The sequence below is a fragment of the Waterburya sp. genome (genome assembly GCF_058530065.1).
Map to the genome: position 1 here is coordinate 1 of NZ_JBZNBU010000339.1, position 42,413 is coordinate 42,413.

General features: G+C 38.4%; 36 protein-coding genes and 1 pseudogene. 19 read left to right on the plus strand and 18 right to left on the minus strand.

The genetic code is table 11. The features are described from left to right. Positions 1–142 precede the first annotated feature (142 nt). Both AC33VI_RS20180 and AC33VI_RS20185 read right to left on the minus strand, forming a co-directional pair. Positions 143–796 carry a hypothetical protein gene (locus AC33VI_RS20180; RefSeq protein ID WP_491784055.1) on the minus strand — a complete coding sequence of 218 codons (654 nt, stop codon included), beginning with the start codon at positions 794–796 and terminating at the stop codon, positions 143–145. A 570-nt stretch (positions 797–1,366) separates the two neighbouring features. Further along, the gene (locus tag AC33VI_RS20185) at positions 1,367–1,828 is read right to left on the minus strand and encodes a Na-translocating system protein MpsC family protein (protein WP_491784056.1); all 462 of its coding nucleotides are present in this window, start codon (positions 1,826–1,828) and stop codon (positions 1,367–1,369) included. A 290-nt stretch (positions 1,829–2,118) separates the two neighbouring features. Between AC33VI_RS20185 and AC33VI_RS20190 the strand changes: the two genes are divergently transcribed. Both AC33VI_RS20190 and AC33VI_RS20195 read left to right on the plus strand, forming a co-directional pair. Beyond that, the gene (locus tag AC33VI_RS20190; RefSeq protein ID WP_491784057.1) at positions 2,119–2,556 is read left to right on the plus strand and encodes an MgtC/SapB family protein; all 438 of its coding nucleotides are present in this window, start codon (positions 2,119–2,121) and stop codon (positions 2,554–2,556) included. Positions 2,557–2,652: 96 nt separating this feature from the next. Then, positions 2,653–3,987, plus strand: a complete 1,335-nt coding sequence (locus AC33VI_RS20195; protein WP_491784058.1) for a hypothetical protein — start codon at positions 2,653–2,655, stop codon at positions 3,985–3,987. Between the two features lie 139 nt (positions 3,988–4,126). On the opposite strand, the gene AC33VI_RS20200 is transcribed toward AC33VI_RS20195, so the two are convergent. Further along, on the minus strand, positions 4,127–4,402 hold the full coding sequence (locus tag AC33VI_RS20200; RefSeq protein WP_491784059.1) for a GlsB/YeaQ/YmgE family stress response membrane protein: 276 nt from the start codon (positions 4,400–4,402) through the stop codon (positions 4,127–4,129). 253 nt (positions 4,403–4,655) lie between these two features. Next, on the minus strand, positions 4,656–5,729 hold the full coding sequence (locus tag AC33VI_RS20205; protein ID WP_491784060.1) for a DUF3616 domain-containing protein: 1,074 nt from the start codon (positions 5,727–5,729) through the stop codon (positions 4,656–4,658). 515 nt (positions 5,730–6,244) lie between these two features. On the opposite strand from AC33VI_RS20205, the gene AC33VI_RS20210 reads away from it, so the two are divergent. From AC33VI_RS20210 to AC33VI_RS20235, 6 genes are all read left to right on the plus strand, one after another. Next, on the plus strand, positions 6,245–6,370 hold the full coding sequence (locus tag AC33VI_RS20210; RefSeq protein ID WP_491784061.1) for a hypothetical protein: 126 nt from the start codon (positions 6,245–6,247) through the stop codon (positions 6,368–6,370). Between the two features lie 79 nt (positions 6,371–6,449). After that, positions 6,450–7,106, plus strand: coding sequence for a hypothetical protein (locus AC33VI_RS20215; RefSeq protein WP_491784062.1), 657 nt, complete (start codon positions 6,450–6,452; stop codon positions 7,104–7,106). Positions 7,107–7,504: 398 nt separating this feature from the next. After that, positions 7,505–7,858 (plus strand): hypothetical protein, encoded by a 354-nt coding sequence (locus AC33VI_RS20220; protein ID WP_491784063.1) that lies wholly within the window; start codon positions 7,505–7,507, stop codon positions 7,856–7,858. 447 nt (positions 7,859–8,305) lie between these two features. Then, a complete protein-coding gene (locus AC33VI_RS20225; RefSeq protein ID WP_491784089.1) occupies positions 8,306–8,611 on the plus strand; it encodes a Rieske 2Fe-2S domain-containing protein in 306 nt (101 codons plus the stop codon). A 51-nt stretch (positions 8,612–8,662) separates the two neighbouring features. Continuing rightward, positions 8,663–9,628, plus strand: coding sequence for a hypothetical protein (locus tag AC33VI_RS20230; protein ID WP_491784064.1), 966 nt, complete (start codon positions 8,663–8,665; stop codon positions 9,626–9,628). Next, positions 9,586–9,894 carry a hypothetical protein gene (locus AC33VI_RS20235; protein ID WP_491784065.1) on the plus strand — a complete coding sequence of 103 codons (309 nt, stop codon included), beginning with the start codon at positions 9,586–9,588 and terminating at the stop codon, positions 9,892–9,894. Before AC33VI_RS20230 ends, AC33VI_RS20235 begins: the two co-directional genes overlap by 43 nt. Positions 9,895–10,374: 480 nt before the next feature. Here the strand turns inward: AC33VI_RS20235 and AC33VI_RS20240 are convergent, their stop codons facing one another. Continuing rightward, on the minus strand, positions 10,375–17,118 hold the full coding sequence (locus tag AC33VI_RS20240) for an Ig-like domain-containing protein (RefSeq protein WP_491784066.1): 6,744 nt from the start codon (positions 17,116–17,118) through the stop codon (positions 10,375–10,377). Positions 17,119–17,800: 682 nt separating this feature from the next. Here AC33VI_RS20240 and AC33VI_RS20245 point away from each other — a divergent pair. Beyond that, positions 17,801–18,571, plus strand: coding sequence for an SDR family NAD(P)-dependent oxidoreductase (locus AC33VI_RS20245; RefSeq protein WP_491784067.1), 771 nt, complete (start codon positions 17,801–17,803; stop codon positions 18,569–18,571). Between the two features lie 85 nt (positions 18,572–18,656). Here the strand turns inward: AC33VI_RS20245 and urtE are convergent, their stop codons facing one another. From urtE to AC33VI_RS20270, 5 genes are all read right to left on the minus strand, one after another. After that, on the minus strand, positions 18,657–19,358 hold the full coding sequence (urtE, locus tag AC33VI_RS20250; RefSeq protein ID WP_491784068.1) for an urea ABC transporter ATP-binding subunit UrtE: 702 nt from the start codon (positions 19,356–19,358) through the stop codon (positions 18,657–18,659). Further along, positions 19,345–20,100: an urea ABC transporter ATP-binding protein UrtD gene (gene urtD / locus AC33VI_RS20255; protein WP_491784069.1), complete on the minus strand. Its 756-nt coding sequence runs from the start codon at positions 20,098–20,100 to the stop codon at positions 19,345–19,347. Before urtD ends, urtE begins: the two co-directional genes overlap by 14 nt. A 7-nt stretch (positions 20,101–20,107) precedes the next feature. After that, entirely contained in the window at positions 20,108–21,208 is a 1,101-nt protein-coding gene (urtC, locus tag AC33VI_RS20260; protein WP_491784070.1) for an urea ABC transporter permease subunit UrtC, read from the minus strand. 69 nt (positions 21,209–21,277) lie between these two features. Further along, positions 21,278–22,231 (minus strand): urea ABC transporter permease subunit UrtB, encoded by a 954-nt coding sequence (gene urtB / locus AC33VI_RS20265; protein WP_491784071.1) that lies wholly within the window; start codon positions 22,229–22,231, stop codon positions 21,278–21,280. An 83-nt stretch (positions 22,232–22,314) separates the two neighbouring features. Beyond that, positions 22,315–23,682: an ABC transporter substrate-binding protein gene (locus AC33VI_RS20270; RefSeq protein ID WP_491784072.1), complete on the minus strand. Its 1,368-nt coding sequence runs from the start codon at positions 23,680–23,682 to the stop codon at positions 22,315–22,317. A gap of 909 nt (positions 23,683–24,591) precedes the next feature. On the opposite strand from AC33VI_RS20270, the gene fmdA reads away from it, so the two are divergent. Both fmdA and AC33VI_RS20280 read left to right on the plus strand, forming a co-directional pair. Beyond that, positions 24,592–25,779 (plus strand): formamidase, encoded by a 1,188-nt coding sequence (gene fmdA, locus AC33VI_RS20275; protein ID WP_491784090.1) that lies wholly within the window; start codon positions 24,592–24,594, stop codon positions 25,777–25,779. Between the two features lie 107 nt (positions 25,780–25,886). Then, the gene (locus AC33VI_RS20280; protein ID WP_491784073.1) at positions 25,887–26,174 is read left to right on the plus strand and encodes an FmdB family zinc ribbon protein; all 288 of its coding nucleotides are present in this window, start codon (positions 25,887–25,889) and stop codon (positions 26,172–26,174) included. 33 nt (positions 26,175–26,207) lie between these two features. On the opposite strand, the gene AC33VI_RS20285 is transcribed toward AC33VI_RS20280, so the two are convergent. Next, the gene (locus tag AC33VI_RS20285; RefSeq protein ID WP_491784074.1) at positions 26,208–27,695 is read right to left on the minus strand and encodes an Ig-like domain-containing domain; all 1,488 of its coding nucleotides are present in this window, start codon (positions 27,693–27,695) and stop codon (positions 26,208–26,210) included. Positions 27,696–28,038: 343 nt separating this feature from the next. Here AC33VI_RS20285 and trpB point away from each other — a divergent pair, with 343 nt between their 5' ends. The 3 genes from trpB (at position 28,039) to AC33VI_RS20300 (ending at position 30,609) form a co-directional block, all read left to right on the plus strand. Beyond that, positions 28,039–29,271, plus strand: a complete 1,233-nt coding sequence (gene trpB / locus AC33VI_RS20290) for a tryptophan synthase subunit beta (RefSeq protein WP_491784075.1) — start codon at positions 28,039–28,041, stop codon at positions 29,269–29,271. Positions 29,272–29,412: 141 nt separating this feature from the next. Then, positions 29,413–29,967: a CAP domain-containing protein gene (locus tag AC33VI_RS20295; RefSeq protein ID WP_491784076.1), complete on the plus strand. Its 555-nt coding sequence runs from the start codon at positions 29,413–29,415 to the stop codon at positions 29,965–29,967. A gap of 9 nt (positions 29,968–29,976) precedes the next feature. Beyond that, positions 29,977–30,609 carry a ribonuclease D gene (locus AC33VI_RS20300; protein ID WP_491784077.1) on the plus strand — a complete coding sequence of 211 codons (633 nt, stop codon included), beginning with the start codon at positions 29,977–29,979 and terminating at the stop codon, positions 30,607–30,609. A 183-nt stretch (positions 30,610–30,792) separates the two neighbouring features. Here AC33VI_RS20300 and AC33VI_RS20305 read toward each other — a convergent pair whose 3' ends face one another. Then, positions 30,793–31,764 carry a hypothetical protein gene (locus AC33VI_RS20305; RefSeq protein WP_491784078.1) on the minus strand — a complete coding sequence of 324 codons (972 nt, stop codon included), beginning with the start codon at positions 31,762–31,764 and terminating at the stop codon, positions 30,793–30,795. Positions 31,765–31,881: 117 nt separating this feature from the next. Next, the gene (locus tag AC33VI_RS20310) at positions 31,882–32,733 is read right to left on the minus strand and encodes a M28 family peptidase (protein WP_491784079.1); all 852 of its coding nucleotides are present in this window, start codon (positions 32,731–32,733) and stop codon (positions 31,882–31,884) included. Positions 32,734–32,977: 244 nt separating this feature from the next. On the opposite strand from AC33VI_RS20310, the gene AC33VI_RS20315 reads away from it, so the two are divergent. After that, entirely contained in the window at positions 32,978–33,142 is a 165-nt protein-coding gene (locus AC33VI_RS20315; protein WP_491784080.1) for a hypothetical protein, read from the plus strand. Positions 33,143–33,248: 106 nt separating this feature from the next. Then, positions 33,249–34,757: a UbiD family decarboxylase gene (locus AC33VI_RS20320; protein ID WP_491784081.1), complete on the plus strand. Its 1,509-nt coding sequence runs from the start codon at positions 33,249–33,251 to the stop codon at positions 34,755–34,757. A gap of 93 nt (positions 34,758–34,850) precedes the next feature. On the opposite strand, the gene lptC is transcribed toward AC33VI_RS20320, so the two are convergent. Beyond that, positions 34,851–35,981, minus strand: a complete 1,131-nt coding sequence (gene lptC / locus AC33VI_RS20325; RefSeq protein WP_491784082.1) for an LPS export ABC transporter periplasmic protein LptC — start codon at positions 35,979–35,981, stop codon at positions 34,851–34,853. 189 nt (positions 35,982–36,170) lie between these two features. Between lptC and AC33VI_RS20330 the strand changes: the two genes are divergently transcribed. After that, positions 36,171–37,445, plus strand: coding sequence for a hypothetical protein (locus AC33VI_RS20330; RefSeq protein ID WP_491784083.1), 1,275 nt, complete (start codon positions 36,171–36,173; stop codon positions 37,443–37,445). Here the strand turns inward: AC33VI_RS20330 and AC33VI_RS20335 are convergent. After that, the gene (locus AC33VI_RS20335) at positions 37,436–38,299 is read right to left on the minus strand and encodes an inositol monophosphatase family protein (protein ID WP_491784084.1); all 864 of its coding nucleotides are present in this window, start codon (positions 38,297–38,299) and stop codon (positions 37,436–37,438) included. The genes AC33VI_RS20330 and AC33VI_RS20335 overlap by 10 nt on opposite strands. 223 nt (positions 38,300–38,522) lie before the next feature. On the opposite strand from AC33VI_RS20335, the gene gnd reads away from it, so the two are divergent. Together gnd and AC33VI_RS20345 are read left to right on the plus strand one after the other, a co-directional pair. Beyond that, positions 38,523–39,950, plus strand: a complete 1,428-nt coding sequence (gene gnd / locus AC33VI_RS20340; protein WP_491784085.1) for a decarboxylating NADP(+)-dependent phosphogluconate dehydrogenase — start codon at positions 38,523–38,525, stop codon at positions 39,948–39,950. 209 nt (positions 39,951–40,159) lie between these two features. Beyond that, complete coding sequence (locus AC33VI_RS20345; protein WP_491784086.1) at positions 40,160–40,366, plus strand: hypothetical protein; 207 nt, start codon at positions 40,160–40,162, stop codon at positions 40,364–40,366. A gap of 64 nt (positions 40,367–40,430) precedes the next feature. Here AC33VI_RS20345 and AC33VI_RS20350 read toward each other — a convergent pair whose 3' ends face one another. The 3 genes and pseudogenes from AC33VI_RS20350 to AC33VI_RS20360 form a co-directional block, all read right to left on the minus strand. Further along, positions 40,431–40,769 carry a hypothetical protein gene (locus AC33VI_RS20350; RefSeq protein WP_491784087.1) on the minus strand — a complete coding sequence of 113 codons (339 nt, stop codon included), beginning with the start codon at positions 40,767–40,769 and terminating at the stop codon, positions 40,431–40,433. 77 nt (positions 40,770–40,846) lie between these two features. Further along, the gene (locus AC33VI_RS20355) at positions 40,847–42,013 is read right to left on the minus strand and encodes an MbnH family di-heme enzyme (protein ID WP_491784088.1); all 1,167 of its coding nucleotides are present in this window, start codon (positions 42,011–42,013) and stop codon (positions 40,847–40,849) included. A 117-nt stretch (positions 42,014–42,130) separates the two neighbouring features. Next, positions 42,131–42,413 (minus strand): annotated as a pseudogene (locus AC33VI_RS20360) (MbnP family copper-binding protein); the annotation flags it as partial.

The window sequence follows — 42,413 nt, forward strand, 5'->3', positions numbered from 1 at the left end:
ATGAAGTATTTTTTAGCTACCTGTCGCCATCCTTGAATGCTAGTAATTTTATCTTTCCAGTCAGGAGCATCTTTCTCTTCATCATTTCCTCTCTCTCTCAAAAAGGACGAAGGACAAGAAACCTTCGTCTTGAATCATTTAATTAAATATCGAGTGAAGACTTAGATGATTTCTCCATAATTTCGACTGTTTGAGCTTCATCAGGGCGAATACTACCAGAAGAATAACCTGCGATCCAGCCAAGAGATAAACTAGCAATAATAGCTAGACTTAAAGCTATTTTACGATCGCAAAATTTATAACTAAAATCAAATATTTTTTGCCAAATATTACTATTAAAATTTTTTTTAAAGTGTTTTTTGGCAGATTTTGCTGATGGTACAGACTGTTGAAGTTGCGATTGCTGTTTTTCCAAAAGTTTATATATTCGTTCTGGTGTTAACCCATTAATTCTTTCTTCTTGAATTGCTTCTAATTTTTCTTTTAAAATAGCTACATTTTTGAGCTTTCCATTAAAAATAAATAGATTAGTGAGTATTAGCTCTAGGTCGTCTACTAAAGAATCTAATTCAAATTCTATTTTTTGCAGTTCAGAAGCTGAAGTATAAAAATTATATTTAGCCAAGCCTTTATTTAAAATATTAGTTCTACTTTTTAATTTTTCTAATTTATCAGGAAGTAGTTTTAATTTATGTTTAATTGGCTCAATTTCTGGAGTTAAGCTCAGACAAGACTCAAGAATCGGAATTAAACAGCTTATTTGACGCTGAATATTTTGATGGTATTTTTTTTTCATTGGATTGTTGTCTAATATTTCTAAATTAATTATTACTAATGACGAAAGACAGAATAGATACAAGAAGGTTACCATAGAGATATTTTTGATTGTGCTTGTGCTTAAAAATATCTTTTTTAATTTCTACTAATTAGAACGTTCGGTGTATGCTTTTTTCTGATCTATACTATTAAAGAAGTAATAGTTGTAGAGTAATACTTCTAAAAAATGTAATTAGTAGTTAAGAAAAGCGATCGCTTTTGCAATGAATTTCAAGCAATATGCTGTTCGGCTGCTAGTCTTTTTTAAGAGTTAAAAAAAATATATTTCATCATTTATTGATTTAGCATTTTCAATATATTATTATTTATAAGTTACTGTATTTTTCAGAAAAAAATAGAGAATACTAACTAAATTATATTATTCTTATTTAATGTCGTTTTACAATTATTTCGAGCGATTGTGTAAGTCATTTTTTATTTATTTGACTATCAACTAATATTGTTATTTTAGGAAAAACTTAGATCAAATTACTTCTATCGAGAGGTGTAGATATAAACCAATTCATTTAGTGTATTCAACTAATAATTTTTAAGATAATTCTGATAATTTATCCTTTGAATGATTAAAATTAACTACATTTTTCAATCTGCTTCGATGAGAAATTCTTTTGGGTCTAACTTGTGGTGGTTCTGCCAGTATTATAATTATTACTGTACTATTTATCTCAATATCTGTACTGTAAATACACCTTTTAACTTTAACTCGAACAATTTTTTCAATTAATTCTTCTATTTTTACTTTCAAGGAAGAATCTAAACATCTTCTTACTTGATGTAATAAATGTAAATATGATGCTTCTAATAAAAGTTTTTCAATCGGTGTTATTACTTCTTCACAGAAAATAAAAATTTTATTTTCAAATAAATGACACTTTACTTTACTTGCTCGATGGGTAAACTCTTGGTGATATAAATTATTGACTTTTTGAGAAATATCTCGTTCTATCTGTCCTACTGTTGGATAACAATCTTGATTTTGTTTGAAGCTCATAAACTTGATATTTTGCGATTAATGAAAATAACATCAGACAAGTCACAGAAAAATTTAATGCCGATCGCCTTCTATTCTTTGAACACAATACTCAAAAAAGATAGTGTATATTTAGTTGTGTAACTACACAGTAGTCAAGTTAAAAAGTCCATACATCTTTATTTAGATAGAGATCGAGATTAGATAATCTTGAAATAGTATTTTCTACAACTAATTTCTATCTTTTTATAGATTCTTATTTGCGTTATTTCCGAGACAATTCACTTTAATACTTAGTAGTTAGCAAACAATTGTCTGAATCTAATTCTTTTGCTCCTATCGGTTGGCAAGGTATTGTATTACGCTTAGGCATCGCCTTAATGGTTGGTGTAATTATTGGCTTGGAAAGAGAAACCAAAAGTAAGCCCGCAGGATTAAGAACTAATATGTTGGTTTGTTTTGGTTCGGCATTAGTTGTGCTTATTCCCATCGAAATAGGTGCAGCGCAGCAAAACTTAGACGTTTTAGGGCGTGCTATTTCTGGTGTGGTAAGTGGTGTGGGTTTTATTGGGGGTGGCACAATTTTACGAGAATCTAGAGTTAAAGGCTTAACTTCGGCAGCAGCCATTTGGGTTTCTGCTGCTCTTGGTATTGCTGCTGGTTGTGGCTTGTGGATTTTAAGTTTAGTCGGAGCTTGTGTTACCTGGGTAATTTTGCGTGTTTTAGACAGGTGGGAGAAGTATTTATAAATAAGAAAAATAGAAATCCGAAAAATCTATCTTTTGTTAGATGAAATTACTAATTATCCTCATTAAGCTAAGTCGGGTAAATTATATATATTATTCATGCAAGAAATTATAGAAAGAGCCTTATATTTAAAACAAAAGTTAGTTAATTTTGTTTATGATGCTGAGGGAGAAATTGCGATCGCTCTAGAAAGTTATGTAGCCAACAATAGTAATAAAAATAGCTATGGAATCAAACAGCAAAGCCTAATAATCGATCTCTTTATTATTGAAGAAACAGTAAATCAGAAAACAATTTTAGAGCTATTTATAGCATCAACTAAAAATTTAGATATTAAAGATATCGAGTTGATTAAACTATGGCAAAATAATTTTGTCGGCTTATTTGAAATTACGGCAGTTCAAGGCGATATTTATCAATTATTTAACTGGTTAACCGCCAAAAAATACCAAGTCTATAGCCATTCTCAGATACCAGAAAAGGAAAAAAGTAGATTGCAGCCAGGGGAAATAATCTTAACTATTCTTGCTCCTATCAACAATTCAGCATGGTTTATTTTCAGCGATTTAATTATAAAAGGTAAACTCAGCAAGCCAAAACTTGCTGTGGCAATCGGCGAATTTCGAGATAACTATGCCAATTTTCTGTATGCTGATGCACCAGAGCTATTAGAACAAGCCTGGAAGTCTGTAGCAGTATATCATCAAGAATTTATCGATTATATGGGTACTGATAATTTAACTTTACCTGGATCTAAATTAGAGCAAAAAATCAATAAGCTTCGGCAAAAGATGACCCAAAAAAGATTAGCAGAAGCAGGTATCAATAGCGAAAAATCTTTATCAGAAATATTATCAGAATCAGGTACAGATAAAGCGAAATTTTACGATCGTGCTGATATGTTAGGTGTCGATCCAGAAACCGCAGAAAAAATTGTTAAAAACAAAGATAAAATTTCGATGGTAATGCCCAAAGTGGATTTACCTTCAGAAATCAAGCAAGCAGAAACCGTTACCGTATTTTCTCATCCTCAATGGGGTCAAACATTTTTACCAAATTTTGCTAAATTTACCAATTTATTAAGTAGCCCAGAATCTCTACTAACAAAAAATCTCGATCTGGCTCTGCAATATATACACAAATATCTAGAAAAATCTGAAGCCAACTATTATATTTGGCAGCAATTAAAACAAAAATATCCCCAAAATCTGACAAAAATTTTACAAAAATATACCAACAAAAATAATTTTAATCTTGAGTTGGATCTAAATAATTTATTATTGAACTATGGCAAAAAATCTAATCCAGAATTACCTGAAATCGCTAGTGTACCCATACATCTAAATGATTTATTTGAATTAGCAGTAGCACAAGTACAAAAAAATAAGTCTAAAACTAAAAAGAAAAAGAAAAAGAAAGGATTTATGAATTAATTCCCTAAATAGCTTGATGAGTAATATAAATGCCGTAGGAAACCTACGGCAATACATTTTGACTTTCATACTGTGAAAGCTAAGACTTGTTTTGGATTAGATGATAATTTTAAATTACTGTCATACTACTATTTAGTTACTAAGCACTGCGACGAGTTAATAGACCCCAAATAAATATCAGTAACATTGCACCAAGTACAGCAAAGATAATACTTGGAATAGTCAAAGCCCCTGCTGAGGCGGCGGCTGCCCCCGAACTACCTAATAAACTCTGACCGATAAAGCCCCCGACTAACGCACCTAAAATACCTAATCCTATAGTAGCAATGATACCACCACCTTGATGACCAGGATAAATTAGTTTTGCCAATGCGCCTGCAATCAATCCTAATACTAACCAAGCTAAAATACCCATATTTAATTTTCTCCTGAATTTAATATTTACTTGTTTTTTTAAAGGTTTTATTGAGTTACAATCAAAATACCTTTTATTTACTTGCTACAATCAGAATATCAACTTTATTAAATAAACTCTTCTATCTAAAAGTAGATATTTATTAGATGTATATTTAACTAAATACTTTTTTATTTGGTTAATCTGGCTTTCGTGTATTAGCTCTTGGTGAACTAACAAACAAAAATCTATGTTTTAACTTTTTGACAAACTTTTAAATACGAAATACATCGACAAAAATCTGCTTTTTTACTTTCAATCTTTGTCGATCTGGAGAATCATAAAAAACCATCAAACTATCGTTCTTATCTAAATAAGAATATAATGCTAATCCTTCTGCGTGGTCTGAACCAATGGTAAAAGGCAGATCGAATAAAGGAATTAGATCGCCATTGTCTGGGGAGTGAAAAAGCTCGTCTAAATTCTTCAAAGCCTTTTTCCACCTAAATACTGTCATTTCTCCTTCAAGAGCCATTGTTGGTCCTGCAAGGATTATCATATCTTTGCCTTTAATACATAATTCTCTGATTCCCAAGCCATTGAGATCGAAGAAGTGCTTTTTGTATCTTGCTCCTTCATCAGTAAACTGTTTGAAAGTTAGTATTCCTGGTTCACTAGACTCTAGTTCTAATTCTAAAATTATTGCCCATCCCCGTAGCACGGGACCTCGTAAACCTAAAAATAATTTATCTCCCGCTACTGCTAAACCTTCGATATCCAAACCATTATCTTTAGAAGGAATCGCTGCGTTGATAAATGGTTGTAGATGACGATCTTCTTTTAAAAGCTCATATAATATATTGCGCTCTTCAGTAGTTTGTAAACAACCAGCAATTAATTTTTCTCCTGCCACTGGTGAACAAGATTTGACTAATTCTCCATCCATTAAAGGAATTCTAGCTAAAATAAACCGATTGAGATCGGTAGTGATTGTTGCCAATCTCTCTAAATTTTTAGCATCACTTTTATCTTTGACTTTTTTGCGCTTAGTGCTGTGAGAACCAGTCAACCATAAATAGCCATCAGCATAATCCATGCCTTCAATATCAATTTCATCATCGGTATTAAATAAATCGATGTAATCTTGGAGCAAAAAACGTCGATGTTTGCCATAACTATGACCGCCGATTGGTTCGAGACGTTCGACACCAATCATTTCATCCGAACCCACCCATAAATAGCCATCTGGCGAAAAAGCAGCAGCAGAAATATCTGACACCACATCACTAGCTCTAGCTTCAAAGTTGAGTAAGATGCGACTTAGTAGAAAATAGGGTAATTTAGACATAAGTAGTTGTGCAAAATTAATTGGATAGTTGAGATTGGGTTTAGGGGTTAGGGGTTAGGGGTTAGGAAAATATGGAATATACAAATAATTCTGCTTAGGTACATATCAATTAATTGTTTGCGGTCAAGATATATAATTGTTGTTACGCACTCATTGATCTTCGGAGGCTGGTTAAAGTAATTCGAGCATTACATGCGGCGAACTATGCGCCTTTGTTTGCGCCTTTCGGCGACGCGGGGTCTCGAATTTAAGGGGAAAGGGTTAAAGGATAAATTAGTCTACTTTCATACCTGCTTGAAAATATTATTTTTTCGTTGTTATGCGTAAGGTCAGATATATAAGTTAAATCAAACCCTAAATAAATAAATCTATCTAGATAAATATTTCCGTTCTTCTTTACAAGACTTAATAATATTTTGTCTATCTTTTGCAGGATGAAAGATTGACATGATTGTTTTGCAATGAAAGTAGAATAAACAATCTCTAATAGGTCTATAAAACTTTTAATTAATATAATGACGCAACGATCGCCTTCGACAGAATTAGAATCTACTTGGGGAAAATTTTCCACTCAACAAGCAGCCGAAGCAACACAAATTAAATTAAAAGAAGCTGGTATTACTTCTGGAAGAAGCAGATAGACGATAGCAAGAAAATTAGTTATTAGTCGTCAAAAGTCCGAATGATTCGAGGAATTTATAATCGCCACAATAGTGACTTATGCAAACTACTTTAGAAGTACGTTGGTTTGTCAGAGGGATGCCACCAGCAGTAGTGCAAAGGTGGTTTAAGTTTAAATGCCCAGGGAAATTATTGGCAGAAGAACCAGAAACCAGAGAAGATTTATATGCTTGTCGAACACCTGAAGACATTAAAAAGTTTAGCGCGATCGCATCTAACATTACCAACCCCACAGCTATTAACCTCAAATTACGCGAGGAAAATCTAGAATTAAAGCTGCGTCAAGCTGAATGGAACAATCAACAATTTGGTAATCTCAAAAATTTTGCTATCTGGTGGGGAAATATCGAACAGTGGTCTAAGTTAACCGAACAGGAGTTAAAAGATTCTGGTTTATCTGTCCTCAACTTAATACCCAAAACTAACTGGATTCCCGTTTATAAAAAGCGGGAGCAAAAATTAGCAGCAAATGTGAAAAGTGAGTTGACTTGGCTGAGAAGCGATCGCGAATCTTGGTGGAGCGTGGCATTTGAAATGAGCAAACATACTCATGATAGAGAAAAAAACAATTATTTCAAACAAGTAATCGATCGCGCCTGTCAATCTTACTATGGACCCAAGTTATCAGCAGACAATTCTTATAGCTATAGTCAGTGGCTGCTTGAACTGTATCCTCAAACAGTATTCTACAATTAAGTATCTATGCAAAATTAATTTCTTGGTTGAGGTTGGGAAAAGGTTAAGGGATAAAGGGAAAAGAAGAACTAGAGTGTGTAATTAAATTTGCTTTACTACTTAGCTTGAAAATAGAAGCTCAAACAACTTAAATTCTTCAACAGATTTATAACTTTAGTTGGAGGAATTAAAACTGATTAGTTAGTTATTCTGAACCCAAAGGTAAATAAATAGTAGGGCAAAAGAATAATTGATAAATCATAAATAATCATTTCTCATTATTTGAGTTTTATCAGTTATTTTGTCTACTTACTTACTTTAATAGTTTACGGCATTATTTTTTTAAAACTTAAAATTAAATTTTGTTTTTAAGCTATTTACTATTGCAAAACAACAAGGTAATTTCGACATAAATCATCATGATACATTTAACTTATCAGGCAATTATTCGTTTCAATTCTTTTCTTAAAAAGATTCAAATTAAAAAATTTTTAACAACTGTGTTATTAGGAGCAATCTTATTAACCAATGGCGTTAGTAGTTATGCGACTAATGGTGAAAATGCTGCTGATAATATTAGTAATAAGGTATTTGAGAGCAATTCTGAACGACCAACTACAACTCGTGAATGGAGACAAGAAGCCCGCGAAACTGAAGGTGATCCTCTAGAAAGAGCCAAGGAAATTGGTAAAGAATCGGCTCAAGCAATAAAAGAATGGGGAAAACTTTATCCAGATGTTGCGGATAGAACTCTTCCTGATGATTTGAGTTAAACAAAATTCAGAAGTTTAGATATTTAGGTTAGGATGTATTAGATAAAATACATCTTAATTTTTTTATCAGTTCATGGCGAGTATGTATCTGAAACAAGTTTAGGTTTTGATTTTCAACCGTGGCAAGATAGAAATATTTTAGAATTACCTGATTACGGAGTTTTCTTGGCTCATTTGTAGATATAGACATTAGTTAAAGGTTGATTGGCTAATAATCTGTGAAAGAATTTGCTTTCGAGAAGTTTTAGGCAATGAAAATAGAAGAATTAATATTAATTCTGTAGTTATAAATAAACTTTAAAAAAATAGAGTTATTTTTTTAAAGCTATGACTAAATAAGTAGTTACAAGCGATCGCCCTTATTTAAATGCGATCGTTATTCTCTATCAAAATTCTACTCTTTAAAATAAAGTCAAGTATCATGACAATTTTGCCAGGAAAAGCAGTATCCTAAATGTCAAACCAGGAGAAGGTAAAATTATTACCCTTAAGGGTGAAAAGCTAGGAGTTTATAAAGACGAGACAGGAAAAGTCACCGCAGTTAATGCTACTTGTCCTCACCTAGCCTGTATTGTCAACTGGAACAGTGCTGAAAAGATTTGGGATTGTCCCTGTCATGGCGGGCGTTTTACTTGTGAAGGTAAAGTTATTCAAGGTCCTCCCGTAAAAGATTTAGAACAAAAACTGCTGTCTTATTTTCTGAGGCAACAATTAAAATCTAGTTTATCTCTACGGAATATGCATAATTTTTGATTTTAAAAAGTAAATTAGATTGTCACTAAATTTTTAGCCAAAGATTAAGATATGCTTGTCAACAATTTTAGGAAAACAGTCAATGCCGAAAAAGTCAGAATCTCGGCTACAGTAACTTGGGAGAATTGCGATCGTCCGTCTCAAGAAGTCTTTTTTGAAACCAGCGTCAAGTTCGCAGATGATTTCTATCTCAACCCTAATTCATGGTTATTGTGTTGTACCTTAGCAGCAATGCGTTACGGCGAAACCAGAATTGCCCTAGACAAGCCAATTTCTCCAGAACTCAAAGACGGTTTAATCAACTCAATGAAGTGCCTAATCGATTGGCATGGAGGCAAACGAAAAGTAATTGCAATTGAAGCTCCTTTGGACACTGAAGTTTCTTTTAGTTACAAAAAGCCCCGCGCAGCAGGATTATTCTCTGGGGGAATCGATGCCTTAGCAATGGTCAGAGAAAATCAACTCAATTTTCCAGTCGGTCATTCCCGACGGATTCAGGATGGCATTTTAGTTTATGGAGTTTTACAAGGTGAAAATGAATACGATTCTAGTTTCCAAAATGTAATCGATGCGGTGGATACAATGGCGCAGGATGGGGGATTGGAATTAATTCAAGTACATACCAATGCCTACGCTCATTTTCGGGATTTAGATCCAGACTTTAGTTTCTGGCGATTTGAATATCATGGTTCGTTTTTGGCTGCTATCGCCCATGCTTTTGCGCCTCGATTTAGCGTAGCTTCGATCGCTTCTACCTACAATTTGGCTAATCTAGAGCCTTGGGGTTCACATCCATTGTTAGATCCCCTATACAGTACTACTGACCTTCAGATTCGTCACGAAAATGCTGCCCTTTCTCGACTAGAAAAAACTAGGTTAGTTGGAGAATGGGATGTTGCTCTCAAAAACTTGCGAGTGTGTAACGAAAAGGAAAGCTATAGTCAAGGTAATTACAACTGTGGCAACTGTGAGAAATGCGTCAGAACAATGACGGCTTTTTTGGCACTGGTTTACTAGAGCGAATTCCGACTTTCAAAGAACACAACGTTACCAAGGATAAGCTAGTCCAAACCTGTTATCTAAGTGATAATTACGAAGAGAATTGTTATCGAGAACTGATCGAACCGCTGCAAAAAATTGGTCGTGATGATTTGGTTGAAGGTATCGAGCAGATTATCCGACGTTATCGCGAACAAGATTTTAAGGGCATTGCCAAACGGATCGACCGTGTTTTGTTTAATGGCAATTTGTTGAGTATTGGTAAACGGCTTAAGAGCAAGTAAGTCTGGGAGACACGACTTGGCAATTTTGGATTTTGAATAACGAGAAGTGGTCATTTAAGACTCACTCACAATTGCTAAAAACCTAATCCTGTCGTCACAGTTACTGAATTTTGCCAACTCGTGTGGGAGAAGCTTATACCAATTCTCTATAACAATGCACTAAATAAACTTTAAAAACTAAGAACTAATACCAATTCTCGAATACAACGAGAGACTTCGGTTGTGGCAGGGGATAGGGGTTAGGGGTTAGGGTGTAGGGAAAACAAAGGTTGTGGTTTTTTGGTTAAAAGAGATAAATGTCTTGATGTCTCCAGACACTTTTGAGAATTGGTATAAAAACTAAAAACTACGAACTAGTAAATTTTCCCAGAGAGCTATTCAACTGAAAACGGCTGTAAGTGCAACTTCAAGGAGAAATGGTATTATGGCTTCAAGCTTAAAGTTACCCCAACTAACTTCTGTGAGGAGTATCTTCAATATTTACAAACTAAAAACATGGAAAGCAATGCCGTTATTCCCCTCTAAACTGTAGTGAGGTAAATTTTCCAGTACACTGTCTCTTTCATTAACGTCAATGGTAAATAGGTGGGAGTCAGATAGAGTACTGTACATACGATACACAGGAATGGTATTTAGTTCTTCTCTCTCTTCGGAGAAGGCATAGTATTTGATTCCTTCAAAGTTATAGTTGCTGAGATTTTCGGCAATAAAGTTTCTTTCTACTTCATCCATTGTATATAGATGAGAACCTGTAGAAGTATTGAAGAAACGATAAACTGGGCGAGATCCTTCAATGACATTTCCCGTGAGAGTGTCTTTATTGTCATTTAAGACAGTGAATTTTTCCCCCTCGTAGTTGTAAGCGAGTTCCCCATTATCGCTTAGTTGTCGTACCGTGGAGATTTCTAACGCATCGGTAGTATAAAGATGGAAGCCTTTTTGATATTGGAAGAAACGATGCACGTCAGTAAAGTCTGGTTGTCCTAAAATAGTCATCTGGGCGTTGGCATAGTCGTTTTTGCCATCGGTAATAACATAGGTAAATTGTGCTTCCCCATCAAAATTGCCATCGGGAGTATAGGTTAGGGTGTTGTCTTGGTTGATAGTGACGTTATTGGCTTCAATGATTTCTCCATTATCAGTGACTTGCCATACTTGAGTAATGGTGAGGTTATCGTTATCGAGATCGAAATCGTTAACCAAAGGTGAGATCGCAATCGGATTTAGATTGTTGAGATAAATTAGATCCCCTTCTGCTACAGGAACATTGTTATTTAGATCTAGAGTGAAGGTAGGATCGTTAGCAGTATTTTCGTTGATTGCCTCATTGTTGGTATTGATATTGTTTAGAGATTGAACTGTTACGGTTGATGGGGTATCGATCGCAGCACCCTGACTGATTTGTTGGATTTGGGCGATCGCAACTGCTTTGGCTTGAGGGGTTAAATTAGTATTTGCCAGGATGTCATCTATTTCTTGATTGCTTTGAGCGATGGCATTGGCAGGATTTACAGTCGGTGCATTACTGGAATTTTCTCCATTGACACTAGCACCCTGAGAAACTTTTGGTATCAGGCGATCGATATTGTTAGGGTTACTCAGATCGAAGGTAGAGGAATTATTGCCATCGTTATTTAAAACAACATTGCCACCAGTGGGAGGGTTTAAAGATCTTGTAAGGCTTTCAATTACGCTATCTGAGGTTGCCAGGCGATTATTAGGATCGGAGTCGATCGCATTGGTGACACCGACAATAGTACCCTGGATTTTAGCTTGTTGGGCAAATACGGTAATGCCGTTAGAATCTCCTTGTTGAATGGCTTCTAGGGAATCGTAGGTAGTCAGATCGATATCTGCTGGCAGATTTAATCTGGTTTTGATAATTGTTTGTGCTTCATCAAAACTCATCCCAGGTTGTGCGAGGAGTTTGGTAAGGAAGCTAAAGGGATTGAGGCTGAATTGAGGCAGATCGAGGGTTATCTCGGCGGGTAGGATCTGGCTGCCTATCGCTATGGCTGCATCGTTGAGAGTTGAGTTACTATTATTGGCGATCGCATTTATTTCTTGATTGTTTTCGGCTATGTCGGTTGCCGTTAAGCGAATTAAAGCGGGAGATAGGTTAAAGTCGGCTTCTCGTTGTTGAGTGCGATTTATAGCTTCTTCGATAAAGCTTTCCACAGCCAAAGTATTATTAAGATCGATGGCATTATTGTTATTTAAGCGATCGGCAATTAGATCTATTACTAGTTTGCTTACTGTACTGTTATCTAAATTAGAACCATCGGCGATCGCTTGGGTAGTTTGGAAGACGAGATTTTGGAATTTTGCTTGTTGGGCAAATACGGGTAAACCGTTGTTATCTCCCAAGGTTATGGCAGCTAGAGGATCGTAGTTGAGTAAATCGACATTAGTATCAAAGCCCAGATTGGATTCGATTTTGGTTTGTGCTGTGGCAAAATCGGGTTGCATCAATTCCGCAATTAAAGTAGTTAGAGGAGAAGCATAGGCTTTATTGGGATCTGTCGCTTCGCCACCAATGGTAATAGTTTCGGGAATGACGATTAAAGGAGTAGTGAGGGGTAAGTTGGTGGAAATATCTACGCCACCGATAACCATAATTTGTCCTTCTTGGGGATCTATCTGATTATTTTGGTTGACATCAAATTCAAAAGCGGGAATATCTAATTCGTAACTGCCATCCACATTAGTTACAGCAAAAGGTTCGTTACTATCCTTGAGTTTATTAAAGTTAGCATCGAAAAATACCGTACCCCCAGCAATATAACCATCCGCACCAACACCCACACTATTACCACTCGCACCGAGATTGAAACTAATTAGGGGGAAGGTAGCAAAGTGATTGCTATAAACCGTCTGACGGAAAGCCTGTACTTCCGCACCGAGGAAGGCTTCCACTTCTCCTGCAATATTAAACAATTCCCAGGGAGTATCGATCCGCGAAGCAATTTCCCTAGCGCGAATTCTGCCATCGCTAGTGCCGTTATTTTCCCCTACGTCTATTAGATCTACTTCAATATTGCCCTGAATACCTCCCGTGATATAGCCAGAAAGTGCCACCAAGTCGATACCGCCACCAATAGCCAGGGAAGCATTTAAAGTAATTTCAGGTACATCCGCACCCGTACCATCGGGATTAATGCGATCGCTGATATAGAAGCCTTCAAAGGTACGATAGGATTCTTCGGGGGCAAAACCCAACCGTTGCCATTGGGATAAACCCAAAGTATCAAAACCAAAAGTTAGATCCGCAGCGATATCGATATCTCCTGCTAACAATGCCGAGAAGGGAGGAAAGATAGGAATGTTTTGGGATAGACTCAAGCCAACTTCTAATTCTGGTACGTCGTAGCTAAATAAAGGCACGTCGGTTTTGCTTAGAAGCAGATCGATCGCCGTGTAGGGATTGCTAATTAAAGAAATATCGATCGCGCTATCTTTGGTAAAGCCTTGGGCGATTTGTTTTTGTTTGCCTCGGTTGCCATTACTGGGGAGATTATCGATCTCGGCGTTGACATCTGCTACATTGCCTTTTGCTTGAGGGTTAACGTTGCTAGGATCGCTATTGGGATCGGTAGCGTCAAATTCTCCCAGATCGAACGAACCTAAAGGAATAATTATAGACTCGGCATCGGTGGAAGCAATTAATTCATCGAGATCGAAGATTTTATCTACTGCATCGACAAAACCCGTACTTACCCGACTGTTAGGCAAAGCTGCGACTAATTCTAATAAAGAGATTTCGCCATTATTATTGGCATCTAGTTTTACGCCAAATAAGCTATCGATACCCAATGCTTCTAGTAGTTTAGTGTCGGTATTGAGTACGTCAATAATCGGCTTCAGGGGTTCGAGAATATCGCTAATGTCACCGATTACGGGTTCGGCAAAATCGCTAATAAACGTACCTAAATCCACTTCTACATTGTTAAAACTAATCCCAGGCTGACTTAAATCCTGAAATTCGCCATTTTCGTCGTAACCAAAAGCATCCCAACCAATTGCTAAGTCAAATAGGAAATTAGGTAAGAAATTATCCGTTCCTTCAATGCTAGTTTCGGCACTGAAGCCAACATTTACCGCACCATCTAATACGGGAGTATAAACTTCTTCCGATTCAAAATCTCGTTTTAATTCCGCAACGGTGAGGCGGTTATTATCTTGTTTGGGAACTAATCTTTTGTCGTTATTGTTAATGTTTTCGGTATTATAAGCGGTATCTAGATTGAGTTCTTCTTGTAATTCCGTAAATCCTAAAGCCTCTAACTCCGAATCACTTAAGGCTTCATAAATACCATCATCATTGGGCAGTACGAAGTTAAACTCCTCCCCTTCATCCAATTTATTGTTATTGTTGCTATCTTCAAATTCAATAGCAGGGAGATTGTCTAGATCTTGCAAGGCAAAACCAAATTCAATTCCTGCTGCGGTGGGATTTTCGGCATCGTTAGCTAAATCTAGTTGCAGCAAACCCATGCTACCAGAAGCATTAAAACCATCTTCCAGCACCAAATTAACTCCCGTAGTCAACTCGGTTTTATCCGTATCGAGGAAGAAACCAAAGTCTTTATGGATGCCAAAACTAAGATCCAAACCATAGTCGAAACTCAATTCGGCATTACCATCGAGATTTAAACCCAAGGCGGGTAAACCCAAATCTCCCGAAAGATCGATCGCGCCTAAATCGTAAACATTACCTATAGATATATCAAAAGTAGTCTCGCTAAACGAAACATTGCTAGCTACTTCCACATCTAAATCGATTCCTTCTAAGCTAAAAGCATCTGCGATCGCATTTTTAAGTAAATTTTCTAAATCTGATTGGGTTAAATCTCCCGCACTGTTTAACTGATTGACTACCGCATCCTTAAACGTACCGATAAAATCAGGGGCAAAGTCTGATAATTTTCCAATTAAAGGAATCTCAATTCCTAATAATTCCTCGGTAATAATCTCCTCTATTTCTGTTAATACCGACTCCAAACCCGACGCAGTTTCTTGAGAGTCGATAATCTCGGCGATGTTTACTGTAATCGTTTGGCTGGGATAATTGGGGGCAGAAATAACAATATTGCTGCTATGATTCCCTTCTACTGTTGAATCATTTACCGCATTTACATTAACAGCCTGGAAATTATTATAGTTGTCGGGAGTAAAAGTCAGATTGCCAATGGGTTCGAGTTGCCCGTCAGTAGCAAAGTTGAGAGTAACATTACCACTAGGAGGAGTTGTTAACGCCACAAAGATGCGATCGCTCGTTCCCCCTTCTTCTACTTTAGTACTGTCTTCTGTTTCGATAATGGCAATGCCGTTACTATCATTAGGAATAGTTAAAAAGCGATCTTCAATAGTTATATTTGCACTGGAATTATTGGGGTTTACGCCATAATTCGATCCATCTCCAGTAAGACTAATAGGAATAGTCTCTCCGTTATCGCTATTAACATCGTAGAGTGCGTCAACATCGATATTGGCTGAAGTTTGCCCTGCGGGAACAAATACATTACTGGGAACTAAAGCATTATAGTCATCTCCTGCCGTAGCACTACCACCTACGGTATAGTTAACCACCAAACCACTATTGGGGGCGGGTTTATCTAAAGTGACAACAAAATTCCCCGTATTTCCTTCGGCAATAGTCGGAGTACCCGCAGCAATACTTACTTCTGGTTCGTCATCCTCAATAGTTAAGCTAGCACTAGTACTAATCCCTAGCTGATAATTCTCCCCAGTCAACAATTCAACCACTACCGTTTCATTGGGATCGAAGAAAATATCGTCAATCGGATCGACTGCCAGATCTACCCTAGTTTCTCCCGCAGGAACAAAAGCAACACCGCTTAAAGCAGCATAATCCACCCCCGCAACGGCACTACCACCAATACTGTAATTAACTTCTAAAGGAATGGGAAAAGGCGAACTGAGTTCTAAAGCAAAATTCCCCGCAACTTCATCCTTCTCTTCAGGAACATTCCCCAAACTAATAGCAAGAGTAGGAATAACTAACTTAGCAATATTGCCATAGACGGCATCATTATTCTGAAAGCGATCGAAACCCACAAAATTACCGCTAGCATTACCCGCATCGTTACTAGTAAAAACTAGATTCGATCCGCTAATCTTCGCGCTACTATCCCGAATAAAAACCGCACCGCCTCTACCTTCGCCATCGTTACCGCCATCACCTCCGTCAGCATCGTTACTGCGAAAAGTGCTATCAATAATCGTCAGGTTGGCATTAGAGTTAACAAAGATAGCACCGCCCAAACCAGCACCACCGCCACCTAAACCGCCCGAACCGCCAGCACCCGTAGACAGAGTTCCACCACCGCTTCCCGAATTACCGTTAGTACCATCTCCACCAAAAGTACCCCCAGAACCTCCAGATCTACCCGAACCATTACTAATACTGCCGATGCCAGTGCCTCTACCACCGCCACCGCCGCCACCGCCACCGCCAGCACCAAAACCGCCATTACCACCAAAACCGCCATTACCACCGCCAGCACCATCGCTACCGCCACCACCGCCACTGCCACTATTTCCGCCTACGCCAAAACCGCCCGAACTACCATTATCTCCAGTACTACCGCGATCTCCACTAGTACAGACTCCTAAAAAGCGACTGCATTCCCCACCATCGCCACCACTACCGCTACTACCATCTCCTCCATCATTACCATTGGCATTTACACCACCGCCTCTGCCACCAGAACCACCTCTACCGCTAGAATTCCCGCCAACAGCATCATTATTTTCCAAGGTGACGCGATCGATAATGACTGAGGAATTGCCATTAATCAAGATTGCCCCACCATAACCCAGGTTGCCCCCCTTACCGCTACTGCCACTACTCCCTTGATGTCTCCCATTAACTAGATTGAGATCGACAAAACTTACATTTGCCCCATTAATCGTAAAAAGCCTGCCAGAATTCGGGATAGTTATGCCAGGAAATACCGTTATACCTTCTACATTTCCATCTATAGTTACACCAGCACCAAAAAACTGAATATCGTTTCCTGCTTCGATCGCAAAAGAATGACCTACAATCGTTTGTCCGCTAATTTCACTCAGATCGATCGCATCCAACCCAGGAAGATTTCCCGCTTCTCGTATCGCCCAAGCTAAAGAACCTTCTAGATTGACATCGTTACTAGTATTAGTAACCTTAATTGCATCATTATTATTATTGCGATCGAACATCAAAGATACCTCTCTTTTTAATTGGTTAAAATAACCAAAACTAGTTTCCTAGTATTTACTTAGGATATCTTTTGAACCACCTTAGTAACCATAAAGTTCCAATAAAGTTACACAACAAGGTTGAATTTTAAATACAATTTAGTGCGATCGCCATTAAATTTTAGTCACTCGAACTAATTTGTATCAACAATTACCAATCATTTTTTTGATTTTTTTCTCATAATTTTATTAACATAAATCCCTCAAATATGATGTTTAAATTATCACCTTAGAGTTCTGAATCCCTATGGTTGAGGCGATAATTATTATTAAAATAGATCGATATATTTCCTCAAAGATCGATTAGGCTTCAAAAAATATTAAGTTATGTAACAATTAGATTAAAACATTAAGAATTATTGCTGCTTTAAAATCATTTTGTTAGGGTATTACTGCCATCAAACTAGGAGGTTTAATTGTAAATTTATTGATTCACAAAATATATTTACAAATTGCTAAAATTTTATTTTTCTAGCAATTATCCAATTCACAGTAGATAATTTAGCTTCTTAGCAAATACCTTCCAAACTAAAACTTTCTCATTATTTTGATGGTAAAAACACGGTTCGTCGAACAATTTTAGTGGGTGTCAAACAGCTTCAATTTCAATTGACATTTAGAACGTTTATCAAGGAGATTACCGATGAATTTAACAGGAAAAACAGCCTTAATTACTGGTGCTTCGAGAGGAATTGGCAAAGCAATATCTATCGAACTAGCCAAACAAGGAGTCAAACATTTAATTCTCGTAGCTAGAGATCGCCAAAAACTAGCTGAAGTAGCCAGAGAAATCGAAACCATTGGCACAAAGGTTACTACCCTATCTTTAGATTTAAAACAATTATCTTCCATTAACATTGCGATCGCTCAAGTATGGTCGATTCACAAACCCATTCATCTCTTAGTTAACTGTGCGGGAATTGCCCATCAGTCAGCATTTTTAGACACTCATGCCCATAAATTTGAAGAAGAGATTTCTACTAACTTATTAGGCATGATGAACATTACTCGTTTGCTGGCAAAACGCATGGCAAATCAAAAGGAAGGAACGATCGTTAATGTATCTAGTTTGATGGGTAAAGTAGCAGCACCAACCATGTCTACCTATTCAGCCACCAAATTCGCCATCGTCGGTTTTACTCAAGCTTTACGCAGCGAATTAGCCGAACATAACGTTCGAGTGGTAGCATTATTGCCCACCCTAACTGATACGGAAATGGCAAGAAATCTCAAACTATTTCGTTGGGTAACGCCCATGACTCCCGAAAAAGTCGCCCAAACTTTAGTGGCAAAACTATACAACAACTCTGGAGAAATATTAGTGGGATGGCAGAGTTATCTTGCGGTTTGGTGTCAAAGAATCTTCCCGCAGTTACTAGATAAAATCCTAATGCTATCCGCGCCAAGTGTTTGATACCAAATCGGGACAAGTTTCTAGTAAATTGAACAGCGATAAAAATTTAATTCTATAGGTTGAATTCAAAACTAAAAACCAATCGCTAAACAGTTAAATATCTATGTACTAAAGAATCAGTTAATTCTGAAGTTTTACCCTTAGCCACAATAGAACCCTTATCCATAATGAAAAACTTCTTAGCTAGCTGGCGGATAAAGTCAATCTTCTGTTCCACAACGATTACGGTTATACCTTTTTCGCGGTTAATTCTTCTTAAGGTATCTTCAATTTCTTGGACGATGGAGGGTTGAATACCTTCGGTTGGTTCGTCAAGTAACATAATTTTAGGATTGCACATCAATCCTCGTGCGATCGCCAGTTGCTGTTGTTGTCCCCCACTTAACAAACCTCCTTGACGGGAGAGATGTTCTTTCAGCATCGGGAAAAATTCAAAGATCTCGGAAGGGATACGTTTGCTACTTTTGCCACTAGCACTAGTACCGAGCTTTAGATTATCTAAGACAGAAAGATAGGGAATAATTTCTCTACCTTGAGGAATGTAGGCAATTCCTTGGCGCGATCGCTTGTAAGTAGGTGCTTTTGTAATATTTTTATTATTAAAAGTAAGGCTTCCTTTCGTTAATTTATTTAGACCGATAATACTCCGTAGTAAAGTAGTTTTGCCCACACCGTTACGTCCTAAAAGACCGACCATGTCTCCTTTGTTTATAGTCATGTCAACATCAAATAACACTGGAGTTTGTCCGTAGCCAGCAGTTAATTTATTTAGTTCAAGCAGCGACATCGATTTTTTCTCTTCCTAGATAAACTTCAATTACTTTCGAGTTATTTTGAATTTCTGTTACCGAACCTTCGGCGAGTTTTGCCCCTTGATGCAATACCACTATTCTTTCGGCAATTTGTTTGACAAACTCCATATCGTGTTCGATCGCCACAACGGCATGATTTTGTGCCAAAGTTTTGATAATTTCTCCCGTAGCGTGAGTTTCTTCGGGAGTCATCCCCGCAGTAGGTTCGTCCAGCAATACTACAGTCGGATCTTGGGCGATAACCATACCAATTTCTACCCATTGTTTTTGACCGTGAGATAAAGAAGCTACTGTAGTGGCAGCATTATTTAACAAGCCGATGCGATCTAAAACATCGATAATTTTATCTTTCTTATTTTTGGTCAGTTTACTAGTAATGGAATCAAAAATTCCGTGACTACCTTTAAGTGCCAAAAGGATATTTTCAAAGACCGTTAATTCGTTATAAACATTGGGATTCTGAAACTTACGACCGATCCCCATTCTGGCAATATCGTAGGGACTTTTATTAGTAATATCTTTACCTTGAAAATAAACATTTCCCGCTGCGACGGGAGACTTAGAAACGATCGCATCGAGTAAGGTACTTTTTCCCGCACCATTTGGACCAATAATCGTGACAATCTCGCGATCGCCTACTTCTAGATCTACTCCCTTGAGTGCCTTAAAACCAGAGAAGACTACTTGTAAATCTTTGACGGATAAGATGGGTTTCATTTTTTTGTTAGTTGTTAGTGGTTAATGGTTGTTTACTGTTAGAAGTTTTTTTATTGGTAAATAATTTTGCAACCGAACCGACTAAGCCATCGGGGATAAATAGAACAACGATTAGTAGTAATACCCCAACAACTAATTGCCAGTCTTGAGTGACTCTTTCGGCAGAATTTTGGATTTGACCCAATAAGATAGCTGCAATCAAAGGACCAATTAAAGTACCCCTGCCGCCAATAGCTACCCAGATAACTACCTGCGTACCAAAAGCTACTGCTAAATATACAGGGGAAATAAAGCGATTGAGAGGTACAAATAAACCCCCTGCGATACCAGCAATACCCGCCGATAAAGTCCAGATAAAGATCTTGAAACTGGCTACGTCATAACCCAGGTAAGAAATCCGATTTTCATTTTCTTTAATCGATCGCAAGATCAAACCGAAGTTAGATTGAGTCAGCCACCAACTACTTACTAAAACAAAGGTAGTAAATAGCAAAATCATCCAGTACAAACCATTTAAAGGAATATCCACCCCAAAGATACTCAACCGAGAAACATCAGTGATGCCGTTTGTTCCGCCAGTGTATGCTTGTTGGCTGATAAAAAAGGTGGTCAATGCCGAAGAGATTGCCAAGGTAATAATCGTAATATAGACCCCGCTGACCTTAGAACGAAAGATAAACCAGCCGATGAGATAGGCAAAAGCCGCAGGTACACCCACCATTGCGATCGCAGCTAGGGGAAAAAACTTCAACGGGGCAATAAACCAAGGCAATTCCGTCAAACCATTCCAAACCATAAAGTCGGGCAAGTCTACACCATAAGTATTACCCTCAGCCGAAAGATTCAACTTGAGATAGTATGCCATTGCATAACCACCCAGGGTAAAAAATACCCCGTGGGCAAAACTCAAAATACCTGTAAAACCCCAGACCAAATCTAGGGAGATAGCTAACGATCCAAACAACAGTAACTTGGCTAACAAAGATATCTGAAAGCTACCTACCACAAAGGGCAAGACTGCCATTACCAAAAAACTTATTCCCGTAACAATACCCAATTTCGTCGGATTTCGCGATCGCGTTGCAATACCAATTGTTGATTCAACCATAATTGTTAGTGGTTAGTGGTTAGTGGTTAGTGGTCAGTGGTTAGTGATTAGTGGTTAGTAGTTGGTAGTTTACCCGCGTTTTTGAACTGTAAATAAACCCTCTGGCTTGTAGCGAATTAAAATAATTACCGCAGCCAAAACAATTACCCTAGCGGTAGGATCGTTAAGTAAATAAGCAATCCCCGAACTAGACTCGCCAATTAAAAAGGCCCCTGCTAGAACGCCAATCAATTTATCTACTCCTCCTGTCACCACAGTCATCCAAGCATCGACTAAATAATCCTGTCCCATCGGTGGCGAGACACTTTTAAGGGAAGATATTACCGCCCCCGCTACGCCAGCCAAACCGCAACCATAAGCAAAGGTCAGCATATCAATCAAACTAGTATTAACTCCCAAACACTTTGCCATATCTCGGTTTTGAGTAACAGCCCGCACCTGACGACCAAGATCGGTTTTATTGAGTAAATAGCCTGTCAAAATAAGTAAGGCGATCGCAACTATAACGATGAACAGGCGATAATAAGAAATTGCGATCGCAGGAGAACCTTGGGCATCTTTTAACAGGGTTAAATTGCCCGATATGTAGGGGGGAGACTTCACATATTTTAGCTGTGCGGTGAAAATCAGCTTAATTACCCCCTGCAAAACAATACTCAGCCCCCAGGTAGCCAGTAATGTTTCTAAAGGACGACCGTATAGTCTGCGAATAATACTAATCTCCACTAATGCCCCAATTGCGGCAGTAATTAGGAAAGCAAAGGGAATGGTCAGCAGCAGATCCATATTAAAAGTAGACTGCATCCAAAAAGTGACATAAGCTCCTAACATAATAAACTCGCCGTGGGCTAGATTAATAATCCGCATTACCCCAAAAGTAATCGCCAAACCCAACCCAGTCAGCAACAAAATCCCTACCACTCCAATACCGTTAAGCAATTGGTTGCTCAACGCAACTATACTAAAAGCCTCGGCGGTTTCTTCTTGTGCCAAATAAAAAAACGAAAACAAATGTGCGTACATTGAATTACTTATTACTTATTACTTATTATTTATTACTTACGCACAAGTGCATTAGCAATTCGGAAGACAAACCAACAACGATCTTAAGTTTTTTCCAAATACTTGACCCCTAGATCTTTCTTCGTTTCCTTAATGGGGCTAGAGCGATCGTCGGGGACGGGGCGACTGCAAATCCTTCCTGGGTATAGGGTTTGACTCCAGGCGATCGGTTTGACGGCTGCGGGAGTGGCAAAAACGATTTCTGCTTGACCGTCTTCTTTCCACTTACCAATACGAGAATAAAGATAGCTGTGATAGTTGTCCGCATCCATTTTGACTAGTCCTTGGGGTGCTTGGAATTTTTGCCCCCTGGTAGCTTCGCGGATGGTTTGGGTGTTTAATTCACCACCACCTTTCAAGACATCTCGCATGGCTTGCGCCATGTAAAATGTCTGAATATAAGCAGCTTCCATCACTCCATTAGTGACGCGGTTATCGCCAAATTTTTCCTTGAACTGAGTTACAAAAGCCTCGTTTTCGGGCGTTTCTACCGTTTGGAAATAGTTAAAGCTGGTGTAGTGTCCTGCGGCATATTCCGAACCCATCGCCTGAATTTCTTCTTCAGTGGTGGGATATGCCATGATCGGAATCTGTTCGGCAGTAATTCCCGCATCCTTATACTGACGATAGAAAGCAGGAATGCTATCTCCGACCAAGTTACTCAAGACAAAATCGGGTTTGGCTTGCTTAATTTTATTGATAATCGTGATAAATTCTGTTGTCCCAAGGGGTGCATACTCATCACCTACTACTTTTCCCCCAGCCTTCTCCAATTCAGCTTTAGCAATACGATTGCTTTCTTTAGGATAAATATAATCAGAACCAATAAAGAAACCCTTTGGTCCAAAATTATCCTTGCAATAGGGTATGGAATCGGTTATTTGCTGATTGGGTGCAGCCCCTGTATAGAAAACGTTGGAGCTACATTCATTCCCTTCATAATAAACAGGATAGTAAAGAATCGAATCTTTTTCTTCAAAGACGGGCAACACTGACTTGCGACTGGCGGAAGTATAACAACCAAGGACGCATTTTACTTGGTCTTCGTCGATCAGACGCTTGGACATTTGATTGTACAAATCCCAGTCAGAGTTGGGATTAACCACTACTTTCTGTATTTTGCGTCCTTCAATACCTTCCCCGTTTCCTTCCCAAGGACCAGTACCAGTATTAATCTGTTCTAACGCCAAGAAGGTCGCATCTTGTAATGACTTTTCCACGATCGCGATCGTCCCCGTGGTGGAATACATTACCCCAACCTTAATCGGGTTTTCTCCCAGGTCTTCATCCCCCGTACTAGAAGCACCACCGCCACAGGCTGCCAGAACCCCCGTCCCTACTGCCAAAGAACTATATTTAAGAAATTTGCGGCGACTCAAACTAGAGAAAGTCGATTGATACTGTTTGTTCATGAATTTTTTTGATCGGCTAACAAAACTAAAACAATAAAAAAAAATTTAATTACTAGCTTGTAAAGTCAGATTGAGTTGGAATTATTGTTAGCAAAGCTTGACTTGTCTCTCATGAGAATTTAACAAAAATCACCAAAATAACTGCAGCAATTCTCAATCGTTAATCTCTAACAAGCTTAAATATGTAATTAAAAATATGAAATAAAATTGCAACATTTTCCTTGCTAAATATTGCTGGTACTAGATTGCTATTTGATATTAGGCAGCATAATCTTGTCTTTTTATTTATTTTGTTATCTATAATACAAAACAAAAAATTTTTTATCGTTAGCGTTATTTCAAAAGACGTTAGTAGCGTCTTCTTAAATTGTGACCTTGTCCGATCGGATTTTTCCCTAACTTAATTACTATCCCGAAGTCCTATACATTCTTGTTTTAAAGCATTTCATTTATAGGCTTGAAATTTTGGTTTTGGATTTTCTTCAAAACCTAATGTTGTGCTGTCAATTTCAATTTACTACCTAAGGGAGAAGCAAAAAAAACAAGCTCAAATATAGTATTTTACGAGTTTTCTTTTGAGAATAAAAAGTGAGAATAAAAAGTCATGAAAACAAGATTTTTTAAATGCAAAATATTAAAAATCAACTTTTTGTAGCCGATTTTACTTTTGCGATCGCCAGAAGCAATAATAATGCAAACATCCTCACATAAAACACACTTACTTATAGAAACAATATTTTTTGAGGGAAAACCAAGTAATTCACCCAAATCACCTCAAAAATAGTCAGAGAAGGATTGCTATTTAACTAAAGCAAAAAACCAAGCAATCTTCTTTCAATGCGTCATTTTTAATTGATGACCGACAAAATTATTAAAACTCAGTCAAACATTGCGATCGAGAAAAATATCATGCCAGAAACTCTCTTCAAAGTCGATCTAACTAAACCAATGAAAAAGCAGGACGTGCCAGGACACAATCGCTGGCATCCCGATATACCTGCGGTAGTCTCTGTTAAACCAGGAGATGTGTTTCGCATCGAGTGCAAAGATTGGACTGACGGACAGATCGGGAATAACGACGACCCCAGCGACATCGAAAAAGTCGATCTCGATATCGTTCATGTCCTTAGCGGCCCAATTCGCGTTGAGGGGGCAGAACCAGGAGATATCTTAGTTGTAGACCTCTTAGATATTGGCGCGCTACCAGGAGACGAATGGGGTTTTACAGGAATTTTCTCAAGAGACAACGGGGGAGGTTTTCTAACAGATCATTTTCCGCAGGCTGCTAAAGCCTGTTGGGACTTACAGGGAATCTATACCAGTTCTCGTCATATTCCTGGAGTAAAGTTTGCAGGTATTACTCACCCTGGTTTGATTGGCTGCGCACCATCGATGGAACTATTGCAGACATGGAACAAGAGAGAAAAAGCCCTAGTGGAAAAAGGCGGGCCACCTTGGAAACCAGCTATTCCTGACTTAGCTGCCTTGCCCAATCCTAACCAAGCAGTTTTGGGAACCTTACCAGATGGAGAATTTGATCGCGTCGCAGCCGAAGCAGCCCGTACCGTACCTCCTAGAGAACATGGCGGAAACTGCGATATCAAAAACTTATCAAAAGGTTCGCGAATCTATTTCCCTGTATATGTAGATGGGGCAAACCTATCAATGGGGGACATTCATTTTTCTCAAGGAGATGGAGAAATTTCGTTCTGTGGGGCGATCGAAATGTCGGGTTATATCGATTTGCACGTCGATATTATTAAGGGTGGCGTGGAAAAATACGATATGGTCAACCCCATTTTTAAACCAGGTCCTGTAGAACCTCAATATTCTGAATATCTTATCTTTGAAGGTATCTCCGTCGATGAATTTAGCGGCGAACAATACTACCTCGATGCCCACGTATCTTACCGTCGTGCTTGTCTGAATGCCATTAATTATCTTAAGAAATTTGGCTATACGGGAGAACAAGCATATCTGTTGTTAAGCTGCGCCCCCGTCGAAGGTAGAATTAGCGGTATCGTCGATATCCCTAATGCTTGTTGTACCTTGGCTCTACCTACTGCTATTTTCGATCGAGATATCGTACCGACTTAAACGCAACAAGGGCGAATATCCTTCGGGTTTGATACTTTTCTCAACGGAGGAAACCTCCGCAACGAAAGTTTCTCATCATTCGCCCCAAAACCAATGTCAAATGTTCAATGTTAAATGAAAAAATGCCTCTATACGAATATCGTTGTGACTCTTGCGGAGATTTTGAAGCCTGGCGCAGTATCTCGGAATATAATGCACCCATAACTTGTTCGGGATGCGATCGCATTGCTACCAAAATTTTTTCTGTACCTAATATTAATCTCAACTCTGGTAGTTTATCGAAAATTACTGCTAAAACTAACGAACCTAGATTAGTTCAAACCAAACGACGCGAACCCAATAAACCAAAATATCAAAGTTCTACTGGTGGTAGACCTTGGATGTTTTTCCATTGATTAGAACAACTATAACCAAGAATAATTGTAAAATTAGGGTAGCCATTGGGGATGAAAACCAACAAAGGGTAATTGTTCGAGATCGGATATATTTTGCTTGGCAACATCTAAAGTAGGAAGAGCGATCCAAATACTATTTTGTTTCTCGCCAGAAATGCCAGAATAAACTTGATTGAGCGATAAGCCTGACGGCATGGCTTCGCTACGCTCGAAGAGAATTCCTAATCCGTCTGGGGCAACGCTGACTTGACTTTCCTGATATTTGGGGATGGTGACTAAAGTGTTAATTTTTTTAGTTTCAAGGTCGATCTGTGCCAGATAGGGTTGTTCGGTATATGTCGTTTTTTTTGATAATTCAGTCAGCCAACAATAGAGATATTCAGCAGTGGGATCGAACTGACAATTTTGAATCGAACCATCAGTAGTTAAAAGTTCTGTTTCAATACCTTGACTGTTAACGAAATAAAGCGATCGCGTATATTTCAATTCTTCGCTATCGGTATTGTAATTAATCATCGCTGCCCCCGTGCCATCGGCAGTAAAATCGAGTACCCGACCAAATCTCGATAAAAAGTCTAAGGGTTCGGCATAGTCTTTGAGGGGTAATAAAGCAATTCCTTCACCCTGTGCCACCGCTACCGCTTGACTATCGGGAGTAATTAGAAAATCACCGACTTGATTGTTAGTAAACACTTGGGGGGATTTATTCCCAACAATTTTCCACAAACCATAGTCTTCGGGGTTGTTGCGGTTGACTCTTTGCACCACAACAGTCGTGCCATCTTGAGAAATATCGAATTTGTTGTTTTGATACTTCTGGTTGTCTAAAATTAGCTTAATTTTTCTATCTGGCTCATCTAATTGAGTAGAAACGCTGTAAAGCTTGAGATAGCGAATTCCCGACCTATCCCGACTGCGATCGGCTGCGGAAAATAACAAGCGATCGCCTTGGGGATAAGGTTTAAAATCGAATACAGTTAAATTTGGGGGTGTTAAGATAACTTTTTGCGATCGCGTCCAATTATATAAAACCAATCTCTCTGTTTCTTCTCCCTCCGTACCAACATAAGCCAAAGCGCGATCGCGACTGCTAAATTGGGCATTAAAAGGCTGAATTTCTGCTCCCGACTGTATTTGATTGGGAAACCTTTCTTTTGCTCCCGCTAGAGTTACCTGATAAGTTTCTCCGTAGGGTATGGGGTCATCCAGAGTATAAGCCATTCGCAAACCAGACCAACTAATCTTGCCTGGAAGGGGGGGAGTCACGGTTAAATTCTCTTCAACGCTATCGCGATCCATCGGACGATTGAAAGTCAGAATGAAAGCCCGATCTTGTCCGCCAATAGTTTTGTTATCCCAGCTAAAACTACTAACTTTTGCCCCTGCATGGAACAAACAATCATCCTCACAAGCACTCCCATTCCAAATCAACAACCCGATGATTAGAGCAAAGGAGAGAATTAGAGCGATCGCTAATTTATCTATTGGTTGGGCTAATTTAGGTTGTGCTGACTCACTCATAGACTCAATCTAACTTCAGCAATTAATTTAATAGCAAGTTTAGTTTAACGCGATCGCTTTTTATTGAATTAAAAAAATCTTAAATATTTTAATCGTATTGTCAATTATGATTATTTTCAAACTGAGAACATTTGTCCTAAAGGATACCGCAAAATCTCAATTAAATTTAGTTGTGGATGACTTGACGATTGTTTAAATACTAGATTGAGTCAAAAAAGCGATCGCATTACTTACGCACTACTTTATCTATTTCGGGCGTTAATTAATCGGGGATTAATGGATTGAGGTTCTGCGATTGTAAAATTGTAATTACGTCTAAATATTTAAGCTTAGAAAAACTTTTATGACTGCTACTCCCATCAAAAATACTTCCACCTCAGTACCAGATAAGTTAGGACGTTTTGGCCCTTATGGTGGTAAATACGTTCCCGAAACCTTGATGCCAGCTTTGGCGGAACTAGAAACTGCATACAACAAATATAAAAACGACCCTGATTTTACTCAAGAACTACAAGGCTTACTTAAAGATTATGTCGGTCGAGCCAATCCTCTTTACTTTGCCGAACGTCTTAGCCAACATTACTCTCGTCCCGATTTTACTCCTGAAATTTACCTCAAGCGCGAAGATTTAAACCACACGGGAGCGCACAAAATTAATAATGCTTTGGCTCAAGCCCTACTTGCCATTCGTATGGGTAAAAAGCGCATTATTGCCGAAACAGGAGCGGGACAACATGGGGTGGCTACGGCTACTGTCTGCGCTCGTTTTGGTTTGGAATGTATTATCTACATGGGCGTAGAAGATATGGAAAGACAAAAATTAAATGTCTTTCGGATGCGCCTGTTGGGGGCAAAGGTAGAACCCGTATCCGCTGGTACTGGAACTCTTAAAGATGCAACCAGTCAAGCAATTCGCGATTGGGTAACTAATGTGGAAACTACTCACTATATTTTAGGTTCTGTAGCGGGTCCTCATCCTTATCCTATGATGGTTAGAGATTTTCATGCAGTAATCGGTCGCGAAACTCGCCAACAATGCCTAGAAAAATGGGGCGGATTACCTGATATTTTAATTGCTTGCGTGGGTGGCGGCTCAAATGCCATGGGACTATTTTACGAATTTATTCCCGAATCTAGCGTCCGTATGATTGGGGTAGAAGCTGCGGGGGAAAGCGTTGCTTCTGGCAAACACGCTGCGACTCTCACAGAAGGTCGTCCAGGAGTATTACACGGTGCGATGAGTTATTTATTACAAGATACTCAAGGACAAATTATTGAAGCTCATTCGATTAGTGCGGGATTAGATTATCCTGGTGTTGGCCCAGAACATAGTTATTTAAAAGATACTAAACGAGCGGAATATTATGCTGTAACCGATCTTGAAGCGATCGCAGCATTGCGTTTATTGTCGGAAAAAGAAGGTATTATTCCCGCATTGGAAACCGCTCACGCCTTTGCCTATCTGGAAAAACTGTGTCCTCAGTTAACAGGTACTCAGCGTATTGTTTTTAATTGTTCGGGAAGAGGAGATAAAGACGTTCAAACAGTGGCTAAATATCTGGGAGATAAACTTTAAAGGATTGAGAAAATTGTAGAAACGTAATACATTGCGTTTCTACTAGAGGAATTAGAGAAAATGGTTGAAATTACGGTAGTGTCATTAATTTCTAGTTAACTACAATTAAAGAAGCGAGCTATTATTTCCCCAACCTCAATCATGTTTAAATCCCGAATTCCTCTACAAACTCCGATCGCTCTCAAGGTTTTGCTATTTGGAATACTCGCTATATCTTTTACTGCTTGGTCGACCTCTAGCGAAGCATCTAACCCTCAGATTTCTCTGAAAACCCAAGTAGTTGCTGCGAGCCAAAGCGATCGCGAATTGACCCAAATAGCTCAGTTGGCACATCAAAAAGTTAACGAATATCGCGCTTCTAAAAATTTACCACCCTTAAAGTTAAACGCAGTAATTAGCGAGCAAGCTAAAATTCATAGTTTGAACATGGCACAACACACCGTTCCTTTTAGCCATGATGGTTTTCAAGCTAGAGTACAAGCGATCGGCAAAAATATTACTTATAAAACCGTAGCGGAAAATGTGGCTTATAACTCAGGGTATCGAGACCCCGTAAATACTGCTGTAGAAGGATGGATTAAAAGCGATGGTCATCGCAAAAATATGGAAGGTAACTATAATTTAACAGGTATGGGAGTAGCAGTAAATTCAGATGGAGAATATTACTTTACTCAGATTTTTATCCTCGAAAATTAAATTGGCAATATGGTTTTAGATAACGTTCAAGTTTTTGACGAAGATTTAGACTCAGCTACATTAGCTCGTTACATGGCTGCTGAAGAAATTGCGATCGATACAGAAACTATGGGTTTAGTATTGGGACGAGATCGCTTGTGTCTGGTTCAATTATGCGATCCTCAAGGCTTTGTTTCGGCAATACGGATTGCTAAAGGACAAACCCAAGCACCCAATTTGCAAAAATTACTGGTTTCTTGGGACATTACTAAAGTTTTCCATTACGCTCGTTTTGATGTAGCACAATTTAATACTACATTTGGAGTGGAAACTGCACCAATTTTTTGCACTAAAATTGCCAGCAAGCTGGCGCGTACTTATACTGCCAGTCATGGGTTGAAAAGTTTAGTAACGGAATTAACAGGAGTCGAATTAGATAAAAAAGTGCAAAGTTCTGATTGGGGAGATGCGGAAAATCTTTCGGGAGAGCAATATAACTATGCAGCCAATGACGTGCGCTATTTATTAGATGTTAAAGCCAAGCTAACAGCAATGTTGAAACGGGAAGATCGTTACGAATTAGCACAACGTTGCTTTCAAGCAATTCCAGTATTTGTAGCTTTAGATATATTGCAATATCAAAATGTATTCGACCATAAATAAGCAGTAACTGGTTTTTATGTTAAGAGATTTCAAGAAACGCATAATATAGAGTCTTTTAACCTAAGTAATATTATGTAGTTGATTTAGATCGACTGTTGATTCATACCTCATAATTTAATCGGCGACTGCAAAAAGTAGTCGCCTTTTTTTCGCTCTCCTTTGCAAACAACCTCTTAGATACGATTATTGTTGGTTTCCCATAAATACAGGATAAAAAGAACGAATATAATTTCCGCGACTGCCATCTGGTTTGATATTACGATATAGGATTAAATCGTACATAGCACCATTAATTGTGGTACGTCTTGTTTCCCGATTAAATTTATAATTCCTCAGACTTTCAAAATAAGCAACTGTCCCCATTGCCATTTCGCATTCTGGACTAGTGCCAACAAAGAAACAACCTTTCTTTTTAAATAATTCTGTAGTGCGATAAGCCTGGCGGCATGGCTTCGCTACGCCTTTTTTTTCTTGCCAAAGCATTTGCACGCTCACTACATAGGGATTATCGATCCCAATATCCCCTTGCAGATCGTAATTATGACCTAAATAATCAACTTTTTGCTGTTGTTCGTCGAGGTAAAACTTAAGCCAAGAATGATAGCCTGAAATTCCGCCCGAAATGCGATCGCTTGTATCTCGATCGCGATAATATTTACCTTCTCCCACAAAAATATGTTCAAAACCCGAAGCATCTTCCAAAACTAAATCGCCAAAATAGTTGGTATAGGTATCGAACCAAATCTTTTTTAGATTAACTGCAAAATCAGTTGCAGAAAAATTAAAATTTAGGCGATCTTTCAGATAGTCGCGAGCTATGTCCATTACTTCTGTAGCCAAAATTGCTTCCAAAAATTGCTCTATTTCTTGTCGTTCTAATTTGGTTGTAACTTCTGATTTTTGATTGTTAAAATAGTAATTATCTAATAGTGTGATTAAACTGATGTAAGTAGGAAGAGTAGACAATTTTTCTTGATTAACTCGGTAAAACAAGGGTTTAGTTGCTAAATCTAAATCCGACCTACCAAAAGCTGCCACTTGTTCGTCTAAAAGAATATCTGCATTGGGGTCGAGCCATTTTCCTTGAGAATTGCGGGGGCTAACTAAAAATTTATGGCGATCGCTATTCCAAATACGTTGATATATATCCCTCACTAATTAATCCTCTAAGTAGTTCCACTTCTTGATGTAGTCGCTTTATTAAACTTAATTATTCACTACTGATGTCACGCAAAAGAACCTAATTATGATTTAAAGCAATCATTGGAACGACTAACCAAAATTATTCTTTAATGCAGCAATCAAACTTTGACAAACCCCAGTTAAAAAATCTAAATCCAAACTATCTATATTGTCGCTGGGTTGATGATAGTGAGGGTTACGTAACATTGCCGTGTCGGTAACCATAATGGCGCGATAGTTTTGTTGCCAAAAAGGTCGATGGTCGCTAAAACCAGTAATGGGGACTAATCTGCCACTGCTAGGATCGGGTAATATTTGGCAGGGAGTACCATGACGTTTCATCTGCCTACTAAGACGAATTAAATCGGGCAAAGCTTTCAAGTTTCCCACTAAAGCAATAAAATCCGCCTTGTCTGGGTAAAATGGCTTAATCAAATCGGGATACCTCTGAGAATTGGCAGTGCGATCGCAATAACCAAGCATTTCTAAAGATAACATTAGCCTTAACTTTTGTTGGTTTTCTTTTAAAGATTTAGCATAAGCAGTACTGCCCAATAAGCCATATTCTTCTAAATCGAAGGCTACCAGACGAACGGGATACTTGAGAGGATTCTGCGCTAAAAATCTCGCTAATTCTAATAAAACCACTACTCCTGTACCATTATCGTCAGCTCCAGGAGTTCCTGGTACGGCATCGTAATGGGCGCCGATTAAAATAGGATCTAACTTAGAATCTTCAACTCCGTTAAGATTGAGGATTAAGTTTTGATGGGTTTGATTGCTACATGGGAATTCGTGGGTTTCTACCGTACCGTATTCTGCCAAAGATTGACGAATATATTCCCTAACTAAAAAATGTCCTCCAGAAGCTATGTAAGGATCTCTTTGGCGCACAATTTGAGTTAAACAGGATTCGAGTCGTAATTTGAGTTCTTCCGTCATAATTGGCGATCGCTTGATTGGTAGATATTTTTTCGGGAAAATATGTTTAAGATAATTTCAACTAAAGTTTACTAAATCGATAAAAAATATTTTGTTTAAATAGTTATGATGGATTGTGAGTTACTTGACGGTTTGTTCTTATATCGACTTACGCCAAATGGCTGAAGATTTTTAGCTACACTTGAATAGATAATCTTAGGCATATATAACTATAAAACTACTATTTTCAAAACGGCTGTAATACATGAAAAACCAAAGTAATAAAGTTAGAGTAGCTCAATTTCTTTGCCAGCCTCAAGGAGGTAGAAATTATCTAATCAATGCTTTGAACTCCAAGTCAGAACGAGTATTTATTGAAGCACTACACCAGATCATTGATGCGATGAATCGAGATTTAAGTTCCAATTAACTAGCGATCGCCACTCTAGCAAACAATCCTCAATTGAGCAAACAGATTGAAGATTGCGCCCCAACTCTTCTAGACTAGTAAGATAAACTGCTTTACATTTCTTTATATGGCTAGAGATTTACGGGGATTTATAAAATTATTAGAATCGAAAGGACAACTTCGACGCATATCTGCATTAGTAGATTCAGATTTGGAGATCGCAGAAATTTCCAATCGGATGTTGCAAGCAGGAGGTCCAGGACTGCTATTTGAAAACGTCAAAGGTTCGCCTTTTCCTGTAGCGGTCAATCTGATGGGTACGGTAGAAAGAATTTGCTGGTCGATGAACATGGAACATCCCGAAGAATTAGAAACTCTGGGATCGAAACTGGCTATGTTGCAGCAACCCAAACCGCCTAAAAAAATCAAGCAAGCAGTAGATTTTGGCAAAGTACTGTTTGATGTCTTAAAAGCTAAACCAGGAAGAGACTTTTTTCCTCCCTGTCAGCAAGTAGCGATCGAAGGAGATGAATTAGACCTCAATAAAATTCCCATGATTCGTCCCTATGTAGGAGATGCGGGGAAAATTATTACTCTAGGATTGGTCATTACCAAAGATGTTGAAACTGGTACGCCTAACGTAGGGGTATATCGCCTGCAATTACAGTCTAAAAACACCATGACAGTTCACTGGCTGTCAGTACGTGGTGGGGCGAGACACCTACGTAAAGCAGCAGAAGCAGGGCAGAAATTGGAGGTTGCGATCGCTTTAGGGGTAGATCCGATGATTATTATGGCTGCCGCTACTCCTATTCCCGTAGACCTCTCCGAATGGTTGTTTGCAGGATTGTATGGCGGTAGTGGAGTAAAGCTAGCTAAGTGTAAAACTGTAGATTTAGAAGTTCCTGCCGATTCCGAATTTGTCTTAGAAGGTACGATTACTCCTGGAGAAATGTTGCCCGATGGACCTTTTGGCGATCACATGGGCTACTATGGCGGAGTGGAAGATTCTCCTCTAGTACGCTTTCACTGCATGACCCACCGTAAAGATCCCATTTATTTAACTACTTTTAGCGGTCGTCCTCCTAAAGAAGAAGCCATGATGGCGATCGCACTTAATCGGATTTATACTCCTATCTTGCGCCAGCAGGTTTCAGAAATTGTCGATTTCTTCCTACCTATGGAAGCATTAAGCTATAAGGCGGCAATTATCTCGATCGATAAAGCTTATCCAGGTCAAGCCAGAAGGGCAGCTTTGGCTTTTTGGAGTGCCTTACCGCAGTTTACCTACACTAAATTTGTCATTGTGGTAGACAAAGATATCAATATTCGCGATCCTCGTCAGGTAGTTTGGGCGATTAGTTCTAAAGTAGATCCTTCTAGGGATGTATTTATTTTACCCGACACTCCTTTTGATACTTTAGATTTCGCTAGCGAAAAAATTGGTTTGGGGGGACGTATGGGTATAGATGCAACCACCAAAATTCCCCCAGAAACTAATCACGAATGGGGCGAACCTTTAGAATCAGATGATGATACGGCTAATATGGTTTCTCGACGTTGGCAAGAATATGGTTTGGGAGACATCGATCTCAGTGAAGTGGATGCCAATTTATTTGGTTATGATATGAAATAATATGGAATTTAACAAGAATGCTACAAATCGGAGATTAGGAATAATACCCAATCACCAGTAACCAATACCATTCTTGTTATGGGTAACATCACATCAGTTATTAACGATCGAAGTAACTTGTTCTTTGCCATTACTAGTGACGGTAATGTTATTCTTGCCAAGAGTGCCGATTGCTTTGTCTCCAGTCAATCTGACTTGAGGATCGGTTTGTTGGTAAATGACATTACCCGTTGCTTCAATAGTCTCTCGATCCATATTCCAAATTAATTCACGGGCGAATAATTCCGCTTGTTGTTGGAGATCGATGCCTCGGACTCCATTTTTTAAGATAGCTTGTTGTTGCAGGAGATTTATTTCCCCTTGGTTGCCCGTTAGGGTGACTTGGCGATCGCGATTGATAATTTGAATTGGTTTATCTGTTGTGCCAATCCGTTGTTGATAATTCCATTGAATCGATTCGCTGGCAGCTTGGATGTTGGGTTCGAGGGAAATCGACTCCACATTGCCTTCTATGGTGGCTGTATGGGTGCTTAAATCTACATTACCGCGATCGCCCACTAACCGATCGGTAATTTTTTCATCTCGGTCATAACGGACTAAATCTATTGCACCAGGGCTAGTAACTCTATTAGAAATAATATCCCAGATCAGGCGATCGCTTTTTAATTGTAAAGAGGGTTTGTTAGTATTTGCTACCACATTGCCAGCAACCTCTAAAATCTCTTTGTCTGTGAGATATTTCCCTCCTAAAGCGGAAATTTCTAAATTATCTCTGATTCCTGTTAGTTTTTGCTTAATTAATAATAGATTCTCTTGGGGTCGCCATTCCAGCAATTCGCTTTGAATTGTGCTGTTATTGCGCGGATCGCTGGCAACAATGTTTTCTTGGAGAGTAATTAGATTGCCATTTTCTTGAATTTTTCCCTGATTGGCACTTAGTTTGAGAATAATTTGGTCATCTTGCAAGAGATTGGCTACTACCTCTTCTAAATCTGCCGTTTGTTTGTCTTCGCTATAAACAATATTATCTGCTTTAATTTTCCATACAGTATTATCTCTCTTGTTAGACTGCTCTAAAACAGCATTATTTAAAACTAATTGAGTTTCTTCGCGACTTACTGGAGGATTATTGAGAGAATTAGATTCTGGGGTAGATGTCTGACAGCCAACTAGAGCTACCCCTAAAACTATTACTAGATAAAATTGAAAAATATTATTAATCACTAATTACTCATTATTAACTATATTTGTGCAATTCCTTAATAATTCTAGCTTTTTCCCTTTAGCGATCGCAGAGCTAGAATTCATCATAGATTAAGTATCGGTTAAACAGAAAAAGTTTTGCTAAATCTTTTCTAGCGGTTTTGGGAAACTCGGAATAAACTACCGATTGGTTTCCTTATAAATTGTTAAATGAAATTTAATTTAGCAAAAATAATTAAATGTCTTTTATATCAGTCGGCAATAACTAAATCATTTATCTTCTTTAGCGGGATAATTGTAATTTATTTAACTGTAATTAAAAGAGTCAGTGCAGCACCAGAAAATTTCAACCCAGAAATAGAATCTACTCCCGAATCAGAATTGTCAGACAGTCAAGGCGATCGCTATAATTCCCCACCAAAACCAATTAAACCCGCTCCTCAAATTCAGCCTAAGCCGAAAAAGCCCCAACCTAATATTCCCTTACCAGAAGTTAATTTATCTGATGAATCCTCGATTGAATCTGGTACGGCAGATATCGATCTGCGTAGCAAACCCAAGAAAAACAGCGATACATCTCCTGATTTTTCTACCATCACCATAGAAAATTTAAGTTTCGATTTAAAATTAGATTTTGATAATTTCGGACAAACAAATTTATTAATCAATCAAGCAATAGATTTTAATTTATTTAATTTAGATTTTGTTTTAAATACGGGGGTTAATTTATTCAAGCAAGATAATTTAGAAACTGTTAACAATATTCCTCTATATTTATCTTGGCTGACAAAAATCAAAAAGATTGATTTAACTATTACTGGAGGTGTAGACTTTTTTGATAATCTACCTGCTACTCCCAGATTTAGCCTCAAAGGTAGTACTCCTCTTTTTGCTAGCGTCACTGAGGATGGTAAATTAAAATCCCTGTTTGTTATCTCTGCCCAAGGGCAATATCAAGCTTATAAATTTAACGCAGCAACTCTAACTAATGAAATAACCCTATGGCGTTTTACTCCTAGTATTTATTGGCAAATAATCCCCAATTTGAGTTTATTTACTTTAGGGCAATACGGTAGTTTGAGCGATCGCAATCAAGAATGGCAATCCTTCAGTCGGTTAGAAAAAAAAATTGGTTCTTTTTCTCTAGCAGCCAATCTCTTTACTTGGCATTTTGAGTCCGATCTCAGTCAAACTAGCGGTTATTTTTCTCCGCAAAACTTTTTAGTTTACAATGGCGAACTTGCTTGGCAAGGAAAGATGTTCGATGAAACCCTAGACTGCAAATTATCTCTAGCTTTCGGCAAACAAAAACTAGATGGAGCAACAGACAATGCCTGGACTTATAAAACCCTGTGCAGTACTAACTTACTTTCCAATCTAGAACTAGACTTGGGCTATACTTATTCCAATGTTCGCGATCGCAATACTGGAGATACTAGCTTTGGCAATCAATCAATTCATGGTAAATTGAATATTCAATTTTGAGCGCAAGCTGCCAATATATCTTGGTGGAGTTGGGGTGAACTGGCTACAATTGCCCCATCATAACTATAATTTTTACAATTGCTCAGAGGTGGTAGAAGCGAACCATCTAAGCTAGTTACTATACAACCATTTTCTTCTGCCATAAAGGCTAAAGCCGCACTGTCAATAAACTTTCCCCTTTTGGTCACCCAACCAATCAAGTCTCCAGAAAAGATGCCATTATAGTTGGGTAACTGTTGGTCAGCAGAATAACAATTTTCTAGATCGATAACTCGATATTTATCTTCTAATGCAGGTTTGAGGTGTGCCATTCCCCAGCCTAGCAAGATATTAGGTTTGGGAGCGACAATCTTTAACCGCTGACATTCATCTAAGTTTAAATTTAGTCTGCCCTGATATACGCCCTCGCCTTGGAGACAATAATAGTAGCAATTTTGAGCGGGAGAAATCGCTATTACCGCCTCATAATGGTCTTTACTCAGAATGCTGAGAATAATTTGGTAATTATCAAATCCATCTAAATAATATTTAGTGCCGTCAATCGGATCTAGAGTAATTAGATAATCGCTGTTACTAGCTAATTCTATAGAACTAAAATACTTAGTATTGCGAGATTTTTGGTATTCTTCCCCATAAAAAGCAAGATGGGGATAAGTGCCTAACAAAGCCACCTCTACCAAAGTTTGAATAGAAAGATCCGCATCGGTTAAAGCTGCCGATAAAATATTATCTCCTGCATCTTTATCGGGCAAAGAAATAATTTTAGGTTGAATTTGTCGGGCATAATCCGCAGCTACTCTAAGATGGGGTAGTAAAGTTGCTAAAATTTCGCGGGGTGATGGCTTGGCAGGCATAATAATTTTAATAAATTTAATTCATATTCACCAAAGTTAACATAACCATACCTAGACCTAGATTAAGTAAGCAATAATACAATTTGTTGCATTAGAAATCAAAGAGTTAATTAAGGAACAGATCTTAAGTGGAAAAATTGCGCTAGCTTTTTTGTAGAAAGACTTATCGGCAAGAGTCATTCTTTCAAACAATCAAAGAAATCTTTGGGGCAAGTTAAAAACTATGGCAAAAAGAACTTTTGGCGTAATTGGTTTGGCAGTAATGGGTGAAAACCTCGCACTGAATGTAGAAAGTCGCGGTTTCCCTATTGCTGTCTACAATCGCTCTCCTGAAAAAACCGAAAAATTTATGGCTACCAGAGCCCAGGGGAAAGATATTAAAGCAGCCTATTCTCTAGAAGAATTCGTGCAAACTTTAGAATGTCCCCGCAACATCCTCGTGATGGTTAAAGCGGGTAAACCAGTAGATGCGGTAATCGAACAATTAAAACCATTATTAGATAAGGGAGATACTATCATTGATGGCGGTAACTCTCTATATGAAGATACAGAAAGACGTACCAAAGACCTAGAATCTACAGGATTGGGTTTTGTGGGAATGGGCGTAAGCGGTGGTGAAGAAGGCGCCCTTAATGGTCCTAGTCTTATGCCTGGAGGTACAGAAACTGGCTATCGAGATTTAGAACCAATTTTAACTAAAATTGCAGCCCAAGTAGACGATGGCCCTTGTGTAACTTACATTGGTCCTGGTGGTGCTGGTCACTATGTCAAAATGGTACATAATGGCATCGAGTATGGCGATATGCAGCTAATTGCTGAAGCCTATGACTTGATGAAAAATACTCTTAATCTATCGGGTGAAGAATTAAAACAAGTATTTAGCGAATGGAATCATACTGACGAGTTAAATTCTTTTCTCATTGAAATTACTGCTGACATTTTTGCCAATACCGATCCTGAAACTCAACAGCCTTTGGTAGATTCGATTTTAGATGCTGCGGGGCAAAAAGGCACTGGACGTTGGACGGTAGTAAGTTCCCTAGAATTAGGCGTACCCATTCCTACTATTTATGCTGCGGTAAACGCTCGCGTTATGTCGGCATATAAAGAAGAAAGAGTTGCTGCATCTAAAGAAATTACCGCTCCTGCTGATGAATATAAAGGAGACAAAAAAGAGTTTATTAATAAAGTTAGAGACGCTCTATATTGCTCGAAAATGTGTTCCTATGCTCAGGGCATGGCATTGTTAAGCAAAGCATCTCAGGAGTTTAACTTTAACCTCAATTTGGCAGAAATAGCGCGAATTTGGAAAGGTGGCTGCATTATTCAAGCTGGTTTCTTGGACAAAATCAAAAAAGCCTTTAAAGAAAACCCCAATCTGCCCAATCTTCTACTCGCTCCTGAATTTAAACAGTCTATTGTCAATCGTCAGGCTGCATGGCGCGAAGTACTATCTACTGCCAATCAGTTGGGCGTTGCCGTACCTGCATTTAGTTCTTCTCTAGACTATTTTGATAGCTATCGTCGAGCGACTTTACCTCAAAATCTCACTCAAGCTCAACGAGACTACTTTGGCGCTCATACTTACGAAAGAGTAGATCGTCCTAGAGGAGAATTTTCTCATACTGAGTGGGAAAAAATAAAATCTTAGTGGATTTGGTCATGAAATAAATTGTTGCTTGGGCAACCATCATTCGCCTTTAAAATAGGGTAGGTCATCAATCTGAAAGATTGTTTTTCTTTAATTGATGGCAGACCCTTTTTTGCTAGATTGCCGTTACTCAAATCATAAGTTGTCATCTTAAATCTACAGGGAAAATAAATAATATCTACCATAAATTTAGGAATAATTGAGCTATTATGGCTATTCAGATATGGTCAGACTTAATATTCTATATTTTGACGATCGTTATGCTAGAAAAATCTCAAGTTTTGTCTACGGTACAACAAGTCAAGTTACGCAAGTTGGAATTGGAGGTAGAAGCTTTATGGCAGCAAGTTAAAAATAAAAGTAGTCCCGAACCAAAACTGTTAGTTCAAACTATTTTAGTTCAAACTGTTAATTAATTTATTTTTTTATTTTCTTTCTTACACTCCTCACACTCACTAGCGATCGACAGTTACATTTTTACTAATTGATTTTATTGGGAGATAATTCATATTGCGAAGGATCGGAGTTAAAAATAGAGCTTGGATGGGGTGTCTTCATCTGTTCGATCGCAGCAGTATCTATTGTCAGCAAATCATTGTTGAAGTATTTGTCTGGATTAGAAAATATTTTTATTTCTCGCTCAAATCTTTCTCTGCCAGTCCTAAAAAACCTTTGAGATTGAGTTGGCGTAAATAAGCCATTAAGACTGTTCAAATTAACCCTTGTTTGGGCTGTAACTGGAGTTGTTTTGACCATTAAACTAACATTAGTCAAACCAAACAAACATAAAAAACTCAACCATTTTAAATTAGCTTTCATCTTTAAAAAATATTATTATCTTTTCTTTATATTACAAGATTTTTTTATCTCTCGGATTTAAGATTTTTTAGGTACAGCTACTTATTGGGATCGCTATAATCTGGATTGGTAATAAATTCTTCATCGGTCAAACTATTTAAAAACGCGATTAAATCATCCATTTCCGATTCGGTAATTTCAAATCCTTGGATGAAGCCACTTTTATAAGGATTTTGACTGCCAATACCTGCCAATTCTCCTTCGGCAATTGTTCTTCCTCCCGCTTGATAGTGGGCGATCGCATCTCGTAAAGTTACTACACTACCATCGTGCATATAAGGTGCGGTGAGAGCAATATTGCGCAGGGTAGGCACTTTGAAACGTCCCATGTCTGTAGGTTCTTGGGTAATTTCATTGATTCCCGTGTTGGGTAGGGGATATCCACCATTACCATCAATATTGTATAAACCAGTGTTGTGAAAAGCAACCTCGGTAAATGCTAAATTTTCGTGTTGCACCGAATCGCTGAAATTAATTCCTCCATGACAGTGAAAACATTCCATCCGCTCGCTATTAAATAGTTTTTCGCCCCGTTTGGCAGCAGCAGAAATAGCATTTTCCTCTCGTTGATAGCGATAGCGATCGTAGGGAGAATTAAAAGAAACCAGACTTCTTTGGAAGCTTGCCAAAGCTTTAGTCATATTTTTAATGGTTACTGGCTCTTTTTCTCCTGAAAAAGCCGCTTTAAACCTAGGCAAATATTGAGGATCTTGTTGCATCCAAGCAATTATTTCTTTTTCCTTGCCCACCATTCCCATCTCCACAGGATGTTCGCCAAAAATAGGAATCAATGCCTGATTTTCTAAGCTAGTCATCAAGGGATTTGCCCAAGTCAAGACTGGGTTGTATGCCATATTAGCCAAACTCATAGAATTGCGCGGGTGCTTTTCATCAGTAGAACCTATGGCAACGGTTTTACCATCAGTAAAAGCTAAAGATTGTTGGTGACAAGAAGCACAAGAAAATTCCCCCGTAATCGACAACCGAGGCTCGTAAAACAAGTGTCTGCCCAACTCTACCTTTTCCGCCGTCATGGGATTATCGGCTGGAACAATAGGCTTGGGAGTCCATGCTGGCAAATTCCAGTTGTATTCTGTTACTACTGCCAAATTATTCTCCGTTGCCATAACCCGACTCAAACCTACAGACAAACAGATGGATAATAAAAAAACAATAGCTAAATTTATTAAGCGATCGCGAAGCATATATAATCGTGCAAAATTAAATTTATTCCTAAGGATTGGTCAAGGGGGAAAGGTGAAGGGGAAAAGGCTATTAAAAAAAGCTAAGGGCTAATGGCTAATGGCTAGGGCAAAGCCCTTTTACTCAACAAAGAAAAAGCTTTGTCCTTCGCTAGAAGTTGCGCCATTAAAAGGCAACCCCAACCGCTGTACAATCTCGGTACAGTCGCTATCTTCGGGAGAAGACATACAGCCTGTGGGGGTGTTTGCTTGATTGGTGCTCAAGTCGGTTTCGTAGAGTAATTCTGCTAAGTCAGCAATGACGACATTATCGTCGGGATTAAAGTCTTCCAAAGTAACAGTGCTGCGATTGGGGTTGAGACAACCAACAAATAAATCGCTTCTAGCGGTATCTTTACAACCA

Coding starts and splice junctions, on each gene's coding strand:
- AC33VI_RS20180 (WP_491784055.1), bottom strand. CDS start 796: ATGAAAAAAAAATACCATCAAAATATTCAGCGTCAAATAAGCTGTTTA.
- AC33VI_RS20310 (WP_491784079.1), bottom strand. CDS start 32,733: ATGACGGAAGAACTCAAATTACGACTCGAATCCTGTTTAACTCAAATT.
- AC33VI_RS20220 (WP_491784063.1), top strand. CDS start 7,505: ATGATACATTTAACTTATCAGGCAATTATTCGTTTCAATTCTTTTCTT.
- AC33VI_RS20280 (WP_491784073.1), top strand. CDS start 25,887: ATGTTAAATGAAAAAATGCCTCTATACGAATATCGTTGTGACTCTTGC.
- AC33VI_RS20270 (WP_491784072.1), bottom strand. CDS start 23,682: ATGAACAAACAGTATCAATCGACTTTCTCTAGTTTGAGTCGCCGCAAA.
- AC33VI_RS20300 (WP_491784077.1), top strand. CDS start 29,977: ATGGTTTTAGATAACGTTCAAGTTTTTGACGAAGATTTAGACTCAGCT.
- AC33VI_RS20195 (WP_491784058.1), top strand. CDS start 2,653: ATGCAAGAAATTATAGAAAGAGCCTTATATTTAAAACAAAAGTTAGTT.
- urtE (WP_491784068.1), bottom strand. CDS start 19,358: ATGTCGCTGCTTGAACTAAATAAATTAACTGCTGGCTACGGACAAACT.
- AC33VI_RS20230 (WP_491784064.1), top strand. CDS start 8,663: ATGCTTGTCAACAATTTTAGGAAAACAGTCAATGCCGAAAAAGTCAGA.
- trpB (WP_491784075.1), top strand. CDS start 28,039: ATGACTGCTACTCCCATCAAAAATACTTCCACCTCAGTACCAGATAAG.
- AC33VI_RS20285 (WP_491784074.1), bottom strand. CDS start 27,695: ATGAGTGAGTCAGCACAACCTAAATTAGCCCAACCAATAGATAAATTA.
- AC33VI_RS20295 (WP_491784076.1), top strand. CDS start 29,413: ATGTTTAAATCCCGAATTCCTCTACAAACTCCGATCGCTCTCAAGGTT.
- urtB (WP_491784071.1), bottom strand. CDS start 22,231: ATGTACGCACATTTGTTTTCGTTTTTTTATTTGGCACAAGAAGAAACC.
- AC33VI_RS20200 (WP_491784059.1), bottom strand. CDS start 4,402: ATGGGTATTTTAGCTTGGTTAGTATTAGGATTGATTGCAGGCGCATTG.
- AC33VI_RS20350 (WP_491784087.1), bottom strand. CDS start 40,769: ATGAAAGCTAATTTAAAATGGTTGAGTTTTTTATGTTTGTTTGGTTTG.
- AC33VI_RS20315 (WP_491784080.1), top strand. CDS start 32,978: ATGAAAAACCAAAGTAATAAAGTTAGAGTAGCTCAATTTCTTTGCCAG.
- urtD (WP_491784069.1), bottom strand. CDS start 20,100: ATGAAACCCATCTTATCCGTCAAAGATTTACAAGTAGTCTTCTCTGGT.
- urtC (WP_491784070.1), bottom strand. CDS start 21,208: ATGGTTGAATCAACAATTGGTATTGCAACGCGATCGCGAAATCCGACG.
- AC33VI_RS20210 (WP_491784061.1), top strand. CDS start 6,245: ATGACGCAACGATCGCCTTCGACAGAATTAGAATCTACTTGGGGAAAA.
- fmdA (WP_491784090.1), top strand. CDS start 24,592: ATGCCAGAAACTCTCTTCAAAGTCGATCTAACTAAACCAATGAAAAAG.
- AC33VI_RS20330 (WP_491784083.1), top strand. CDS start 36,171: ATGAAATTTAATTTAGCAAAAATAATTAAATGTCTTTTATATCAGTCG.
- AC33VI_RS20335 (WP_491784084.1), bottom strand. CDS start 38,299: ATGCCTGCCAAGCCATCACCCCGCGAAATTTTAGCAACTTTACTACCC.
- AC33VI_RS20355 (WP_491784088.1), bottom strand. CDS start 42,013: ATGCTTCGCGATCGCTTAATAAATTTAGCTATTGTTTTTTTATTATCC.
- AC33VI_RS20215 (WP_491784062.1), top strand. CDS start 6,450: ATGCAAACTACTTTAGAAGTACGTTGGTTTGTCAGAGGGATGCCACCA.
- gnd (WP_491784085.1), top strand. CDS start 38,523: ATGGCAAAAAGAACTTTTGGCGTAATTGGTTTGGCAGTAATGGGTGAA.
- AC33VI_RS20245 (WP_491784067.1), top strand. CDS start 17,801: ATGAATTTAACAGGAAAAACAGCCTTAATTACTGGTGCTTCGAGAGGA.
- AC33VI_RS20205 (WP_491784060.1), bottom strand. CDS start 5,729: ATGTCTAAATTACCCTATTTTCTACTAAGTCGCATCTTACTCAACTTT.
- AC33VI_RS20185 (WP_491784056.1), bottom strand. CDS start 1,828: ATGAGCTTCAAACAAAATCAAGATTGTTATCCAACAGTAGGACAGATA.
- AC33VI_RS20235 (WP_491784065.1), top strand. CDS start 9,586: ATGCGTCAGAACAATGACGGCTTTTTTGGCACTGGTTTACTAGAGCGA.
- AC33VI_RS20320 (WP_491784081.1), top strand. CDS start 33,249: ATGGCTAGAGATTTACGGGGATTTATAAAATTATTAGAATCGAAAGGA.
- AC33VI_RS20240 (WP_491784066.1), bottom strand. CDS start 17,118: ATGTTCGATCGCAATAATAATAATGATGCAATTAAGGTTACTAATACT.
- AC33VI_RS20345 (WP_491784086.1), top strand. CDS start 40,160: ATGGCTATTCAGATATGGTCAGACTTAATATTCTATATTTTGACGATC.